At 58.2% G+C, this 51,023-nt stretch carries 52 protein-coding genes, 1 tRNA gene and 1 pseudogene; 29 read left to right on the forward strand and 25 right to left on the reverse strand.

All coding sequences use genetic code 11. The features are described from left to right. Positions 1-568: 568 nt before the first annotated feature. A complete protein-coding gene (locus tag GGQ85_RS01860; RefSeq protein ID WP_079446772.1) occupies positions 569-1,018 on the reverse strand; it encodes a VOC family protein in 450 nt (149 codons plus the stop codon). 330 nt (positions 1,019-1,348) lie between these two features. Between GGQ85_RS01860 and GGQ85_RS01865 the strand changes: the two genes are divergently transcribed. From GGQ85_RS01865 to GGQ85_RS01880, 4 genes are all read left to right on the forward strand, one after another. After that, complete coding sequence (locus GGQ85_RS01865) at positions 1,349-1,762, forward strand: hypothetical protein (RefSeq protein WP_079446771.1); 414 nt, start codon at positions 1,349-1,351, stop codon at positions 1,760-1,762. Between the two features lie 647 nt (positions 1,763-2,409). Beyond that, positions 2,410-3,063, forward strand: coding sequence for a cold-shock protein (locus GGQ85_RS01870; protein ID WP_079447012.1), 654 nt, complete (start codon positions 2,410-2,412; stop codon positions 3,061-3,063). Between the two features lie 230 nt (positions 3,064-3,293). After that, positions 3,294-3,710, forward strand: coding sequence for a DUF192 domain-containing protein (locus GGQ85_RS01875; protein ID WP_374708836.1), 417 nt, complete (start codon positions 3,294-3,296; stop codon positions 3,708-3,710). Positions 3,711-3,788: 78 nt separating this feature from the next. Then, a tRNA-Pro gene (locus GGQ85_RS01880) sits at positions 3,789-3,865 on the forward strand. A 122-nt stretch (positions 3,866-3,987) separates the two neighbouring features. On the opposite strand, the gene GGQ85_RS01885 is transcribed toward GGQ85_RS01880, so the two are convergent. After that, positions 3,988-4,278 carry a hypothetical protein gene (locus tag GGQ85_RS01885; protein ID WP_309773103.1) on the reverse strand — a complete coding sequence of 97 codons (291 nt, stop codon included), beginning with the start codon at positions 4,276-4,278 and terminating at the stop codon, positions 3,988-3,990. Positions 4,279-4,885: 607 nt separating this feature from the next. Here GGQ85_RS01885 and GGQ85_RS01890 point away from each other — a divergent pair. After that, positions 4,886-7,186, forward strand: coding sequence for a right-handed parallel beta-helix repeat-containing protein (locus GGQ85_RS01890; protein ID WP_309773105.1), 2,301 nt, complete (start codon positions 4,886-4,888; stop codon positions 7,184-7,186). A 79-nt stretch (positions 7,187-7,265) separates the two neighbouring features. Here GGQ85_RS01890 and GGQ85_RS01895 read toward each other — a convergent pair whose 3' ends face one another. The 4 genes from GGQ85_RS01895 to GGQ85_RS01910 form a co-directional block, all read right to left on the reverse strand. Further along, on the reverse strand, positions 7,266-7,763 hold the full coding sequence (locus GGQ85_RS01895) for a WbuC family cupin fold metalloprotein (protein WP_309773106.1): 498 nt from the start codon (positions 7,761-7,763) through the stop codon (positions 7,266-7,268). Positions 7,764-7,845: 82 nt separating this feature from the next. Then, on the reverse strand, positions 7,846-8,121 hold the full coding sequence (locus GGQ85_RS01900) for a hypothetical protein (RefSeq protein ID WP_309773108.1): 276 nt from the start codon (positions 8,119-8,121) through the stop codon (positions 7,846-7,848). Between the two features lie 125 nt (positions 8,122-8,246). Next, positions 8,247-8,504, reverse strand: coding sequence for a hypothetical protein (locus GGQ85_RS01905; protein ID WP_309773110.1), 258 nt, complete (start codon positions 8,502-8,504; stop codon positions 8,247-8,249). 34 nt (positions 8,505-8,538) lie between these two features. Further along, the gene (locus tag GGQ85_RS01910; protein ID WP_309773112.1) at positions 8,539-8,727 is read right to left on the reverse strand and encodes a hypothetical protein; all 189 of its coding nucleotides are present in this window, start codon (positions 8,725-8,727) and stop codon (positions 8,539-8,541) included. Between the two features lie 570 nt (positions 8,728-9,297). Here GGQ85_RS01910 and GGQ85_RS01915 point away from each other — a divergent pair. The 3 genes from GGQ85_RS01915 (at position 9,298) to GGQ85_RS01925 (ending at position 10,400) form a co-directional block, all read left to right on the forward strand. Beyond that, positions 9,298-9,462 (forward strand): hypothetical protein, encoded by a 165-nt coding sequence (locus GGQ85_RS01915; protein ID WP_309773114.1) that lies wholly within the window; start codon positions 9,298-9,300, stop codon positions 9,460-9,462. 262 nt (positions 9,463-9,724) lie between these two features. After that, the gene (locus tag GGQ85_RS01920; RefSeq protein WP_309773115.1) at positions 9,725-9,883 is read left to right on the forward strand and encodes a hypothetical protein; all 159 of its coding nucleotides are present in this window, start codon (positions 9,725-9,727) and stop codon (positions 9,881-9,883) included. 163 nt (positions 9,884-10,046) lie between these two features. After that, entirely contained in the window at positions 10,047-10,400 is a 354-nt protein-coding gene (locus GGQ85_RS01925; RefSeq protein WP_309773117.1) for a PRC-barrel domain-containing protein, read from the forward strand. Here the strand turns inward: GGQ85_RS01925 and GGQ85_RS01930 are convergent. Continuing rightward, positions 10,388-10,945, reverse strand: coding sequence for an AAC(3)-I family aminoglycoside N-acetyltransferase (locus GGQ85_RS01930; RefSeq protein ID WP_309773118.1), 558 nt, complete (start codon positions 10,943-10,945; stop codon positions 10,388-10,390). The genes GGQ85_RS01925 and GGQ85_RS01930 overlap by 13 nt on opposite strands. A 301-nt stretch (positions 10,946-11,246) precedes the next feature. Here GGQ85_RS01930 and GGQ85_RS01935 point away from each other — a divergent pair, with 301 nt between their 5' ends. The 4 genes from GGQ85_RS01935 (at position 11,247) to GGQ85_RS01950 (ending at position 13,661) form a co-directional block, all read left to right on the forward strand. Then, the gene (locus GGQ85_RS01935) at positions 11,247-11,735 is read left to right on the forward strand and encodes a YciE/YciF ferroxidase family protein (RefSeq protein WP_309773120.1); all 489 of its coding nucleotides are present in this window, start codon (positions 11,247-11,249) and stop codon (positions 11,733-11,735) included. Positions 11,736-11,799: 64 nt separating this feature from the next. Next, positions 11,800-12,192, forward strand: a complete 393-nt coding sequence (locus GGQ85_RS01940; protein ID WP_309773121.1) for a DUF3597 domain-containing protein — start codon at positions 11,800-11,802, stop codon at positions 12,190-12,192. 21 nt (positions 12,193-12,213) lie between these two features. Next, a complete protein-coding gene (locus GGQ85_RS01945; protein WP_374708834.1) occupies positions 12,214-12,384 on the forward strand; it encodes a cold-shock protein in 171 nt (56 codons plus the stop codon). A gap of 1,037 nt (positions 12,385-13,421) precedes the next feature. Then, the gene (locus tag GGQ85_RS01950) at positions 13,422-13,661 is read left to right on the forward strand and encodes a hypothetical protein (RefSeq protein WP_309773125.1); all 240 of its coding nucleotides are present in this window, start codon (positions 13,422-13,424) and stop codon (positions 13,659-13,661) included. Positions 13,662-13,692: 31 nt separating this feature from the next. Here the strand turns inward: GGQ85_RS01950 and GGQ85_RS01955 are convergent, their stop codons facing one another. The 7 genes from GGQ85_RS01955 to GGQ85_RS01985 all read right to left on the reverse strand — a co-directional run bounded on the left by GGQ85_RS01955 (position 13,693) and on the right by GGQ85_RS01985 (position 16,492). Continuing rightward, positions 13,693-13,902 (reverse strand): CsbD family protein, encoded by a 210-nt coding sequence (locus GGQ85_RS01955; protein WP_309773127.1) that lies wholly within the window; start codon positions 13,900-13,902, stop codon positions 13,693-13,695. A 168-nt stretch (positions 13,903-14,070) separates the two neighbouring features. Next, positions 14,071-14,244 (reverse strand): hypothetical protein, encoded by a 174-nt coding sequence (locus GGQ85_RS01960; protein WP_309773129.1) that lies wholly within the window; start codon positions 14,242-14,244, stop codon positions 14,071-14,073. Between the two features lie 154 nt (positions 14,245-14,398). Continuing rightward, positions 14,399-14,563, reverse strand: coding sequence for a hypothetical protein (locus GGQ85_RS01965; RefSeq protein ID WP_309773131.1), 165 nt, complete (start codon positions 14,561-14,563; stop codon positions 14,399-14,401). Further along, entirely contained in the window at positions 14,556-14,744 is a 189-nt protein-coding gene (locus tag GGQ85_RS01970) for a hypothetical protein (protein ID WP_309773133.1), read from the reverse strand. Before GGQ85_RS01970 ends, GGQ85_RS01965 begins: the two co-directional genes overlap by 8 nt. Before the next feature lie 599 nt (positions 14,745-15,343). Continuing rightward, entirely contained in the window at positions 15,344-15,649 is a 306-nt protein-coding gene (locus tag GGQ85_RS01975) for a hypothetical protein (protein WP_309773134.1), read from the reverse strand. Positions 15,650-15,655: 6 nt separating this feature from the next. After that, the gene (locus GGQ85_RS01980; RefSeq protein WP_309773136.1) at positions 15,656-15,886 is read right to left on the reverse strand and encodes a hypothetical protein; all 231 of its coding nucleotides are present in this window, start codon (positions 15,884-15,886) and stop codon (positions 15,656-15,658) included. Between the two features lie 144 nt (positions 15,887-16,030). Continuing rightward, positions 16,031-16,492, reverse strand: coding sequence for an Hsp20 family protein (locus tag GGQ85_RS01985; RefSeq protein ID WP_309773190.1), 462 nt, complete (start codon positions 16,490-16,492; stop codon positions 16,031-16,033). An 874-nt stretch (positions 16,493-17,366) separates the two neighbouring features. Here GGQ85_RS01985 and GGQ85_RS01990 point away from each other — a divergent pair. After that, positions 17,367-17,927, forward strand: a complete 561-nt coding sequence (locus GGQ85_RS01990; protein ID WP_309773138.1) for a hypothetical protein — start codon at positions 17,367-17,369, stop codon at positions 17,925-17,927. Positions 17,928-18,003: 76 nt separating this feature from the next. Here GGQ85_RS01990 and GGQ85_RS01995 read toward each other — a convergent pair whose 3' ends face one another. Next, positions 18,004-19,086, reverse strand: coding sequence for a tyrosine-type recombinase/integrase (locus tag GGQ85_RS01995; RefSeq protein WP_309773140.1), 1,083 nt, complete (start codon positions 19,084-19,086; stop codon positions 18,004-18,006). A gap of 1,578 nt (positions 19,087-20,664) precedes the next feature. Between GGQ85_RS01995 and GGQ85_RS02000 the strand changes: the two genes are divergently transcribed. Beyond that, positions 20,665-20,955 carry a hypothetical protein gene (locus tag GGQ85_RS02000; RefSeq protein WP_309773142.1) on the forward strand — a complete coding sequence of 97 codons (291 nt, stop codon included), beginning with the start codon at positions 20,665-20,667 and terminating at the stop codon, positions 20,953-20,955. Between the two features lie 280 nt (positions 20,956-21,235). Here the strand turns inward: GGQ85_RS02000 and GGQ85_RS02005 are convergent, their stop codons facing one another. The 3 genes from GGQ85_RS02005 to GGQ85_RS02010 all read right to left on the reverse strand — a co-directional run bounded on the left by GGQ85_RS02005 (position 21,236) and on the right by GGQ85_RS02010 (position 24,741). Then, positions 21,236-22,903, reverse strand: a complete 1,668-nt coding sequence (locus tag GGQ85_RS02005; RefSeq protein WP_309773144.1) for an AAA family ATPase — start codon at positions 22,901-22,903, stop codon at positions 21,236-21,238. A 2-nt stretch (positions 22,904-22,905) separates the two neighbouring features. Continuing rightward, positions 22,906-23,145 carry a helix-turn-helix domain-containing protein gene (locus GGQ85_RS20795; RefSeq protein WP_374708835.1) on the reverse strand — a complete coding sequence of 80 codons (240 nt, stop codon included), beginning with the start codon at positions 23,143-23,145 and terminating at the stop codon, positions 22,906-22,908. 225 nt (positions 23,146-23,370) lie between these two features. Beyond that, on the reverse strand, positions 23,371-24,741 hold the full coding sequence (locus GGQ85_RS02010; RefSeq protein WP_309773146.1) for a tyrosine-type recombinase/integrase: 1,371 nt from the start codon (positions 24,739-24,741) through the stop codon (positions 23,371-23,373). 520 nt (positions 24,742-25,261) lie between these two features. Between GGQ85_RS02010 and GGQ85_RS02015 the strand changes: the two genes are divergently transcribed. Further along, positions 25,262-25,585: a hypothetical protein gene (locus GGQ85_RS02015; RefSeq protein WP_309773148.1), complete on the forward strand. Its 324-nt coding sequence runs from the start codon at positions 25,262-25,264 to the stop codon at positions 25,583-25,585. A gap of 492 nt (positions 25,586-26,077) precedes the next feature. Here GGQ85_RS02015 and GGQ85_RS02020 read toward each other — a convergent pair whose 3' ends face one another. Next, a complete protein-coding gene (locus tag GGQ85_RS02020) occupies positions 26,078-26,410 on the reverse strand; it encodes a hypothetical protein (protein WP_309773150.1) in 333 nt (110 codons plus the stop codon). A 485-nt stretch (positions 26,411-26,895) separates the two neighbouring features. Between GGQ85_RS02020 and GGQ85_RS02025 the strand changes: the two genes are divergently transcribed. After that, complete coding sequence (locus tag GGQ85_RS02025; RefSeq protein ID WP_309773152.1) at positions 26,896-27,246, forward strand: hypothetical protein; 351 nt, start codon at positions 26,896-26,898, stop codon at positions 27,244-27,246. A 270-nt stretch (positions 27,247-27,516) separates the two neighbouring features. Here GGQ85_RS02025 and GGQ85_RS02030 read toward each other — a convergent pair whose 3' ends face one another. Further along, positions 27,517-27,891, reverse strand: coding sequence for a hypothetical protein (locus GGQ85_RS02030; RefSeq protein ID WP_079446608.1), 375 nt, complete (start codon positions 27,889-27,891; stop codon positions 27,517-27,519). Between the two features lie 462 nt (positions 27,892-28,353). Here GGQ85_RS02030 and GGQ85_RS02035 point away from each other — a divergent pair, with 462 nt between their 5' ends. The 4 genes from GGQ85_RS02035 (at position 28,354) to GGQ85_RS02050 (ending at position 34,307) form a co-directional block, all read left to right on the forward strand. Then, entirely contained in the window at positions 28,354-30,165 is a 1,812-nt protein-coding gene (locus GGQ85_RS02035) for a carbamoyltransferase family protein (RefSeq protein WP_309773154.1), read from the forward strand. Positions 30,166-30,290: 125 nt separating this feature from the next. Further along, positions 30,291-30,596: an ETC complex I subunit gene (locus tag GGQ85_RS02040; protein WP_309773156.1), complete on the forward strand. Its 306-nt coding sequence runs from the start codon at positions 30,291-30,293 to the stop codon at positions 30,594-30,596. 103 nt (positions 30,597-30,699) lie between these two features. Beyond that, entirely contained in the window at positions 30,700-32,304 is a 1,605-nt protein-coding gene (locus GGQ85_RS02045) for a carboxyl transferase domain-containing protein (RefSeq protein WP_309773158.1), read from the forward strand. Positions 32,305-32,306: 2 nt separating this feature from the next. After that, positions 32,307-34,307 (forward strand): acetyl/propionyl/methylcrotonyl-CoA carboxylase subunit alpha, encoded by a 2,001-nt coding sequence (locus GGQ85_RS02050; protein WP_309773159.1) that lies wholly within the window; start codon positions 32,307-32,309, stop codon positions 34,305-34,307. Positions 34,308-34,465: 158 nt separating this feature from the next. Here GGQ85_RS02050 and GGQ85_RS02055 read toward each other — a convergent pair whose 3' ends face one another. Further along, on the reverse strand, positions 34,466-34,813 hold the full coding sequence (locus tag GGQ85_RS02055) for a DUF6481 family protein (protein ID WP_309773161.1): 348 nt from the start codon (positions 34,811-34,813) through the stop codon (positions 34,466-34,468). A gap of 280 nt (positions 34,814-35,093) precedes the next feature. Here GGQ85_RS02055 and ndk point away from each other — a divergent pair, with 280 nt between their 5' ends. Then, entirely contained in the window at positions 35,094-35,516 is a 423-nt protein-coding gene (ndk, locus tag GGQ85_RS02060; protein ID WP_079446602.1) for a nucleoside-diphosphate kinase, read from the forward strand. Between the two features lie 38 nt (positions 35,517-35,554). Then, a complete protein-coding gene (locus tag GGQ85_RS02065) occupies positions 35,555-36,382 on the forward strand; it encodes a YjbE family putative metal transport protein (protein WP_079446601.1) in 828 nt (275 codons plus the stop codon). 132 nt (positions 36,383-36,514) lie between these two features. On the opposite strand, the gene purN is transcribed toward GGQ85_RS02065, so the two are convergent. After that, entirely contained in the window at positions 36,515-37,168 is a 654-nt protein-coding gene (gene purN / locus GGQ85_RS02070) for a phosphoribosylglycinamide formyltransferase (protein ID WP_309773164.1), read from the reverse strand. 23 nt (positions 37,169-37,191) lie between these two features. Continuing rightward, positions 37,192-38,265, reverse strand: a complete 1,074-nt coding sequence (purM, locus tag GGQ85_RS02075; RefSeq protein WP_309773166.1) for a phosphoribosylformylglycinamidine cyclo-ligase — start codon at positions 38,263-38,265, stop codon at positions 37,192-37,194. Positions 38,266-38,435: 170 nt separating this feature from the next. Between purM and GGQ85_RS02080 the strand changes: the two genes are divergently transcribed. The 5 genes from GGQ85_RS02080 (at position 38,436) to GGQ85_RS02100 (ending at position 45,001) form a co-directional block, all read left to right on the forward strand. Next, positions 38,436-38,978: a CDP-alcohol phosphatidyltransferase family protein gene (locus GGQ85_RS02080; RefSeq protein WP_309773167.1), complete on the forward strand. Its 543-nt coding sequence runs from the start codon at positions 38,436-38,438 to the stop codon at positions 38,976-38,978. A 64-nt stretch (positions 38,979-39,042) separates the two neighbouring features. Then, entirely contained in the window at positions 39,043-39,723 is a 681-nt protein-coding gene (locus GGQ85_RS02085) for a P-loop NTPase family protein (protein WP_079446598.1), read from the forward strand. Between the two features lie 150 nt (positions 39,724-39,873). Continuing rightward, positions 39,874-42,075 carry an RNA degradosome polyphosphate kinase gene (locus GGQ85_RS02090; RefSeq protein ID WP_309773171.1) on the forward strand — a complete coding sequence of 734 codons (2,202 nt, stop codon included), beginning with the start codon at positions 39,874-39,876 and terminating at the stop codon, positions 42,073-42,075. A 7-nt stretch (positions 42,076-42,082) separates the two neighbouring features. Continuing rightward, positions 42,083-43,594 carry an exopolyphosphatase gene (gene ppx, locus GGQ85_RS02095; RefSeq protein WP_079446596.1) on the forward strand — a complete coding sequence of 504 codons (1,512 nt, stop codon included), beginning with the start codon at positions 42,083-42,085 and terminating at the stop codon, positions 43,592-43,594. Positions 43,595-43,690: 96 nt separating this feature from the next. After that, positions 43,691-45,001, forward strand: a complete 1,311-nt coding sequence (locus tag GGQ85_RS02100) for a hemolysin family protein (RefSeq protein ID WP_309773173.1) — start codon at positions 43,691-43,693, stop codon at positions 44,999-45,001. A 40-nt stretch (positions 45,002-45,041) separates the two neighbouring features. Here the strand turns inward: GGQ85_RS02100 and rnd are convergent, their stop codons facing one another. Continuing rightward, positions 45,042-46,190 (reverse strand): ribonuclease D, encoded by a 1,149-nt coding sequence (rnd, locus tag GGQ85_RS02105; RefSeq protein WP_309773175.1) that lies wholly within the window; start codon positions 46,188-46,190, stop codon positions 45,042-45,044. 387 nt (positions 46,191-46,577) lie between these two features. Between rnd and aspS the strand changes: the two genes are divergently transcribed. Beyond that, on the forward strand, positions 46,578-48,413 hold the full coding sequence (aspS, locus tag GGQ85_RS02110) for an aspartate--tRNA ligase (protein ID WP_309773177.1): 1,836 nt from the start codon (positions 46,578-46,580) through the stop codon (positions 48,411-48,413). Positions 48,414-48,602: 189 nt separating this feature from the next. Next, on the forward strand, positions 48,603-50,885 hold the full coding sequence (locus tag GGQ85_RS02115) for an NADP-dependent malic enzyme (RefSeq protein ID WP_079446614.1): 2,283 nt from the start codon (positions 48,603-48,605) through the stop codon (positions 50,883-50,885). Between the two features lie 15 nt (positions 50,886-50,900). On the opposite strand, the pseudogene GGQ85_RS02120 reads toward GGQ85_RS02115, so the two are convergent. Beyond that, positions 50,901-51,023, reverse strand: a pseudogene (locus GGQ85_RS02120) (IS5/IS1182 family transposase); the annotation flags it as partial.

Here is a 51,023-nt window from a genome sequence, read left to right on the forward strand (position 1 = left end):
GGAAGAGGTGTCGCTCATTGGCTTTTCCACGTGGGCGCAGGGGCGCGGTGCGCTCATCACTAACGGAGATAGCCGATCAAGAAGTCGAGACCATCCGCGCGCGAAAAGCGTGCCGAGGATACGCACAGGGGTTATCTGGATCTGAGGGATCGTCGAGTTGCGCATATGTCAGCGGCAGCAGGATTGGCATCCATATGGTGCTGGTGCTGTGTCGGAAGGGTGCGCCGTTGCGAAGCGCATTCGTAGTCGCGACGTCACGGCGTACGGTAAAAAAAAGCCTCGCTAAAGCGAGGCCTTCAACGAAGGTCTGGCGTGCGCGTTCAACTACCGAAGAATAGCCACAGCAGAAGTATCACCGGTATCGGTACGCCAATCAGCCAGAGCAAAAGTCCCTTTCCCATCCGCCGTCTCCTTGAATGTCATATACGTTAAGGAGAACGTGAACTGCGCATGATCGTTCCCGCCTGCTACAGGGCCGAACAGTAAGGGCGGTACGAGGTCGCGCGGTGATGTTTCGTTGCAATCGCGCGAAAGCACGATCAGGCACAGTAGCGCCGCTCTGAACTTCTCACCAATGACCGGTGTTTGGCATCGAGCTCCACGGTTCGGCCGACGGGCGAGCATCACCCTTTTGCAACAGCTCGATCGAGTGCAGATCTGGGGAGCGGACGAACGCCATCTGGCCATCGCGGGGCGGGCGATTGATGGTGATCCCGAGCTTCATCAATCGTTCACAGGTGGCATAGATGTCGTCGACCTCATAGGCGAGGTGACCGAAAAAGCGGTCCTCGCCGTACGTCTCCTCGGCCCAGTTGTAGGTCAATTCGACCAGCGGTGCGCCGCGGCCTCTGCACTGTTTCACCAGATCCTCGTCGTCGGGGGCGCACAGGAAAACCAACGTGAATCTGCCTTTGTCGTTATCGACGCGACGGACTTCTTTCAGTCCCAACGCTTCGACATAGAACTTCAGCGCGACCTCGAGATTGCGCACGCGCAGCATGGTGTGAAGGTAGCGCATGTGTGACTGTCTCCTGAAGACGCATGAGATGAGCGGTGGGTCCAGACAGCAGGCGGGTGCCTGCTTGTTGATACATCGTAGCAAAACCAGATCGGGGCGGTCGCTTTTTGCGCGCAATTTCCGATGAGCGGAGCGCCAATTAAGCGCCCTTTTTCCACGTTAGTGGAACTCTTTCAGCGGCTTGCTCGTTAGCTAACGCAAAAACGGCATAAACCATAATTCCTGAGAATTAGGATGTGTCCAAGTCCAACGTCATTGCAACCAAGTTAAATAGAACCAAGTCAAATAGACGCGCGTTATTGCGTCGATTTTTGGTGAGAGGATAGCGACATGAAGAAGAAGTTGATCATGATTGCGACCGTGGCAACGCTCGGCAGCGCCGTTATATCGCTGCCAGCTCAGGCTCAGCGATTTGGACCGGGCCTCGGAGTCGGTCTTGCCGTCGGCGCTCTGGCAGCGGGCGCAATGGCGAATTCGTATTACGGACCGTACGGTTACTACGGCGGCGGTCCGTACTATGGCTATGGACCGGGCATTTACGGCGCCGGCTATGGCGGTGGTTGGGGCTGGGGCGGTCCGGCCTATTATGGCGGGTGGGGACCCGGTTATTATGGCGGTGGTTGGGGCTATCGCCGTGGTTGGGGCTATCGCGGTGGTTGGGGCGGAGGCCGCGCGTACTATGGAGGTCGCGGTTGGGGTGGTGGAGGCCGTGGGTATTATGGGGGTGGTCATCGACGCTGGTGATCTGAGTTGACCCCCCGGAGAGATCGAGATGGAATCTCTCCGGGACAACGGATGCACCGCAGGATTTCGTCGCCTTGACGGTTAATCGGTGCGCAGCGAAGCGGTCTATTCGCGGCCTCTTCGCGAATAGAATGACGCTGGACCTGCTGCGATGCCTTCATTTTAGAGCCAATAATTTTTTGTTTTTTTTCGTGCGTGTGGATTTAGGTCGTTGTCGTTGGGCGTCCCTTGAATTTGGAGAATTTCCAAAAAAAGATTCAAAACAATCACGGACACGGGGCCAGCTTGTGGCTATTTGGAAACGTCTTGGCGCAGGAACTATTCGCGCGTGCACCGGTCCAGTGAATTATCATGCGATGTTTCTGCAAAATGTCTGGCTTCTTATTCATAGATGAAAACTGCCCACAACGGATTGGATGCTCGTTAGGGCCGAACCTGATCGGCAATCAGATGAGGATCAAAAACCCGTGAGTAACTGATTCGTGCGTGTGCAAGTCTGTTTATAGGTGTCGTCAATTTATCTTTTGTCTTGCGACGCCAACGAGAGTGTTATCTTTTGATTCCTAAGATTCGCTTGGATATATACAGTTGTGTATAACGTCGTCGAGCAGACGACAACCGTAGTAAAATGTGTGGGGGCCTGCGTCATGGGGTCGGACGGTTTTGAATCCAGGAAATTTGCGGGACCGACGGTGAGCGATCACTTAGGGTCAAAGGACTTTTCCGGAACAACAGATCGAGAGTCGGGTGCCGGGCCTTTCGCCGGGCTTGGGGAATCTCCCGCCAACATCGTCGAGATCAGCGGCGTCATCAAATGGTTTGACGCTTCAAAAGGCTACGGATTTATCGTCCCTGATAATGGCTGGCCGGACGTGCTCTTGCATGTCACCGTGCTTCGTCGAGACGGTTATCAGACGGCTTATGAGGGGGCCCGTCTGGTCTGTGACTGCGTGCAGCGGGCGAGGGGCTATCAAGCGTTCCGGATCACCTCGATGGACGAGTCTACCGCGATTCACCCGGCGCAGATGCTGCCGCCGCGGACCCACGTCAGCATAACGCCTACCAGCGGCTTAGAGAGGGCGCAGGTAAAGTGGTTCAATCGGCTGCGCGGTTTCGGGTTCTTGACGCGCGGCGAGGGAACGCCGGATATTTTCGTCCACATGGAAACGCTACGGCGCTTCGGCATAACAGAGCTTCGGCCGGGACAGTTCGTTCTGGTTCGGTTTGGGCCGGGTAGCAAGGGTATGATGGCGGCGGAAGTTCAGCCGGAAACCGGTGCTCCCAGCGTCTCCTCGCACTGATCCGGCGGAGCTACCGCCAAAGCTGCGTTGCGCGGGGATGGCTTGAGATCTGACTTTCCGGAAATCGTGTTTTGCACCCGCAACAAGCCTGCTGTTCCAGGTGGCGGCGGTTTGCGGCGAGACGCATTGTGATCATAGTTCTGACAGGTTGTCTGATGCTACAACTGCGGAATATCGGTCTAGGGTGGCTCCGCTCCGGTCTATGGATCGCCCTGTTCTCTTGGATTGTCATGGTCGCGCCGGACGACTCCTACGTCCACGCAGCCGAACTCCAGCCGCTGGAAATTGCAACCCAAGCCGGCGTAAGGACGTTCTTGGTTGAGATGGCGACAACCCCCGAGGAGAAGGCCACCGGATTGATGTATCGAAAGCATCTGCCGGACGGGCAGGGTATGCTGTTCGATTTTTCTCCGGTGCAGCAGGTGACGATGTGGATGAAGAACACCTACATCCCGCTCGACATGATCTTTATCGGCCCGAGTGGTCGCATCCTGCGGATCGCAGAGAACACCGAGCCGCTATCGACCCGAATTATCTCTTCACGCGGCCCGGCCAAAGCTGTGCTCGAGGTGATCGGAGGGACTGCGAAAAAGTACGGCATCGCGCGCGGCAACCGGGTCTCGCATCCGCTCTTTAACGGCCATTGATTCCGCAAATAGCGGAAAGGCTCTGAGCGACTTGCTGGGCCGGCCGGAAGCATGTAACGACATCGTTTCCCAGCAGATCGGGGTATAGCGCAGCCTGGTAGCGCGGCAGTTTTGGGTACTGCAGGTCGTTGGTTCGAATCCAGCTGCCCCGACCATTTAAATACTTGAAAACACCACATATTTCGTACTACCTCCGATTGTCGCCAGGTGATTCTCCAGTGCGGGGAAGCACCGGGGAAACACGAGGCGCTTTTTGGGCGCCCCGTGCAGTGGTTTTCTAGGCCGTTGCCCTCCCTGCCGCCAGCATGCGCCCCGCCTGGCGGTACGTGATGATTGCGTCAATCACCACCATATTGCCGGGCATCGCATAGAATTGCCCAACGGCTTTCCGGCCCAGCGGCTTCAACATGCGGGCGGCCTGCCCGGACGGCACGTGGGCCTGAATCACTGCCAAACCATCATCAAGGATCAGGGATATCGGTACGTTGCGCGCCTTAAGGCGCTCGACGATATCGGTGATGCGGTCGGTGGGGATTTGATCGGCAGAGACTTTCTTCAAAGCGTTCATATCTGTTTGCCTTTCGAGCAAAATTGCATCCGGGGGCGAAATGACCGCAGATAAGGGCAGCCCCGCACGCCTTTAGGCTCGCGCCTTGGACATGCGCGTGCGGCCCCCGGACTAGAAATTATGATCGCCGACTGACCGGTAACGACATTCGGCTTATCTCAATGGGCTTTCGACCCGCCGTGATGATGCGCCAAAAAATCAGAAGCGCAAGAGGCGCACGGCTAGGAATCTGCTGTTGCAAGCAGAAGTCAACACGCAGCGCTTTGAACGCTGAGCACTATTGCTGTCGAAAATTATTTTGCACGCCGCAGGAATGCGACAAAGTCAACACGAGCGCTTAACCGTTCGCCGCGGCCATCGATACATGGGCGGGGGCAGGTGGGTGGGGGTCACCCCTGGCGGGGGGCCGATGGTGTCGCCGCCAAACGTCGGAACGCCCCAGCGCTAATTTTTTAGTTTCAGAATCCCTCGGGCCAAAACGAGCGCAAAGCCGCCGTCGTTTGAGCAATATTGGAATAGACGAACGAGTCGTAGAAAGCCTTACGCTCGAATGCTCAGAGCACAATGCGCTTCCAACTCTCCTCATCCATGATAATATAGCGATTGGGTGACACAGCTGCTCCGCCGGCAGCACTGCGCTAAACGCGCCATCGAAAGTGTCGCCGGCATGCCCTATCCGACAAAATACACCCGTCAGTACGATTTTCAGAGTTACCAGGTCAGCAATCCGACGCGACCGCTGCCTGGCAACCAGGTGAATGTCGATCTCGACAGCGTCAAGGCGTCGGTCGCCGAGATCATCGACTTTCTGAAAACGTCGATCCGATCGGATGGTCGATTGGCCAATGGCAGCGTCGGCGTCAATCAGCTGGACGCAACATTTCAACTTGGTTTCTCGCTTCCGACGATGTGGGAGCCGAACGTCGAATACACGACGGACAGCACCGTCTTCTACGCCAACAAGTTTTACATTGCGAACGTCGCGCACACGTCGACAGATGGCTTCGACGAGAGCAAGTGGGATCTGATCGTCGATTTCGGTGCGGAGGCGACCGCTGCGGCTGCGAGTGCTGCTGCGGCGGCAGCGAGCGCCACCGCTGCGTCTGGTTCGGCAACGACGGCAACGACCCAGGCGACGAGCTCCGCCGACAGCGCCACCGCGGCGTCAAATAGCGCCACCGCCGCTTCTGGCTCCGCCACGACCGCAACGACCCAGGCGACCGCCGCTTCCAACAGCGCAACGGCTGCGGACGCCAGCGCGGATGCAGCGGAAGCCAGTGCGACTTCCGCCGATGGCAGCGCGGATGCTGCCGCAGCGAGTGCGACTGCAGCAGCGAGTGCGGTGCCGGCGGGCGGTACGACAGGGCAGGTGCTGACCAAGGCGTCGGATGCTGACGGGGATAACGAGTGGGCGGACGCCCCTGCCGGGGGTGCGCTCGACGTAATCCACATCAAGGACTACGGCGGGGTCGGTGACGGCTCCACTGACGACACGACCGCGCTCCTGGCGTGGCTGGCTGCGATCAACGCGAGCACTGATCACAACGTCACCGCCGTACTTGGCAACGGCGACTATCAGCTCGCCTCCGGCACAGCCACTAGCGGCCTTGTCATCACTCGTGACAACGTCACGATCGACGGCACAGGCGCGACCATCACCCTCACGGGCACTGGGGTTATACCTGCTGTCTTTCAGACCGACGGTCAAAGCAACATCACGTATCGAAACATTCGGTTCATTGGCAACTGCCAGGCCAACGCTTTCGCCAACGGTGCAGCAATATGGTTCGTGAATTACACCGTAGGTAGCTGTTCCGGGTTTCTCGTTGAGCAATGCTATTTCGAGAACTTCAAGGGCGATTATTGGGTTTTCAGTGAGAACTACGAAGCCCGTGCCATGTCGAACATTGTCATCCGCGACAACATCGCTGTCAGTAAGACAGGCAATGCTCGTGGGCCTGCGGTGATTACAATTTCGTCGTCTTTTTGCGGGGTGTTGGGATCTGGCGACTCCGGCTATCTGCTGACCGAAGTCCTGATTGAGAACAATGTGGTTCACGCCGATTACATCAAGAGCGGCGTCATCGTGCAAAATCAAGTGTATAATTTTACGATCCAGAACAACACGATCTGGAACGCGGGGCAGCAGGGTATCTCGAATGATTGCGGTGCTTACGCAATCCTTATTTACGCGAACGCGCCATTTTTTAACGGTAAGTACGGACGAACTACAGGAAACAAGATTCACTCACCGCGTTCGATTGGTATCTACCAAGCGAACATCTGGCCCGGAAGCATCATTAACGACAACCTGATCGTTAGTCAGGGACCGGACACGCTAAACAGTACGCTACCGAAAGGCGGCATATGTTTGAATGGCTCTTATGAGACAACGGTCATAGGCAACACCATCGTCAACACGACGGTGGATGCGATTTGGTGTAACACGGCTCCGACTACGAACACCTGTCTGAACATCGCGAACAACACCATTCGCGGTGCTGATCGCGGCATCGTGTTTGAAAGTGCCACGTACAACGGCAGCAACATTGTTGTTCAGGACAACATAATCCAAGACGCCGGGACAAAAGGAATTATTTGCCGGAGTTATACTGGTGCTACCACAAATGATATTACGGTTCGGAATAACCAAATATGGTTGGCGGCAGCATCGTCCGTTGGGATCGAGTTTGATAGTCCGACGAGTACGTATCAACTGTTCTATTGCAACGTCCAAGGCAATACGATCCGATCTGGTGCTGCATCGATCATTGGCATCAAATTCAACGGCTTTACAAATACGGGTAGCTTTATCACCCAGAATAGGTTTTGCAGGACGTTCTCTGCCACTGTTCAAACCACTGGTTCGACGGGCATCACCGCGTCCGACAACTTAAACCAGCTCTAAGGCATCACTAAATTGGAAGTTGCGCAACAATCCGTCGTGAATCACGTTGTGCTCTTGAAGAACAGCGCCGCCCGAAACCTCACCATCGGTCTCCAGTTTTCGCGGAGGTTAGCCATCTCGCGGCTCGTTCCACATCTGGCGAATTCTCGGCAGGAAATCGTTCAAGAAACTCCGCAACTCGGAATGGCCCCGGTTTGATCTCGAGCATGAGCGCCGAAGACGTCATGGCGACGACCGTATGCCATGCCCCTGCAGTGATTTGCGAGATCGGTATCGATCCTGCGGTGAGCTCGATTCTCTCAGCGACATGCCCGTCATCGGAGAATAGCAGCAGAGCGAGCGTCCCCCGCATCGGGACAATCATTTCCCACTGCTCAGGATGGCGATGCGGTTGCATATAGGTGCCTTGATCGAAAGCAACGAGCAACCGTTGCGTCGGATCAGCATGACTTTCGTGGAGGAGAAGGTGTGATCGCCTGCGCGGAGACATTTTCGCGTCGCTGAGAAGCCTGTCGCAAGTACTGGCTCCGACTGACGCGAATCCATCGACGTTGGTTGTCCAATCGAAAAACTTCATTCAAGTCTATCCAAGTCATAATTGAGACAGTCGGGTTGGCAGATCGATCCGGTGGGTTAGTGGCGGCACGGGGTCGACGGAATCAATCGCCGTGCCTGTCTTCGTCTTCGTCTTTGTCTTCGTCGTCGCAAACGTCCATCTTCTTCAGGCCGGCCTCCGCTTCGGCCCGGGTCTTGAAGACTCCGAGGCTCACGATAGTCGACGGGGTCGCCCCGGTCGCCGGCCTCTTGTCCACTATGGTGCACCTCTTCGTCGCGGTATCGCGGATGACGTAGTATTCCTCGTGATGGACTTTCGTCTGGGCGAACGCCGGCGTGGCCGTAAATGAGATGAGCGCGCTTAGGGCAAATGTCTTCACAGAATGTTCCTTCATTGAGGCAGCCAGAACGCGGGTGCCCCGCCTATCGTTCCTTCACGGGATTGGACGCACGAAAAGCCCCGCCGGAGACAGCCGGCGGGGCTAAATAAATAAGGGGAACTGAATCAATCGTCGTGGTCGTGCGTTGGCTCGTCCGTCTCGCAGACCTCCATGGTCTTCATGCCGGTCTCGGCTTCGGTCCGGGTTCCGAAGATGCCGTGGTCGACGATGGTTGTGGTAACGGTTGGCTTTTGGTCCACGATGGTGCACCGCTTGGTCGCCGGATCGCGCACCACGTAATATTCCTCGTGAACCGTCGCCGTTTGCGCCAGTGCCGACGTGGCCGCGAGTGCAATGAGCGCGGTGAGGACGAATCTCTTCATGTAAGCTTCCTTTCGTTTGCTCTTAGCTCTTCGTCTACGGCAGAATGTCGCTCTTTCCCGGCTTGGCGTACTTGATGTTCTCGTCGCCGCCCTTCTTTATCTTCTCGGCCATTTCCTTATCCGCTTCCTTGGTCAGCTGTTCCATGGTCTTGCCGAGCGTCTTCTTCGGATCCTGCTTCGGCTCGCCCGCAGGGGGAAAGTTCGTGCTGCTGTCGTTGCCCATGTGAATGTCCTTTTCGTTAGGCCTCGGAGGACAACAGGTGACTTCTGGAGGGTTCCTCGGTGCAGCGGTTTGCTCAACACGATTTCCGGGATGCCTTCACGCGTCCGTGCGCTACCGCATAGGAACGGTCACTGCCGGGTAAGGTTGCTTTCAAACAAGCATGGAGCGCAGCCATGACCTTCCCGGAAAACAACGACCCTTTCAGGAACACGCGCACTCCACAGCGTTTCAGCCGCACCACCGTCTGGGCTATCGCGGGGGCAGTCGTCCTACTGCTGTTCGGCCTCTTATTCTTCACCTCGGGGCGCCACGATAAGTCCGCTGAGAATCCGCCGCCGTCCGGGACGCAGGCGCAACCGCAGAGATGAGGATAGGCTGCGATACTTGACGGGACGGAATTCTGCGACCAGCGGGACAGTCACTGGAAAGGCGATGCGCGGCGTTTTGCCTGCCGCCTGACGAAGGAACGCCACGCAAGCGCTACCGTTGATCCTCCATCATCGCCCCCGATCCCCGGCAGTTATCGATGACTGAGAGCCGCGCGCGCTCCCGCCTCCAGTGGAGCGAGCGATGTGCGGGAAATGCGACACTCTGCGGCGGGAGATAGCTCTCGCGCGGGGCCTCTTAGCCGATCTCACGGACCCGAGCAGCATCGCACTCGTCATGGCGGACATCGAGCTTCTCGAAGAGAACCTGGTCGAACTGATAGCGACGCACTATCCCGCCGTGAAGTAGGCTCGCGCATGGGAACGGGAAGTCTGGAACAAAATTATTTCGCCAGGCCGCGGCTTGTCTCCTGCCTGTTGGCCGTCACGGTCCCGCGTCTCTAATGCACCCAGGAGTCGGGCCGTGCGCTCAACGCGGGGCACTGCGGGTCGCGGCATCCCGAGCGACGAGTTCGGAACCATCGCTCGGGCGATCCGTTTTGTCCCGCACTGAACAGAAGAGCCCACCGAGCGAGAAGCGAGCTTCAATACTCAGCATTAGGAGAATCACGATGGCGAGAATGGAAGATGGACATATCGTCGAAACCGCGATGGAAGCACGTGGCGCGGAGCGCGGCCCCACGGTGCGCAACGTTCTGGTCGCGGGGACGGCGCTGGTCATAGCGGCCTTCGTGCTCGTCTACATCCTGTATTTCGGAGGCGGGAAATAATGGGACGGGGAATCCTGCTCTGGCTTATCGGCGTGCCTATTCCGGTGATCCTTCTTCTGTGGCTGTTCTTCGGCCGCTGACGACCGAATCCGTCGCTTTCCCGTCACGGGCGTCCCGTACTTTTCGATACGGAATATTTATTCAAGCAAAGGACTAGCATTCAATGACCCTTGAAGCGAGCGAGACTGGCAATCTGATCGGAAGCGACAAGGTCCAGGGCACGACGGTGTACGGGGCCGACGGCCAGGAGATTGGAACAATCGAGCGCGTCATGATCGAGAAGGTGAGTGGTCGCGTGTCGTACGCGGTCCTCGGCTTCGGCGGATTCCTCGGCATCGGCAGCGACTACTACCCGCTCCCCTGGCACAGCCTGAAATACGACACGGGAATCGGAGGGTACCGGGTCGGCGTTACGGAGGAGCAGCTCAAGAACGCCCCGAAGTACGCGGACGAGAGCAGCTGGAGCTGGTCGGACCCGAGCCGGACCAAGGCGGTCGACGATTACTACTCTCTCTGAAGACCGGAGCTTCGCGCGCGGCCTGATGAGCGGCCGCGCGTTTTCCGCACAAGGACACCCCACACAACATGAACGGTGAAGCTATCGTGAAACCCTGATGCGAAGTGCAACGCTTCCTCACGCACGCCAAGTTTCTCGTAAAGCGCGATCGCCGGTTCGTCACCATAGTCGGCTTGAACGAAGATGACCCACGCGCTCCGTCGAGCGGCAATCTCCCGCAAGCAGTTGATCAGGGAGGTCGCAATACCTCTCCGCCGATGCTTCAAACTGACGGCGAGATCGTAAATATAGAACTCGCTGCGCGCCCTTTCGAACTTCTCTAGCTCATAGGCGACGAGCCCACCCACGACCTCCTGGCCGGCCATCGCAGCCAGGACGGCGACATGCTCCTTGGAGAGAAGGCTCTTCAAATAAGGTTCGGTCGGCGGCTCCGCCGTATACGTCTCCGGGTCCGCAAACGCGTCGCCGAACAAAGAGTTCAGCATCCGGAGATGCGGAAGATCAGAGGGACCGAGGCGACGGACCGTAATAGACGAACTGGACATTCAAATGCTTCCGCATGGACGCCGTTATTAATATATGATCAGAGCAGCGCTGCTGTACGAGCGCAAGGCGGAAGGTCTCGCCGCGGTCTCCCAAATCGGCCTCGCTCATTGGGGATATTCACGAGGCCCCATCCACCCGGGATGCAGAAATAGCTGATTAATTCCCGTGGGAATAGGAACGTTCGGTCGCTCCTCACATTATGGGATGCTGGATGGCTTTCCTTTTCACCAACCAGTCACCTGCCAGCCGTCCCTTCGGGGGGCGGCGCCACGCGAGGGATTATCCTCGAAGGAAACCACCATGCCCACAAAAGATTTGAATGCCTTGTTTCTCGATACTTTGAAGGACATCTATTACGCAGAAAAGCAAATTTATAAGTCCTTGCCAAAAATGGCAAAAGCTGCAGCGTCTGAGCAACTGCGCGCTGCCTTCGAAAAACACCACGATGAAACGGAAGGACAGATCGAGCGCCTTGAAAAGATTTTCGAACTTCTCGGCAAACCAGCGCGCGGCAAGAAATGCGATGCGATCGAGGGCATATTGGACGAGGGAAAGGAAATCATAGAGGAGTACGAAGACGAGCCCGCTCTAGACGCTGGCCTCTTGGCTGCAGCCCAAGCAGTCGAGCATTATGAAATTTCGCGTTACGGCACGCTGAAGAGCTGGGCAACCAAGTTGGGAATGAAAGACGCGGCCATGCTGCTCGATCAGACGCTGACTGAAGAGAAGAAGACCGATGAAGCGCTGACCGAGATTGCTGACAATGCCGTGAACGCTGAAGCTGGGTGAAAACAGCGCGCCGATGCAGATGGCAAGATTTCATTTCGGCCTCATCAGCTTACCGGGAGCCACTATGAGCATATTTGGAAAGATCATGGGCGCCATCTTCGGCAGCCACGCCGAAGCTGCGACACCGACATCAAAACCCGAGACAGGCGAAGGCAATACCGCCTCTACCTCAAATGCAGCGGCCGCCGGCAGCAACGTTGACGTTGCAGCCATTCTTGACAAGGCTGTAGCCAAGAAAAGCGAACAGCTGGCCTGGCGGACTTCGATCGTTGATCTGATGAAGGCACTTGATGTCGATTCTAGCCTAAGCGCTCGCAAGGAATTGGCTAGGGATCTGGGCTATCCCGGCGACATGAATGACTCCGCGACAATGAACGTTTGGCTGCATAAGCAAATGATGGCACAGCTAGCGGCTAACGGCGGCAAATTACCGCCCGATCTTACCCGCGCAGCTTAGCGAGGGTTCGCATCGTCATTCATGCCAACAGGAGTTCGACAAGTGGCAATTGGTACTATGAAGTGGTTCAACGGGCAGAAGGGTTATGGCTTCATCGAGCCCGAGAGCGGCGGCAAGGATGTCTTTGTTCACATCTCAGCAATCGAGCGGGCAGGCCTTGGCTCGCTCAACGAAGGCGACAAGGTCTCCTAAGAGGAAGTACCGAATAAGGAAAAGACCTCAGCGGAAAACCTGCGGGTCGGTTGATGATTTGATTTCAGTGAGCTGAGCCGGATGTACGCTCGCTCGCGTTGTGGATGGCCCGGGCAGCGCCTCGGGCCATTTGCGTTTTGGCATGCCTGACCCTCTCCGGCGCAGGAGAGCCCGTTGCGGGGCTCGTTCATGGGCAAAGGTCTGGAACATGAGAACGTTTTACGTTCGGAACTCCGACGATAACCAAAGGCTCCGAATCTACCTGTTTCTATTCGCAGAATACGACGGTGAGGCCGAGGACGGTTGGGCGCGTTACAGGTGCGAACCTGAACACGAGAAGGCATTCGAGGAGTACACAAGACGCAAGCAGGTACGCTGGGTGTGATGACGTCTTGACGATCGTATCAGCACAGAGCTGCAGATGCGCGAACCCGCCGACGAGGGGGGCGCCGACGGGCTCTGGGTCCTTCAACGGGTTACATCGGAGCTGCCCCCGTCGGGAAACCAATGCAGAGGCTCCGTATCCGTTCCTGAATTGTCAGTCACAGAATTTTGCAAGGATGAATGCAAAAGAAATGTCGGACGCCTGAGTTGCCGCGCTGGCGGGTCACCAGGCTACCAAGACCGAAAGCCGAGATCTGAAAACCATTGGGGAAGGAGATGATACGCGGGATCGGGTTTCACCTTACAGAAGTCGCCACTTCGGAATGTTGACCTCGGACATGACCGAACCTGATATCCGGTTTCGATAGCTACGCAGAATCTTCCATCGCGGACGTAGCCAGTTGCGCAGGTCCCACTCTCAGTGAGATAGATATTACCAGCCAGAGCTGGCGTCCCAGACATCAAAACAGCAATGGCAATAATCGTCCGCATGCCACGACCGCTTAACGTCCAAAAGCGCCGTCCGGTGCTAGGCATGGCCATCCCTCTTATTGCTCGTGCGCTCCGCTTGAACCATTCACTCACGGTCGATTTAGGACTCCCATCTGCCGGCGCTAGCATTACATTTTTTGCGTCGCATGTGGAGTACCGCGATGGTCCGTACCCCGAAAGACCTTGCCGATCGGATGGGAATTCGGCGCCGGCAGGCCGAGGCCGATGACGGCTATGCGCGGGAGACCTTCACACAGCCTCGAGACCAGGCCCGCAGGACGGCGAGGGCATTCCTCGATCGATGGCCGGCTGCCGCGTACATGTCCGCGGTCGAATCCTGGCGCGAGCTTCCGGGCGGCGAGATCGAGTTCACAATGAAACGGCTGCGGAGCGCGGATTAAAAAATGCCCCGCCGAAACGGGGCAAACTCATTTAGTTGGGCCATGATTGAGTGCCGTACCAGTCATCGATTTGCTTTTTAGTCTGGTCTTTCTGGTAGCCGTACCGCTCCTGTAGTTTACCTTCGAGCTGCTCACGCTTGCCAGCGATCTGATCGAGATCGTCGTCGGTGAGCTTGCCCCACTGCTCCTTCACCTTGCCCTTGATCTGCTTCCAATTTCCTTCGACGCGGTTCCAGTCCATTGCTAACCTCCTCCGGTTGCATGTGGTTGCGGAAAGAACCTGGGTCAGCTTAATTTTGTTCCGGGCTTTTCGTCGCAGAAATAGGCCGCGGGTCTTTTTTGTCGTCACGGCCAGAACTTTGCGCCATCTGCTTACGATACTTTGGCGCTAACCCGCTCCGGCTTTTTTCTATTTCGGCTTGTGCTTCGTCGTCGCCAGTCGCTCGCGGTATGCTTCCAGTCCGCGTCGCCAATCCTGCCCGGGTTGCCATTCGCCCCTTTCGTCCATGGCGCCGGACTCCAGCATTGCGGCTGCGATCTCCCAGTGGCGGTCCACCCACCCCTGAATTTCCGATTCAGTCATCTGGTGAGACCGGCAGATTCGTTCTGCCATCGCTCGGGCAAGCGGTTCAATATTCGATGACATGGTGAGACGTTATGCGCCGCTTGCGTGGCAAAAGCGTGTTCGCCGGCTTTGAGCACACTGGTTACTGAAAACGCCGCTCCGGCGGGTTTTCCTATTCCGGGCCCTGCGGCTGCAGCGCCTCTTCCGTGATCGTCAGGATCATCTCTAAGTCGCGCCCCATGACGTAAGGGTCGGCGCTCTGTAGAGCAGCGCGAACCAGCATCTGGATATCGACTAATGCTTTCTCAGGGTCCGGGGCCTGCTGGTTGTCACTCATCAAATCCCCCTGTGCCGTAGCGGTCAGTTCGCTCTGGCAATACCAAAAGCTTAAAAAATGCGAACGCGACCAGGCCGATGACTAAACCGAGAACCGGGCGCTCACCAAAGTACTCGCTGATCAGCGCACCAACAAAACCGCAGACAACTAGACCGCCGAGCCAGATGAAAATCGTTTTCAAATTCAATACCGTTCACAGGGATCAAAATCCTCTAGGGCTTCGGCGAATTCAATCCGCGGCTTCAGTTTCCCTCTCGGTCCGCGTTTAGCTTAGGCTTTATTTGAATGTTGTCGCCACGTCCGGCAAATAGGCTATCAGTCCGATTAGAACAATAAATCCGACAGCGATCATGAGAAGCATGGCCTTCTGAGGTCCACCAATCTTTCCCAACTCCGGGTTTGGTTCGCCTGGCACGGGCGATAGGCGCTCTCGTTCGGTCATACGACTCCCCCTGAAATTGGCGGGAGCACAACACTCTCAGTCACCGATAAAGGCCGGGATCCGGTCGGTGATAAATCACTATGCGCCTATCGACACAGCTCGAGCGACTCAATTAGTGGCGATGCCGGTATCGTGAAGGTAAGGTGCTGGGCAGCTATTTATCCCTCTCCAAGCTTCCGTTTGCCCCACCTAAGGCTCTTCTTGCCTTCCGGGTTGCCGATCGGCGATGGAGTGTCGCCGTACACGGCTCGATAGAAGTTGATCCGGGCCCGCTCTCGATCAGCTTGCGGGCGGCGGCGTCCGGATTTGCAAAGGGGCGTGCTTGGATTCAGAGAGGTTCACTGATTGTTCGATTCTTTTAATGAATCAATCATTGCGCGATGATCTTCGACTTCATCCGGCGTCATCTTCTGAAAATCCTCTTCAGAAAAAGACGGATCTGCTCGAATAATAAATTCCTCTTCATTAAACCTTCCGGATACCAGCCGCGAACCGTCATCAAACCAGTATGACTTGTGTTCACCAAACGTTTCGGTGGCGATCCGCCCCCAATCGCCACGAGCCAATTCGTCCTGCACTTCTTCGATCGCGACTGCGCCGCCTCCTGCTTGTTTCTCTGTGAGGAAATCTTGCGCCTTTCCCATGTTCTCTCACTCCGTGGCCGGTTCAGTTTTATTCAGCCCCGCTTCGTCGGTAGCCTCGCCGGCCTCACGAGCTAGCCGCTCCTCCCTTAGGCGCTTGCGGTTTCTGGCGAATGCTTCGGCCGCTTTCACGTTCTCAGCCGTCGCCAATCTTGCCTCGGCTTCCCGACGTTCTTTGCGAGCCTGCTTCTGCTCTTTTGAAAGGGGTCTACGTGGTTCGAATTTGTCGAACTCTTTCATTTTAGTTGCCCATCTCGAGCCCGATCTCTCGGGTGCCATACACTGTATAGATCGTGGTCGGCCGCATGTGTGCCTCCATTAGACAAATACAGCGCCGCGCGCCGCCTAGCACGCGCGGGCAGTTTCTACTAAAGGCGAATCGGATCAGGCCGCGTTGGCCTCGATCTTGTGGATATTTGCGTTGGCTGGTGGTGCGCCACGAATGGCGATCCGACGAGGTTTCATAGCCTCGGGGATTTCTCGAACCAAATTGATCTGGAGCAGGCCATTATCGAACGTCGCGCCCGTTACCTGAACGTAATCAGCCAAGCTGAATTGACGTTTGAACTGGCGAGTCGAGATGCCGCGGTACAGATATTCTCGCTTTGCTTGTTCGGTCTTGGTGCCTTCGATGGTGACAACGTTCTGCTCGGCGGTGATGGAAATCTCGTCGGGCGAGAAACCGGCAACTGCTAAGGAGATCTGGTATCGATCCTCACTCAGCCGTTCAATATTGTAGGGCGGGTAAGTATCCCCGGCGGCACGTTGGGCGGTTTCCGCGAGGTCCAGGAGGCGGTCAAAACCAATGGTAGACCGCGACAATGGCGATAAGTCATATGTGCGCATAGCCAAATCCTCCAAAGAGCAAGATGGTATGAAGCACCGGACACGACCGGTGCCCGCCTTCAGCCCGGGTCCTGAGGCACCCGAGCGCCACCATCAGGTGGCGACAAGAAAATTAGAAAACCCGGACAGGGTTTCTAGAGAGAGCAAAATTTTCTTGAGCCGACGAGAGAGAAGGGTGCGGAAATCTGGCGAATCAGCCGCACCGAGCGGATGCTTCCGTCGTCCACCGGGCATTACATTTAGAACAGTGCCGCTTGTTGGTGACGACATCGGACGAATATTGCGAACTCACCGATGCTGCGCAAAAGCAGGTGTTGGGTCCCTCGGGACGCGACCATCGAACAGGAAGTTCACGAGCAACACGATTTGCCCATCTGCGCTCAGAACTTTTCTGAAGATGTTTCGGGTAGACCATGGCGTACATAGCGAGCTCCCTTTTGTGGGCGGGAGCACTGGAGTGTCTCTCTGTCGCTGGCGCCTGTTGGTATCGTGCCTACGATATTCTCTATATAGGAAGTCCACTGACTTTAACTAGGGCGCGCACTGGAGAGCCGAGCACCAGAAAATTAAAGAAAGCCGATTCGCCTCCAGCAATGGCAGTCTTTGAAATGTCCCGACGTCTCGTGCATCAAAGTCTCCTGTTACCTATAACAGGTTTCTTTCCGCTCCGGCTTTTGACGGGTATCGGGTCGCCCGATGAGGGGAACTCCGTCTACAGGGTGAGCAAGGCAGAAAGCGCTGACCGAATCGCTTCGGGGACCCTATGTTGCCACCGCGAGGTGTAAATTTCGCCCGAGCTGTATAAACAGCATGCCCCATTCGAAACAATGTTGAAGCTTCAGCGTTGCCTCTCCCGAAGCATTGGGAGACGACTATGGCGACAAGGGAGCGGATTTTTTTCTCGGGTGTGGCAACAGCAGCCCTGCTGATTGGAATTGGATTCGGCGGTGGCATATTGCTGGGACAAGCGGCGCTAGAACCAGCTCAGCATGCGTCTCAACCCAAGTTGGCGGCGAAATCGCTTCCCCCCGCAAGAGTTGTTCTGCCAGCGCCTACGGAAATGGCGCCGAGTCCCCCCGCGTCGGCATCGGCTCCCCTCGTACAGGCAGCAACTACAACCACTCTGGAGCCACAACCGACATCTCCACAAGATCATTCTCACGTTGCTTCGGTAAATGCCATTGAAAGCGCAAGACAGGCAGAGCACCGGCGGGAAGCTGAAAAGAAGGCCGAGGCTGCCGAACGACGTAAGAAGGCCGCTGAACGCGACCGCCATAAGCAATACGTAGAGAAGAAGGCGCAGCAAGAAGCAGCGCTCGAGCAGCAAGCACAAGAACAACGCCAACAGGCACGTAAACCCGCGGGACCGTTTGGTTTGTTAGCTTTCGATGACGGCGCCGAACCGGTGAGGCCGACTAGCTTCTTCGGCAATTGATTCCCTGCCGCAGTCAGCGGCGGTCGGCGACTTGGGTAAGCTCCCCACTTCGATGGCGACTCCCAATGGTGGAGCTTCAAGCGTCATCGAACTGGTCCAGCTTCTTGCCTAAACTCTCGCAGCTATGGTGGCCGTACACGCGCTCAACCGTCGCGGTCGTATCGCCGAGCAGCTTGGCGACGTCGTAGATCGAGACGCCGGCCTGGAGGAGGTGAGTGGCCCGGGTGTGCCGCAGGATGTGCGGGAAGCCTTTGGCGGGGAGACCCAGGCGCTTCAGGTGCCGATTGAACGGCGTATAGAAGTCCTTCTTCGATAACAGACGTTCGCTTGGGCCACGGCCGGCGGTAAGGCGGGTTAGCACCGGAAGCAGAGGGCGAAGGATTGGCGTGATTGGCTTGCGCTTCTTTGACCGGCGCTGCTTCGCGGAAGCATTGTCCGGTTGAAGGTGAATATGCCCTCCGTCGAAGTCCACTTGGCCCGCTGTCAGGTTCTCGATCGCGCCCCGGCGCGCGCCCGTGTGATAGGCGAGGGCGATGAAGTCCTTCAACTCGCCTTCGGCGGTCTCGTGGGCCAATTTAAATTCGGCCTTGGTGAGATAGACAGTTCGAGATGGCGGCTCTGGCGGCGCCTCAATCAGAGGCATGTCGCTGTGACAGATCAACTCGTGTTTGAGGGCGTAGCGCGCCGCGGTGCGTAGGATCAGGAGCTCGCGGCGGATCGAACCATCGCGGCCAATGAACGTGGAGCGCCTGCGAAGAGCGGGCCGCACCTGGCCAGCCCGGCGGGCATCTACGTAAGCAGCGCAGGCTTGGAGCCGGATCCGGTTCAGCGGCGTGTCATTGAAGAACATCTCGATATAGGGACGTGCGGAGCGCGGCCGCTTCACATCAATGCGTTCGCGGTCTATGTGCCTTGCGATGTAGAAGTCCAGAATTTTGGTGACGGTGACGTGCGTGACGTTCATGCCACGAGGCTTCTCCGCCGGCGTCGCCCGCCACTTAGCGAGATAACGCTCAAACATGTGGTACGCGTCGGCAAGGTCTTTGGTCTTTAGGCTACAGCGGCGCGTCTGACGGGCGCGCTTATCGTACCAGTGAACGTACCAAATTCCATTCGATCGTTTGGCGATCCACGGCAGTTCACGAAGCTGTCGTCCCATTGTTTGCTCCTGTGGTTGGGAGCATAAGGGCGCGTCAACTTGTGGCCCTCAGTCAATCTTGATTTGTGCGGTGTTTTCGCACCGACAAAGTCAACAAAATTTCGATGCTCATTGAATGCGATCGTTCGGGGGATGTCGTTTTTGTTGGCTTTGTCGGTGCTGTGGATAAATTGTTGGGACGGGAGAAATGCGTCAAGTCTTGTGCGTTTTGATTCGCAGTAACTCGTTCTTTGTTGCGGGGTACGAGGTGCAGCAATCCCGCTGACCTGGCGGGGTATGCACGCGTTTGCGTCGTGGTGCGGCTTGCGGCACGCCGCGTGTGGCCAATGCCACTTCCGATCCCGTTTCCGGCCCGGGCTGGTCTCTCTTGTAGTAGGGTTCGGTACGATTCTCGCCATGCCATACAGGAGATGGGCTTTGCGCAGACTTTTGGTGTTCACAGTACTTTTGTTGAGCGCCTCGTTAGCTAGGGCTGAGCCAGTTGTATTGGCGCCGACGAACCTGGGGGCGTGGGCGAGGTTATCGGAGGACGACTTCAAGACGGAGGTCAATCAGATACGGGCGCGCTGCACTTGGGAAGTTAACCGCATGGTGATTTTGAGCGGGGGCATCCCGCCGGGCGATCGGGAACGTCTGTATTCGTCTTGCACGTTGGCAGCGGGGCTCGTTACGTATTCCCCACAACAGTTTCGCGCGGCGGCGGACGCCTGGAACGCGAAAAACCCCACGCGCAGGGCCCATGGTTTAGAGATTGATTAATCGCTTTCGACCATGACTCCAACGCGCCGACCGAACAGATTACAACAAGCGGTCAGGCCACGCCAAAATCCTTTAAAATTGCGGGATACATGCGTTTCAGCTTTAGCTGTGAACCCCGCTATCAGGAAACAGACACCGCAGTCTTTTTGTCGGTTTAAGCCACCGGGCTGCATCCTGAGACCTGTGCAAATACCAAGATTGGGTTCCGCTTCCGTTACCGTTTCCGGCCCGGTAACGAAGAGTCGGAAACGAAGCTGCGCCGCCGGGCCAAGCCATTGATTTTACTAATAATATGGTTTCCGCCATGATAGTAATGGATTTCGCATATCCTTTTGAAATTCCGCCAGTTTTCGTTACCGGTTGTATTGAGAGAGAGGGGGTCTATACCCCCCTCTCTCTTTCAACACCCCCGCAATAGCGCTTCCGGTAATAGTTTCCACGCTGGCCAATGCGTTGGTTGACGTCTTAGCCAATTTTTTCCACCGCAGCGCGCTTTCGTCACGCGAACGGTTTAGGCGTCCCGATTTCTTTTCGCATCGACGCCGCTGCTCCGATCAAGTGGGCGCGATGAGATTTTCAATCGAATGGTCGTGCCGTCCACTGCCGTCGGAGGACTTTGCGGGAGCGGTTATCGTTGCGCATGGAAACTCGTCGCGCGAGGATCGCGGTTTCAAGCTTTAAGCACTCGATGGCGAAAGGATGGTCGCTATGAAACGGACGATTGAGTTTGCAGGAATTTACGGTGGCCTTTGCGTGCTAAGTTGGCAGCGACGCAACGCTCACGATTGAGGCGCGAGGCGCACCTGAGCGGATGGGAGATTGGGCATGGCTTGCGGCGGAAGTTCGGAAGGGGTGCAGCTTTGTGTTTCGGTGGCTCCCGGGACGTGGGATTCGATCCGTAACTTCAGCGCGCGGGTTGCAGAGTTTGTATCAGGATTAGTTTCAGAATACGGCCCGGTGTTTTTATTGGTGGCGGTGGTGGGAGGAGCTCTTATCTGGGCTGTTACGCGATACGACGAGGCCCAGGAAGTGGCGCAACGTGAACGTGATCGGGAATATCTACACCGCCTGAATGAAAATTGGCGCAAGGCACACGAGCCGGAGCAATGAGCCTCGGCTCGCAGGGGTGTTTTATTTTCAACGACATTTCAAAGGACGCGCGGGCGCACTTTCTCCTGCTGCTCCCACGTCCAAGAACTGAACGAAAAACGGTCCTCGACAGCCGGTCAATCGAGTGTGAGTCTCGATAGCATCTGTGATGTCTTGGCCGGGCCAGACCGCCACGAATGGATTAGGCGGGTAGGAACGGACGGTTTGCTCAATCTTCATGTTTGTTTCTCCTTCAGGGAGCGGGCGGCGACGTGATAGGGCAAAACTAGATTTAGTAGCGCTACCGGCCTGCAGACAGCCCTGGATCACGGCGCCGATGCAGTCCGTTTTCAGATAGAGTGATTTCACCATTCGCTAGTAATAGCTCGCAAGCGGCATGAACGCGGGCGCGTGATATCGATTGTATTTCTTTGGGCCAATTCTCAAACAATCCATGCTTTCCGCTTTTGGTTACATATATGCCCTTGTCATAAAGAGAATCCAAGGATTGAAGAGCCAGCATTGAATCAGATCGCGCTGTCGAACTGGTGTCAGATTGTCTTTGAATGGGGATGAGCCGATGTGTGGTTTCGTCCCGTTTGCACACCCGTTCGCCGCGGAACATGTGCTCAACCGGCATGTTGTGAAGCGGATTTCCGTCTCTATCGGTCGGGATACCGACAACAGTCTCTTCTCCCTTCCTCATCAATCCAATGGTCACCCGTGGCCGATCGAGAAATATCGAGGATCCTCGCAGCGATGCCGCAAGTTCTGTCATATTCCGCGGTTCCGCATCCTTTCGTGGGTGATGTGTTACCAGCAAGGCGCAATTGTGGGCTTCGGCTTGAGATTCAAGAAAATTGAAAAGTTCATTTGGTGCGTCCGAACCGTCTTCGTCGCCGCTATAGTATTTTCTGGTGGGATCCACGACGATCAAGCAGATTTTCATTTCGGCATAACGCGCAAGCGTTGCCTTTAGATTTGTTGTCTCGTTACCGTAGATTATCAGCCGCTCCAGGCCCGTGCAGCCGGCGGCCATCCGGTTTAAGCGCTCCCATATCACAGCTCGGGAGTCTTCACCGCCGAACAACACGACAAAGCCTTCTTGCTTCGGAACGTCGAACCCACACCACGCGCCGCCGCCTGTCGCTACTGTGAAAGCGAGCTCGGTCACGGCTGTACTTTTTCCGGTCTTTCGTTTCCCGCCTAGCAACGTGATGCAGTTTGTCGGGATTAGTGACTCGACTAAAAAGCGCACGGGCCCCGGCTTCGAATGCTGTTCGGCGCGAATGCTGGCGAGGAGCGGGGCGTCGTAACCACACTCACTCAACAGCGCCAGCTCCTCCTCAATTTTCTTAACCCTGACGGCTACTCTCTTTAAGAATGCGCTTGCACGTTCCCCGTCGCGCACGAGAAAATAGGAATCGCAGTAGGGATCGGGAACAGCGTGTGGTTGGTAACCGATAGGGCACGGCGCAGTCATGTCCGTATGGAGATCAAAGATCGCGTCCAGAGAGTCGATCTTGGTTGATCCCTCACACCGGGCTATGTACTGGCTTCCGAACTTAACGCCTAAGGAGCGGCCCCACACAGTGCGCAGTCCAGCGAGTTCATCGATTTTCGTGACGAGGCCGACGTCCAAAACCAGGGTGTCCTTGGGCCACCGCTCTTTTCTAGTGGTGTCGACGGGTACGCCAGCCTCAAGCAAGACCTCGTCTTGCGCTTTAGCAGTGCCCGCGCTTACGTACGAAACGCACCCAGGCAATAGAGTGTCTGGGTCGTAGACGCTGGCAAAATCTAGCTCGTCCCAATGGCTGCCGCATACGTACTGCCGCGTCGCAGGATCAGACACGACGAAGCGAAAGATATTGAAAGTGTAATCGATCGGCGCAGGATCGTTAACGAACCAGCCTTTCGGGTTATCCTCTGGGGTCGGTTCGAATTCGATTTCTGCCAATGATTGACTCATACTCATCTCTGGTCACCTGCGTTGCCTTGAACGCTTGGCGTAGGCATCCGCCATCCTTCACTTGTGGAGGTACGGCGCCGGCTTTCCATCCAAGCATCGAGGTCCGCGGTGGTGTAAACTACGCGGTCCGGCACAGGATTGATGTAAACGGGGCCACCTCCCTTTACACGAAGGCGTTCAAGGGTAGCTGTAGACAAGCGGACGTGCTTCGCCGCTTCACGAGTATTAAGATAACAGGGCATGAAACACCCAGAGAATCAAAGGGGGGAGTTGGTCCTGTCTGTGACCGGCTGCTGCCTCTACGCCTGAGGCTACGACGCGCGTCGGCGGTCCCGCGCGCCGGCAAGCCACCTGACAGCTGAAAACATGTTGCGCCCGAAGGCGACCTATTAGGCTTGCGGGCGTAGTACTAGCACAGATTGCGCTTAACGTCTCCCCTTGCATTCTTTTTTTGCGCGGTTGAACGTTCAACTCGCCACACGAAGTTTTTCTTCGAACAACACGACATTGTCGGCGCGGATTTTCTCGGGTGAGTGCTCAATCGGCTTTGGCCCGATGATCTTGTTGAGCTCATCCGCGAGAATTGCCGCTACGGCACGCTTTTCGGCGAGCATGTCGTATTTATCGTAGGTCGCGGTCACGTCGCCCTCGAGATGGTCAAGCAACGCTTTAACGTCCTCGCGCCTGGCTCCGCCACGCCGCGCAATAGTCGCCGCCGTTCGCCGGAGGTCGTGCGGTGTGAAGTGCTGCATACCGAGAAATTCCCGGATGCCTATTCGCTTCGGCTTCTTCCCCTTGGCCGGTCGTCCGTTTAATGCTGCAGCCAATGCGTCGCGTGTGAGTGGGGCAGGGCCGTTCTTCCCTTCTGGCTTTTGACTGTCGGATGGCGCTTCTTGCATCGATTGAAGAGCCCATGATGTGAAGACAGCCAACTGGCTTTCGAGAACAATTACTTCTTCCACGATTGAAACCGCTATACCGTTCAACGGCACAATCACATCCCGTCGCTTCTTCACGCGGTTCTTTGGGATATGATATTGCGGATCCCCTCCATCGCGGCCCGTTAACTCGGAGATCAGGGCGCCAGCGGATTGACCCGGCCGAACCATGGTCGCCAGCACGAACTTGAGTGCTAATGCTACGGGGCGGCTCGCGGGCAAACGAGGATCATTCAAACCCCACCACAGTTTCCTTATTTCCTCATCAGTTAGAACGCGCTCGCGCGCCGTTTCCTGGTAGCGTCGCCTCATGTCCACGACCGGGTTGCTCGGAACGTGTTTGCGGCCCGGCTCTTTCGCCCAGGAAAAGAGTGTGTGAAGAATTGATTGGGTGCGATTTGCGCTCACCGGCGCTGAAGCGCCAATTTCCTCGATCAGTTCAGCCACGTCGTCGTCTGTAATCTCAGAGGCGATTCGGCGCTTCCACTTGTCGCGAGCTCGTTTCAGGTAGCCTTCGTCATTCTTCCATGACGATTTTCGAGGCTTGGCGTACTCATCGAGATAGAGTTGGGCCAGCTCATCGAATGTGATTCGGTCACGCTTTGGCCGTTTAGCCCGCTTTTCCGCACCGGGATCAGAACCCGCGGCAATTGCGCCGAGCAGGATCTTCGCCTGGTTTCTGGCTTGGTCGGGCGCAATCTTGCCGACAGCCGCTATTGTGAAACGCCTGGTCGGTGCCGTCCGGCCGGTGCCGGCGCGGTAGACAACAATAAATGACTTGGCGCCTGATGGCCGGACCCGGACGCCAAATCCCGGCAACTTCTCGTCCCAGACGGCATACTCGGATTCTTGGGCCTGCAAACCGTCAACCACGGTTTTGGTGATGGTTTGCCTGCTCATTCGACCTCCGGGAAGCACAGGGGAAGCACCGCTCTGCTAATCATAGAGGGTCCAAGTAGCAGCGATGTAAATTCTAGCGGCAGGTTTCGGTTGTCTCGCAAGTCACGGCGGGTGTAGGACGACGAGCGAGGGAATAGCTGGTATGTTTTGGGTACTGCAGGTCGTTGGTTCGAATCCAGCTGCCCCGACCATTTTGTTTGATATTTATCAAAATAAATCAATAATTTACGACGACTTTCGAATAGCAAAAAAGTTACAATCCGCAACAGTTCTCCGGGGCAATTTTCCGTAACTTTGACCCGGTTCGGGGTTTGAAGCTCCCGACGTTTCAAGGCAACGATGGGCAGAGCCGTCGAATTGAAGCAAAGGCCGAACGCTGCAGCTTTGAATCAATCCAAAGCCAATGAACCGTGCCCATTCGTCGGGTGCGTGACCAAAGACGGGATCAAGCTGGCCTTGGGCGAGAAACTGGACATTTGGCCTAAAAGCATCCGGGAAGTGGCAGAGGAAGAATGGCCAAATGAGCAGTTGGACACTTGTAACCAAGAGGCCATCCGAAGGGGATGTGGCGGTTGATCTTACGGTCGACGGCGGTGATCCGCTCACACTAGGCTTAGTCGAAGCTGAGGGATTAGAAGCCGCATTGGGCAATGCGCTTACAAGCGTCAATGACGCGTCCGGCCGAATTTCATGCGTGAACGTAGGCGTGCAAATCGTCATCGCGGTCGATAAGACAGCGATAGCTACTCTTACGCATGACAAGGCAGAGCTGATGCGCAGCCAGTTGAAAGAGCTTCTGGCGGGCAACGGCACTGAATTTAGCGATTCAAGTGCCGTCGAATAGACATGTGCTGAGGCTTGAGCAGATCATCCTGCGCCTTGATCCGGATTGATCCGAGCGGGTTGCGGCCCGTTACTTTGGCCGCTGCAACTCCGGTGAATTGACCCACTTTATAGCGTTATCGGTCTGCCAGATTACCTTTAGCTTTGGATGTCGTTCCAATTCCTGCGAAAGCCGACAAATCTTTTTGAGAGCACAAGCGACGGTTGTCGGAGTGATAGACTTGGAAGCATTGTCGGACATTTGTGATGCTCCACACGTTATTTCCATATAAATATAGCGTAGGCAACCTAAAGATGTCTAGGCGTAAAGCGTCGTGAAATGAGGATGCAATATTTCGTGATCGTCCGCCGTCAGTGACCCGTGAGCTCCACGTGTGCAAGCCGACTATCGTATGGAAATAGCAGCTTCCGTCGCAAAGCGCATGAATGATCAATTTCGCGAAAATCAGGATAACCGTTTTGCCGACGCATGACGACGCATCGCCCTCAACAGTCAATAATCAGGTGTGCCGCGCGGATTTTCCTTAGCCCAAGTCGTAATCGCTTCATTTGGAACGACAAGCGATGACGGGCTGCTGGGCGCGTAAAAGCTCTTTCCACTCTCCACAGAATAAGCGACGCCACCCCATACGGCCTCGTCATTCAAATGTATGCTTCCAACTTCTGGATTGATGTTGCTCACAGTCGTGATCTTGATTTCAAGGCGTCCATGTTGGCTGTTTCTAATCGCTGCTCGATCACCAATCTTGGCGTTGCGATAGTAGCACTCGATTTCTTCGGCCGTTTGATCTTGGCTCGGGTCAACATAGGTTCGGGGAGGAGACATATTTTAAGCAGCCTTCTGAGAGATTGTGGGGTATGATCGCCTCAATGATCTTCTGGCGTTCACTCAACACACCTTGCGGCAACACGCCATAGTTTCCGTCATCGTCGCTTTGGTGTGATCGAGGAGGGGGACGAACGGTTCATCCATATACCCACCCCGGCGGAAGGCATCGGCGGTGCTATGCCGGAAGCTAGAGAAATTCCGGCTCTTGTCCTCTTGACGCCAACGTTCTTAAAGTAGCCCGCAAAGAAACGCGACGGCGTCGCGAATGAGGATCGCTTTCCGTTCGTCACCGGACCATGGATAGAGTAGAGTTGCCCCGACCATCAATCGGTATCTCAGAGCAATTTCGATCGACGAAACCTCCCAGAAGGACCAGATGGGAGGTGGGAAAGCCGAGACATGATAAGGGCTGTCGATTGGAGACGATCGATCCGGATCAGCGAGGTTGATGGGACGTTCACGATGGTGGGAAGGACGAAACAATGAGCAGTTGGGTGCTAGGTGCTCGGAAGCCGCTCGAAGGCAACGGCATCGAGATCGACCTTGCGATTGATGGTGGTGATCCGCTCACGTTGGATGCGGTCGAAGCTGAGATCCTGGAAACTGGGTTGGGCAAAACACTCGCGGGCATTGATAACGCGTCCGGCCGAATTTCATGCGTGAACGCAGCCACCCAAATCATCGTTGCAATCGATAAGATCACGGTTGCATCGCTGAGATATGAAAAGGCGGAGCTACTTCGCAACCACCTAAAAGAACTTCTGGCAGGCAGAGGCACTGAATTTACCGATTCAGGCGCCGTCGAAGATCCGCTAGGTACTCCCGTTCCTTGATAAGGGAGATCGAACCAGACCTAGTTCGCGAAGGTGTTGAACGAACCACCGGTGCGTGCGGATACCGGTTCGCGTGAAGAAAACGCGTCAGATTAAGATCTGAGAGCTTCGCCTCTGAATTTTCCATCAGAAGCGGAAAAGCTCCAAGGCGGCATGGATCGCATTCATGCGTCAGACACAGGCGACGCATATTTTGTCTTGAAAGCATCCGCATTCAAAAAAAGGGGCACGCCAACCGGCGCACCCCCGTTGATACTTGCCGAGCGACGATCAGTATGGGCAGATCGTGCGGCCCCAGCGCGGGCTAAAGTAGCACCCGCCATAGCCCATACCAGCGCCGTAGCCTAAGCCGTAGCCCAAGCCGCCGTAGCCCCAGCCGCGACCGCGACCCCAGCCGCCGCCACGACCCCAGCCACCGCCGCGACCCCATCCGCCGCCGCGACCACGGCCGCCGCCGCGACCCCAGCCGCCGCCACGGCCGCCGCCGCCGCGACCACCACCGCGCGCTTCCGCCGAAGTAGTCGATCCGGCGACCAGAACCGAGGACACGCCAGCAACGCTGATAAAATACACGCCAACCATCGCCGCTGCCGCCAGGACGCGAGTGATGATGCTACGTTGCGCGCTCGAACTTTTTTGAATCATCAAGTGAATCTCCAACTCTGTTTGGCACCGTCGTGAAGCAGACCTCGTATTCGGAACAACCATTGTCGCGAATATAAGGCAATCAGTTTGCCTTGGTTTGGTGCATGATAAAATAACATTTCCAACGAACTTGAGCGTTGCCGCTAATCGAGACCAGGGTCGGCTTCCGCTCAGTCAAGGGTCGGCAGCTAACGTGTTAAGGTTCACGCAACGATGGCGAAAAAGACGCGATACTCACGATATAACAATCGATGGTTGTATATAACAACTTTTAGTTGCGTGTATTTTAATCCAAGTTTTCTGGTCGAGCCGTCGTGAACTTCCTGTGCCGCAGAAGCGACGCAAAAGGGCAGGCATAACGTGGCTCCCTTGATGGCGTCATTTAGCCGCATCACCCAGGTTGGGCTTCGCGAATACGAGGCGGCGCCCGAATCCTCCCTCGAGATTGCTCCGCAGAGGCTCATGTCAAAAAAGCACACCTATGTTCTCGGTCTCAACACCTATGATCACGACGTGAGCGCCTGCCTGCTTCGAGACGGCGCCGTTGCTTTCGCTATCGCCAAGGAACGGATCACGCGCGAAAAGCACGCCAGCGGATTCTTCAAGGAGGTCATTGACTACTGTCTCGGAGCCGAAGGCATCGCCATCGGCGACATCGATCTGGTGGTCCGCAATTGCTACATCCTTCCCGTTCCGGAAATGGAGGAGCGGCTGATCTATCAGGACATGCCGGGATTCCTTCTCCCCGAAGAGCGGCTGGACGCGCACGACCATCCGTATTTCCGCTCGCGTTCTGACAAGGTGGTGTCAATCTCACACCATCTGGCGCACGCCTATAGCGCCTTTGCGGCCTGCCCGTTCGATGAGGGCGCAATCATGATCGTCGACGGCGTCGGCAGCTATCGATCGGACGTGACCGAGCCCTATCCGGAAAGTGACACCGCATCGCCGCTCGCGCGCGAGTCGGAGAGCTACTACCAGTTCAGCGGCAAGTCGCTCGAATGCCTGAAGAAGGTTTGGATGGAGCCGGACCGCGGCTTTTTCAGCGACGAATTCTACAACATGCCAGGGCTCGGCGCGCTCTACAGCCGCGCTTCCACTTATGTATTCGGCGACTGGAATAAATGCGGCGAGCTGATGGGGCTCGCACCGTACGGACGCCGCGAGCAGATCAAGTCGCTGATGGACATCACCGACAATCGTCTCACGGTCCCGCGCTGGTCGGCCGAATTTAACCAGCCCTACATCGCTGAAGGTGGCGGAAAATGGGACAGCAGCCCCTCCATGCGGCATTGGGAGGATATGGCATGGCGGGTTCAGGACGACACAGAAAAGGTGCTGCTTGCCCGCGCCAATTGGCTTCGGGAAACCACGGGCGCGAAAAACCTCTGCATCGCCGGCGGCGTGGCGCTGAACTGCGTGGCCAACGGACGCGTCGCGCGGGAAGCCGGATTCGAAAACGTCTGGATTCAGCCAGCGGCGGGTGACGACGGCATCGCCATCGGCTGCGCTCTCTACGGTTGGCTCGAAGTGCAGAAGCAGCAGCGCGGCTTCGTGATGGAGCACGCCTATGTCGGTCGCGGTTATTCGGACGCCGAGGTCGAGGCCGCAACCCAGCGTTCGATCGTCAAGGTCCAGACGGCGGCGGTGAAAAGCTCAAATGTCTACGCCGAAACCGCGAAGCTTCTGGCGGATCAGAAGGTCATCGGCTGGTTTCAGGGGCGTTCCGAGTTCGGCCCGCGCGCGCTCGGCAATCGCAGCCTGATCGCCGATCCGCGCAAGGCCGATATGAAGGATATCCTCAACAGCCGGGTCAAGCACCGCCAGCCGTTCCGCCCTTTCGCGCCCATCGTGTTGGCCGAGCGCATGACCGATGTCTTCGAGGGCGACGAGGATTCACCGTTCATGCTGATCGCCAAGGCGGTTCGGCCGGAATGGCGCGACCGGATTCCGGCGGTGGTTCACGTCGACGGCACGGCGAGAGTGCAGACCGTGCGCGAGAGCACGAACCCCGCACTCTATCGGCTGCTGAAGGAATTCGAGGAGCTGACCGGCGTTCCCGTGCTGATCAACACATCATTCAACGTCAAGGGCGAGCCGATCGTAGAGACGCCGCGCGATGCCATGCGCTGCTTCCTGACCACGGGCATCGATCATCTGGTGTTACATGACACGGTGGTTTCCAAGACAGGCTTGCACCGGATCGTGGGACCGCTCGTCGGCGTCTACACCGACGTGGGCACCGTCGTCATGTCGAACCTCAGGCGAGCCTAAGGGGCCGCGGCGCCATTGCGCTGCGAGAACACCAGATTGTCAGGCCGCGACATAACGATTATATCCGATGGTGTCCGCCGGCTTTTCTGCCGGATCGGCCCGCTAGCAGCAGGTTATAGTGATCCATGACGGCACGTATCTTTAAGCCCGCCAAGAATGCGATGCAGTCGGGCGCTGCCAGAACGAAGGAATGGCAACTGGACTACGAGCCCGAGCAGGCAAGGGTGATCGAACCTCTGATGGGTTGGACCAGTTCCGGCGACATGAAGCAGCAGATCACGCTTCGCTTCGAGACCAAGGAGGATGCGATCGCCTATTGCGAGCGCGAAGGCATCCCCTATCAAGTGATAGAACCAAAGGTGAAGCCGGAGCGAAAAGCCGCCTACGCGGACAATTTTGCGTTTCGCCGCATCGAACCCTGGACCCATTAAGCGGGAGGATGGGCCGAACCAAGGCTGACCTTACCGGGAAGGGCCGGGCACCCTGGCCGGATTAAGGCGCGCGCTTCACGCCTGCCAAGCATTCTGGACTGTCATGGCGCTCCCTTCCGGTGTCGATCCAACGTCGTCAGATTTCGCGCGCAACGTCGAGGCGATGAAAACTCTGGTCCACGAATTGCGCGACAAGCTCGCGAGCGTCGTGGGCGGAGGCGGCGAGACAGCGCGAGCCCGCCACACCTCGCGCGGCAAAATGCTGGCCCGCGACCGTGTCGACCTGCTGCTCGATCCCGGCACCGCGTTTCTTGAGCTATCGCCGCTGGCAGCTAACGGCATGTACGGCGGCGACGTGCATTCCGCGAGCATTATCACCGGCGTCGGGCGCGTCTCGGGCCGCGAGTGCGTGATCGTCGCCAACGATGCGACCATCAAGGGCGGCACCTACTATCCGGTGACTGTGAAGAAGCATCTGCGGGCGCAAGAGATCGCGCGGCAGAACAATCTGCCCTGCATCTACATGGTGGATTCCGGCGGCGCTTTCCTGCCGCAGCAGGACGAAATTTTTCCGGACGAGCGTCACTTCGGCCGCATCTTCTACAATCAGGCCAACATGTCGGCGACAGGCATCCCGCAGATCGCAATCGTGATGGGATCATGCACCGCGGGCGGCGCCTATGTGCCTGCGATGTCGGACGAGAGCATCATCGTCCGCAATCAGGGCACGATCTTTCTAGGCGGTCCGCCGCTTGTGAAGGCGGCCACGGGCGAGGTCGTTACCGCTGAAGAGCTGGGCGGTGCCGACGTGCATTCGCGCCAATCCGGCGTCACCGATCATTATGCGCAAAACGACGCCCATGCGATCGGGATTGCGCGCCGTATCGTTTCCACCCTGAAGCCGCCGAAACACGCTGCGCTTAACATGCATGAACCGCGCGAGCCGCTGTTCGCACGGGAGGAAATCTACGGCGTGGTGCCGGCGGACGGTCGAAAGCCGTTCGATGTGCGCGACATCATCGCCCGCATCGTTGACGGTTCGGAGTTTGATGAATTTAAGAAACTTTACGGCCAGACGCTGGTGTGCGGCTTCGCCCATATCTGGGGATATCCGGTCGGCATCGTCGCCAACAACGGCATCCTGTTCAGCGAAAGCTCGCTGAAGGGAACACATTTCATCGAGCTGTGCTGCCAGCGCGGCATTCCGCTGGTATTCCTGCAAAACATTACGGGCTTCATGGTCGGTAAGAAATACGAAGCGGGCGGCATCGCGCGCGACGGGGCCAAGCTTGTCACGGCGGTTGCGACCGCGGGCGTGCCGAAGTTCACGGTGGTGATCGGCGGCTCCTACGGCGCCGGCAATTACGGCATGTGCGGCCGCGCTTTCTCGCCCCGATTTTTGTGGATGTGGCCGAACGCGCGCATCTCGGTGATGGGCGGCGAACAGGCCGCGATGGTTCTCAGTACGCTGCGCCGGGAGAATATCGAAGCCAAAGGCGGCACCTGGTCTGCGGAGGAGGAGCGCGAATTCCAGGCACCGATCCGCGCGCAATACGAGAACCAGGGCAATCCTTATTACGCCACCGCGCGGCTATGGGATGACGGGGTGATCGATCCTGCCGATACGCGCCTCGTGCTGGGACTCGGATTGTCGGCGGCCGCGAACGCGCCGATCGAGCCAACGACGTTTGGACTGTTCAGGATGTGATCATGGCGAAGCGTCCGCATTATCGCCGTTTCAGCACGCTCCTGATCGCCAATCGCGGTGAGATTGCGTGCCGCGTAATCCGTTCCGCCCGAGCCATGGGTCTGCGCACCGTTGCCGTCTATTCGGAGGCGGATCGCGACGCGATGCATGTTGGCATGGCCGACGATGCCGTGTTGCTTGGACCCGCACCCGCCCGCGACAGCTATCTCAACATCGAGAAAGTGATCGACGCGGCCCGCAAGTCCGGCGCGGAAGGCGTCCATCCGGGCTACGGGTTTTTGTCAGAGAATGCCGGTTTCGCGCAAGCCTGCGCCGATGCCGGCCTCGTGTTCGTCGGACCGACGGCGGCGATGATGACCGCAATGGGGACGAAGTCGGACGCCAAGGCGCTGATGCAAAAGGCAGGCGTGCCGCTGGTGCCAGGCTATCACGGCGAGGCGCAGGACGAAGCCACGCTGCAGGGCGCTGCGGACCGGATCGGCTATCCGGTTCTGGTGAAGGCGTCCGCTGGCGGCGGTGGCCGCGGTATGCGGATCGTGCGTTCGGCTGCGGAACTGACCCCGGCTATCGTCAGCGCCAGGCGGGAGGCCAAGGCGGCATTCGGTGACGACCGGATGCTAATCGAGAAATACGTTGAGAGCCCTCGGCATATCGAGGTGCAGGTGATCGGCGACAGCCATGGCAATCTGGCGTCTTTGTTCGAGCGTGAATGCACCTTACAGCGCAGGCACCAGAAGGTGATCGAGGAAGCGCCGTCGCCGACACTCGACGCCGCGCAGCGCGACAAGGTATGCGAAGCCGCGCGCAAGGCCGCCGCCGCGGTGAGCTATGTCGGCGCGGGCACCGTCGAGTTCGTATCTGACGGCAAGGACGTGTTCTTCATCGAAATGAACACCCGCCTACAAGTTGAGCATCCCGTGACCGAACTCATCACCGGAATCGATCTCGTGGAATGGCAGCTTCGGGTCGCGTTCGGCGAAAAACTGCCGCTGACGCAGGACCAGATCAGACTGAACGGCCACGCCATCGAAGCGCGAGTCTACGCCGAGAATCCAAATAAGAGCTTCATGCCATCTGTCGGCCGAATCAAGACGTGGCGCGCGCCCCCGGAGGTGGATGGCTTGCGCATCGATGCCGGCTACCGTGCAGGCGATGCGGTTCCGCCGAATTACGATGCCATGCTCGCCAAAATAATCGCGTGGGCACCAACCCGCGAAGCCGCGATCTGCCGGCTCAACCGCGGCATCGAAGAAACCGATGTCCGCGGCGTCGTCACCAACATTCCGTTTCTATCCGCGCTGGTCACGCATGCGGACGTGCGCGCCAACGCGGTCGACACGGGGTTTATCGAGCGTCATCTTCAAGACCTGACCCAGCCTTCAGCGGCACCGGGCGAGACCGAACTCGCGGCATCCGTCGCCGCTGTCCTACTGGCGGAAAGCAAGATGTCTCCAACGGACCAGGCATCGCCCTGGCGAACGGCGGGCTGGATGGTGGTCGGCCGACGTCGGCGGCGGTTCGTATTCCGTCAGGGTCAGGCCGAGCACGAGGTCACGTTTGTCTATGGCAATGGCCCGTACGAAATCCGGCTAGGAAAAAAGAATCTTGCATTCGCGTTTGCTGCGGACGACCGAGAAGGCATGATCCTCGCGCTCGATGGAATACGAAGCCATGTTGTCTTCGTCGTCGACGGACGCGAACTCTACTTGCGGACACGCAATGGGCGGTTCGAGTTGCACTGGGTCGATCCCTTTGGCGAAGACGATGAGGAGCAGACCGGCGAAGATCGCATCGTCGCACCGCTTCCGGGCACAGTGGTCGCGCTGCTCGCGGAAGAGGGGGCGCTGTTGGAGAAGGGTGCACCCATCCTCACGCTGGAAGTCATGAAGATGGAGCAGACCTTGCGCGCGCCCTACGCCGGTAAGTTGAAGGAGCTTAAATGCAAGGTCGGCGATATCGTGCAGGAAGGCACCGAACTCGCCGACATCGAGCCTGCGGCTTAGTCTGTCTCACGACCCGGAATTTCCGTCCCCGTGACTTTTCCGTCAGGGTCTATTCTCAGGTAGAGACCAGACACGTCATCAGGCCGATTCGTCTCCGGCAGTTTGCCGCCGGCCGGTATACGGCAATGGTCCGGGACCAACGTCCGCTAAAGTGCTGGCTACTTCTTCCGCCCCTTTCTGGCGGCATAGCGGGCATCGCGCGCCGCCTTGCGCTCGGCCTCAAGCGCCGCGGCGGCGGCGGCGGCTTCTTCTTTCTCCCGGGCGAGTTGCGCGGCGGCGACCGCAGCGGCCTCTGCCTCGCGGGCTTTTTGCGCGGCCTTCTCGACTTCGCGGGCTTGCCGCGCCTTCTCGCGGGCAGCCGCCTGGGCCTCGCGCTCGGCCTGTCTTTGCTTTACGGCGGGATCGTCGGGACCGGGCTTGGCGCGAAACTTGTCGAGAATATTTTTCCGGGCCTCCAGCGCCGCCTTTTGGCGGTCCACGAAGCCGGGTTCCTTGAATCCACTCATCTATCGAAAGCCTGTTCGTTCATCGCAATAGCAGGGTGTGCGGGGGTTTATAGCAGCTTCGCCATCGCATGCGTTGTGAAAAACGCCTGCGCGCTTTGTTATCCATTATTGTCGCTTATTTTCACGAAAATCGCGTGATTTTCAGTGCGCGCAATCCCCGACGCGGGTTGTTTTGCCGCATTACCAGTCCTCCGGCGGCCTGCCGAGCGCGCTTGCCGTGAATGATGCACGCCGATATAAGCGCCGCAATTCCCACGACCGCTGAATCAAGGACGATATCATGGCGATTGAACGCACCTTTTCGATTCTCAAGCCGGACGCGACTGCGCGAAACCTGACCGGCGCGATCAACGCCCTGATAGAAAAGGCTGGACTGCGCGTTGTGGCCCAAAAGCGCATCCGCATGACCCGTGAGCAGGCCGAGACGTTTTACGCCGTGCACAAGACGCGTCCCTTCTTCGGAGAACTCGTCGACTTCATGATTTCCGGGCCAGTGGTCGTGCAAGTGCTCGAGGGCGACAATGCGGTCCTCAGGCATCGCGAGATCATGGGTGCAACCGACCCGTCCAAGGCGGCCGATGGCACCATCCGCAAGCTCCATGCGAAATCGGTCGGTGAAAACTCCGTTCATGGATCGGACGCCGCCGAGACAGCCGCGATCGAGATTGCCCAGTTCTTCTCCGGCAACGAGATAGTCGGCTAGGCCAGATCTGGCGGCGCTCGATCGAAGGGAAGCTGACGTTGGATTCGCTTCTGCACGTCTTCGATCTAACGACGATCGCATCGGCCTTCGAGCAGTTTCGAAACGATGTAGATGATCCGGCATTCTGGCTCGCCGTCGGCAAGATCATTTGGATCGATGTTGTCCTGTCCGGCGACAACGCGCTGGTGATCGCGCTTGCCTGTCGCGGGCTGCCTCCCCAACTGCGTTTTTGGGGAGTGGTGCTTGGCGCCGGCGCTGCGGTCGGCCTTCGCATCATCTTCGCCGGGATCATCACGACCTTGATGGGGTTGCCCTACCTCAAGTTGGCAGGAGGGCTCGCGCTGCTGGTGATTGCCGCCAAATTGCTGGTGCCGGAAAAAGAGAGCGAAGAGGGAATCCCGGCGACCAGCCATCTCTGGGCTGCCGTTCGGGTGGTGGTGGTCGCCGACTTCGTCATGAGTCTCGACAATGTGATTGCGATCGCGGCGGCGGCGAATGGCAGCGTGCCGCTGCTGATCATCGGGCTGGCAGTCAGCGTGCCTCTGATCGTGACGGGCGCCGCGCTGATTATGATGCTTTTGACGCATTTGCCCTTTCTGGTCTGGGCCGGATCGGCGTTGCTGGGCTGGATCGCGGGCGAGGTCATCGCAACCGATCCGGCGGTTGCGCCACAGCTGCATCAATTCTTCGACACGGGCGCGGGTACCTTTCTGGATACAGTCCTGGGGTGGTTCGGCATCGCACCGCAATTTGCCTCCGGCGGACCCGGAGGCGAGGTATTGTGTGGCGTCCTAGGGGTTATGATCGTGCTGATCGCCGGGGCGATCTGGCGCAATCGCACGTGGGCCGCCGATAAGCGCTTCTAAAGCGTGGATAGATTTGGTGGCGACACGTGGGCCGGTCTCCGGCGTAGTTGGGCGCGATCCCGCGGTCGGCTCGGAAATGTGCTCCCCGGTCGCGAGGGGCGTGTTGGACTCGTTTGATCCGACAGAACTTGGTCAGATCACCAACGGCGAGATCAAGCTATCGTCCAGACTGGCCTTTGCCGACGTATTACAAATATCGCCATCCAGTCGCGTGCCACCACCCGCGACCAGCCGCAGCGCATCCGGGTAGATACGATGCTCGATCTCCAGCACGCGTGCGGCCAGTATCTCAGCTGTATCGTCGTCGCGGACGGTCACCGCGCCCTGCATGATGATGGGGCCGGCATCTGTTTCCGCAACAACGAAATGAACCGTGGCGCCAGAGATCTTCACGCCTGCGCGCAGGGCCTGACCGTGGGGGTCGAGTCCTCGGAATGATGGAAGCAGCGAGGGATGGATGTTGAGCATTCGCCCATGCCAACGTTGGACGAACTCAGCAGTGAACAGCCGCATGAAACCGCCGAGGCAGATGAATTCGATGCGCTTGTCGTCCAGAGCGGATTGCAGTTTGGCCTCGAACGCCACGCGATCCTTGCCAAATGGCTTGCTTTCAATGACGAGGGTCTCGATGCCGGCTGCTCCAGCTCTGGCGAGGCCCGCCGCGTCGGCCTTATTGGAAATGACGACCGCGATTTCAGCCGGAAAGTTCGCGGCTTTCGCGGCTTCCACCAGCGCCATCATGTTCGATCCGCGTCCGGAAATCAGGATGGCGACACGGCGTTTCATGCTCTCATTCCCTGCGGGGCGTTCTACATCGCGAGATCGAGGTGGCCCTCGTAAATGACACGGCCTTCATCGCCCGCGACGATCACGTCACCGAGCAACGAAACGCGTTCACCGGCCTGCGCCAACACGTCCACGACTTGCTGAACCGCATCACGGCGCACGATCGCGATCATTCCGATACCGCAATTGAAGGTTCGAAGCATTTCGCGTTCGGATATGCTGCCCTGATGCGCCAGCCATTTGAACACCGGAAGTACCGTCAACCTGGCGAGATCGATCCGCACACCGAGTCCTTCGGGCAATACGCGAGGGATGTTGTCGGTGAAGCCGCCTCCGGTGATGTGGGCAAGCCCTTTCACCGCGCCGGTTTCGCGGATCGCGCGCAGGCAGGATTTGACGTAAAGCCGGGTAGGGGTTAGCAGCGCGCCTCCCAAGGTCGTAACCGGGGCAAAAGGCGCTGGAGCGGCGAGGGCGGTTCCCGAAACTTCGACAATCTTGCGGACCAGCGAATAGCCATTGGAATGCACGCCGGACGACGCAAGTCCGATCACCGCATCTCCGGCAGCGATATCGCGGGTTGGCAACAGGGCGCCGCGTTCCGCCGCGCCGACTGCGAAGCCGGCAAGATCATAGTCACCCTCCTTGTAGAGGCCCGGCATTTCAGCCGTTTCGCCGCCGATCAGAGCGCAACCCGCCTCCCGGCACCCTTCCGCGATCCCGGCCACGATCGCCGCGGCCGTTTCGGGATCAAGCTTGCCGCAGGCAAAATAATCAAGGAAGAACAACGGCTCCGCACCTTGCACGACGAGATCGTTGACGGACATGGCGACGAGATCGATGCCGATGGTGTCGTGAATACCGGTTTCGATTGCGATCTTGACCTTGGTTCCAACCCCGTCGTTGGCCGCGACCAAAATCGGGTCCGTAAATCCCGCGGCCTTGAGATCAAACAGCCCGCCGAACCCACCGATCTCAGCATCCGCGCCGGCGCGAGCGGTCGCGCGAACCATCGGCTTGATGAGGTCAACCAGCCGGTTGCCGGCGTCGATATCGACACCTGCCCCGGCATAGGTAAGGCCATCGTTCTTGTCGGTCATGCAGCAGCGCTCGAAGACATTTTCCGGCTGGTTACGTCGGATTGCGGACTTGCGCAATGGCTCGCACGGGCTGTCCGCATATACTATGTAGACAAGGGCCGATCCCTGCGGCAAAGCCTTGTCTCCCGAAGGTTTTGTGCGGAAACCATCCGGAGCCTGGGAAACGTCGCGTGAGTATTCCAAATATCATTACGCTCGGCCGCATTCTGCTCGTGCCAGTCCTTATCTGGGCTATCGCCTCCAATCAGATGGAAATCGCGTTTGCCATCTTTGTGGTTGCCGGCGTCAGCGATGCGGTGGACGGGTTTTTAGCCAAGCGCTTCAATATGGCAAGTGAACTGGGCGCGCTTCTGGATCCACTGGCCGACAAGGCGCTGCTGGTCTCGATCTTCGTGACGCTCGGCATCCTGGGGGCCGTTCCCATTTGGCTCGTTATCCTGGTGGTCTCGCGCGACATCATGATCGTCGGGGCCGTGATCGTGTCGTGGCTGTTCAACAAGCCGGTGCCCATGAAGCCGCTGCTGGTTTCGAAGCTCAATACGGGGGCGCAGGTCGGGTTCGCGGCGTTGGTGCTGGCGGCGCTGGGATTTGGATTTGATTCCTCGCCCTATGATACCCTTCTGATGGTCGCCATTGCGGTCTTGACCCTGGTTTCCGTCTCTTTCTATCTCGTTGAGTGGGTGCGTCACATGAGCACCATCGATCCGAAATGAGATGGCACGGTGCGCGCAAGTTGGTGCTGGTGGTCCGGTGTAGAGTTTGTAGTGGAGTAGATGCGTGGCAGACCGCTCCCCCTCCCGTCAGCTCGCATTCGCGCTGCCGCACGCTGAAAGCTTTTCGCGGGACGACTTTCTGGAAGGTCACGCGAACGCGGCGGCGCTATCGCTGATTGAGAGCTGGCCGGAGTGGCCGAACAGGATCATGTTGCTGGCCGGGCCCGAAGGTTGCGGCAAAAGCCATCTCGCGACGATCTGGGCGGAGCAGGCGGGCGCGCGCTCCATAAGCGCGCGAAGCCTGACTGCGGCGACAGTACCAGCTGCTTTGGCGACAGGGGCGCTCGTCGTAGAGGACATTAATCCGCAAGCCTTCGACGAGCTTGCAATGTTTCACCTGATAAATCTCGCCCGTGAAGAGGCCGCGTTCGTGCTGATCACGGCGCGAGTCACTCCGGCCGCGATGGAGATCAGGTTGCGTGATCTCCGTTCGCGACTCCGCGCGGTGCCGGTCGTGACGTTGATGCCGCCTGACGATCAGCTATTCCGGGCGCTGATCGTGAAGTTCTCCGCGGACCGCCAAATGAACATCGACGAAGCGGTCGTCAATTATATCGCAACCCGGACCGAACGATCATTTGCTGCCGCTCGCCTCGCCGTCGAACAACTCGATACCGAATCGTTACGGCTTGGCAGACCTGTGACTCGCGCGCTCGCCGCCGAACTGCTGCGCAATCAGGACTGAAGCCATACGGCTCCGCATCCCTCCGGCTCACCCTTGACGTCACGACCTTCCGTAACATCAAATGTCATGGAAAGGTCATTGAGCTGGCCCATGGTTTGCAGCTGCGCCGCCGTGCCCGCACGACCAACGAGATACGGAACCGTCATATCAATGGATTCAGTTCAAACTATTGCTACCGAAGAAAAAAGGCGGGAGCCGCAACTGGACTCCGCAATCCGCACCAGCCCGGAACGGTTCATCAATCGGGAGCTGTCCTGGCTGCATTTCAATCGTCGCGTACTTGAAGAATCCGTCAATCCCGGCCACCCCGCGCTCGAACGCGTCCGCTTCCTGTCGATTTCCGCCAATAACCTTGACGAGTTCTTCATGGTTCGCGTTGCCGGTATCAAGGCGCAGGTCCGGGAAGGGATTACCGAGCGCAGCCCGGACGGGCTGCCGCCGTCGGAGCAACTTGTTCTCATCAACGAGACGGTCTCAAGGCTCGCGAGCGATCAACAGGCGATCTGGCAAGATCTCCGTAATGTGCTAACCGAAGTCGGGATCGTCCTGATCGATGGCAAGGACGTCACCAAAGCCGAGCGTAGCTGGATTGCGGATCACTTCCTGCACAATATTTTCCCCTTGCTGACGCCGCTCGCTATCGATCCGGCCCACCCCTTTCCATTCATTCCAAGTCTCGGCTTCACCATCGCGCTACAGCTCGCGCGCACCTCTGACGGTAAGCCGATGAATGCGTTGATCCGTATGCCGGGCAAGATCGACCGGTTTCTGAGGCTACCGCCGGCCAGCAAGGACGACCCCGTCAGATTGATCACGCTTGAAGGCGCCACCAGCCTGTTCATCAACCGACTGTTTCCAGGTTACACCGTCAAGGGACAGGGCGCGTTTCGCATCATCCGGGATTCCGAACTGGAGATCGAGGAGGAGGCGGAGGATCTGGTTCGCCTGTTCGAGACCGCATTGAAACGCCGCCGCCGCGGCTCCGTCATCCGGCTCGAGATCGAAGCCGCAATGCCGGCTGAGCTACGGGCATTCGTTCAGCGAGCGTTATCGGCGGCCGACGACGAAGTATTGTTGGTGGATGGCGTCCTGGCCATGAACGAGCTGTCGCAACTCACACGGCTCGATCGGTCAGACCTTGAATTCGTGCCGTACGTCCCGCGCCACCCGGAACGGGTGCGCGATCACGGCGGCGACGTGTTCGCTGCAATCCGGCAGAAAGACCTGATTGTTCATCATCCATATGAATCGTTTGACGTCGTCGTGCAGTTCTTGCAGCAGGCTGCGCGCGACCCTGACGTGGTCGCGATCAAGCAGACGCTCTACCGCACCTCCAACAACTCGCCGATCGTGCGGGCGCTGGTGGAGGCCGCGGAGGCTGGCAAGTCGGTCACGGCGCTCATTGAACTCAAAGCGCGTTTTGACGAAGAGGCCAACATCCGATGGGCGCGCGATCTCGAGCGCGCCGGCGCCCAAGTGGTTTACGGCTTCCTTGAGCTGAAGACGCACGCCAAGCTGTCGCTGGTTGTGCGCCGGGAAGGCGGCAGCCTCGCGACTTACGTCCACACCGGCACCGGCAACTATCACCCCGTGACCGCGCGCATTTACACCGACCTGTCTTATTTTACTTCGGATCCGATTATCGGCCGTGATGCGGCGCGCGTATTCAATTACATCACGGGCTACGCCGAGCCGAGCGATATCGAAAAAATGGCCGTATCGCCTCTGACATTGCGAAACCGGATTCTCGATCATATTCGAGGCGAAACCACGTTTGCCCGTAACGGCAAACCGGCCGCGATCTGGATGAAGATGAACGCGCTGGTCGATCCCGATATCATCGACGCCCTGTATGAAGCATCCCTGGCCGGCGTTTCTGTCGAGTTGATCGTGCGCGGCATATGCTGCCTTCGACCCGGAGTTTCCGGATTGTCGGAAAACATTCGCGTCAAATCAATCATCGGCAGGTTTCTTGAACACGGACGAATTTACTGCTTTGGGATGGGGCAACCGATGCCCGGCCCAAAGGCTGCTGTGTATATCTCGTCTGCGGACATGATGCCGCGCAACCTCGACCGCCGCGTCGAAGTACTATGCCCCTTGCAAAATGCGACGGTGCATCAGCAGGTTCTCGAGCAGATCATGGTCGCGAACCTGAAGGATACCGAACAGAGTTGGCAGTTGTTGCCGGATGGATCATCAACGCGTATGAAGGCCGCGAAGGGTGAGGAGCCCTTCAACCTGCATAACTATTTCATGACGAATCCGAGTCTGTCCGGCCGTGGAAAGTCGCTCAAGGAATCTTCGCCGCGCCGCCTCACGCGTCGCGCAGAGCGGCAGTCACCCGCATAGGAGGCCTGTGCGAGAATATCCGCGCCCAAGCAAGCCAGGCTCCAGCGTCGCTGTTATCGATATCGGCTCCAATTCCGTACGTCTCGTCGTCTATGAAGCGTTGCAGCGGAGCCTCGTTTCGATTTTCAACGAGAAAGCATCGTGCGGGCTCGGGCGCGAGGTGCAATCCACCGGGTTGCTCGCGCAGGATCCGATCAACAAGGCGCTGACCTCGCTGCGGCGTTTTCACGCCCTGTGCAGGGTCATGAAGGTCGGTCGCGTCTACGCCATCGCAACCGCCGCTTGCCGCGATGCCACGAATGGTCCTGATTTCATAGCCAAGGCTGAACGCATCTGCCGTGTGCCGATCGAAATCCTGTCGGGATCGCGGGAGGCTTATTTCGCAGCGCTGGGCGTGGTTTCCAGCGTCCACAAACCGAACGGGATCGTGGGGGATCTCGGTGGCGGTTCGTTGGAATTGACCGACGTGCGCGGTCATCGCATCGGTCGTGGAATAACGCTTCCGCTGGGCAGTCTCGCATTGCAGGATGCGTCGAAGAAATCGTTGAAGCGCGCAGACCGAATCGTAAAAGCCGCGCTTGCCGGCGCGGTGCCGCTAAAGACCGGACAGGGCCGTACCTTTTACGCGATCGGCGGGACGTGGCGAGCGTTAGCTCGCATTCACATCATCCAGAGCGGTTATCCACTTCGCGTCATGCACGGCTATTCCATTCCCGCAGCAGACGCGCTCGATTTCGTCCGGCGGCTGCGTCGTCTAGCGGCTTCCCAGACGCTGGCAGATATCGAGGCCGTTGCCGAGGCGCGCCAGCCGCTGCTGACTTATGCCGCTCTCGTCCTGGAACATATCATCCGGATTGCGAAGCCAAAAACCATCGTGTTCTCGACCTATGGTGTCCGCGAAGGTCTGCTTTATTCGATGCTGCCAGCCGCCGACCGCTCGCGGGATGGATTAATCTGCGCCGCGCAGTCGCTGAACGGCTTGCTCTCACGTTCCGCACGCCATGCCGAGGAACTGATCCAATGGACTGATCGACTGTTCCAGATTGCGAAACTTCATGAGACCGAAGACGATCGCCGGCTGCGTCACGCCGCTTGCCTGCTTTCCGATATCGGCTGGCGCATACATCCGGACTACCGCAGCGAGCAGACGCTCGATTCGATCATGCACGGCAATTTTGGCAGCATCGACCATCAAGGACGAGCGTTCGTCGCGCTGTCGGTATATTATCGCTATGCCGGGTTAAATGAGGTGAACGAACCATCCCCGGTGATATGCGAATTGGTAACTCCGCCTATGGATGAGAGAGCGCGCATTCTGGGCGCAGCCTTTCGCGTCGCGCATATGATTTCGGCGGCTCGGCCAGGTGTGTTGTCCGCCACCCATTTTAAAAGCAGCGGCCGCAAGCTGACGCTTGTGTTCGAGCACCGGCTGATCGATCTGGTCGCGGATCGTGTGGGCGGCCGGTTCAAACAGCTGGCGCGCCTTGTTGGCCGCTCGGGCTCGATCGTCCTCCGCTAGCCCGTTCGTGGGACACCGTCTGCGGCGTTTTCTCTGCGCATCGGCCATCCGCCTCGTAATACTATCGTGCTGGAACACTCATAAGGAGATGTCGCTGTGGGTGATGGCAATTCAGCCAGTCTAGCCGGAGTTCTCTCAGTCATCATTCTTGTCGTGGCGAATGGCTTTTTCGTCGCATCCGAATTTTCGCTGGTGGCCATGCGTCGCAGCCGCGTCGCGCAGCTGGTTGCTGCAGGACGTGTAAACGCCCGTGCGTTACAGAAGGCGGTCGAACACCTGGATTATAATCTCGCAGCATGCCAGCTCGGGATTACGCTGTCATCATTGGCCCTCGGTTGGATCGGGGAGCCCGCGTTGGCACACCTGATCGAGCCGCTGTTGATACTGCCATTCGGCACCGGAGCCGAAATCGGCGCTCACGCCATCGCTATTATCGTCGCCTTCGCGATCATTACGATTTTGCATATCGTGCTTGGCGAGCTCGCTCCCAAAAGCCTGGCCTTGCAGCGAACCGAGACCACTGCGTTGATTATCGTGCGTCCGCTCTCCCTGTTCGGGTTTTTGTTGAAGCCGGCAATCGTGTCATTGAACGGGCTCGGCAACGGTGTTTTGCGCTTGTTCGGCCTCAGCGCAGCCAGCGAAAAGGAATCGCTTCATTCGCCTGACGAGATCAGACTTCTCGTTGCAGAGACTGAACGAGCTGGCTTGCTTGCTCGAACCCAGCGGGAAGTCGTCGAGCGGGTCATCAGTCTCACGAGTCGCGATGTGAGCGACATCATGACGCCGCGGACGAGTGTGGTTTGGGCGGACGCAAATGACAACCGGGACGAAATTCTCAATGTGGTCCGTGACTGCCCCCATGAGCACGTCGTGATCGGGCAGGGGAGCATCGACGAGATCGTCGGCGTGCTGCGAAAACAGGACTTGCTCGATCAGGCGCTTGAAGGCGCTGAAGTTGATCCGCTCGTGGTTCTGCAACAACCACTAGTATTCGCGGAGTTCACGCCGATCCTGCAGGCTATCGAGCGTTTCAAGGCGCAACCCGTTCGCGTTGGCATTGTCGTTGATGAGTACGGCACATTGCAGGGAATTATTACTCGCACCGATCTTCTGGAGTCCATTGCGGGAGAATTGCCGGACGCCGGCGAGGAGGCGGACATACAGGAAGGCGACAACGGCCAGCTTATCATCAATGGAAAAATGCCGATTGACGAAGCGATGATGCACTTGAACATCGCTCGCAAGCCCGATGGAGACTTTCATACCGTGGCAGGCTGCGCGATTGAGCTGCTAGGTCGAATACCAGCTATCGGTGACGAGTTTACCTGGGAGGGATGGTTGTTCCGGATCATGGAAATGGACGGTCCGCGGATCAGCAAACTGGTAGCCCGGAGGTCGGTCCCGTGATGTGCGTTCTGAACTTGTCGTGCGAAACTCGAGGTGCGCTCTAAGTTCGCTCCACAAGCAACACCCGGCCCTTTTCGATCGCCAGAGCCAGCCTGCCGTGCTTTAGCGCGAGGGCGGTCTCGCCGAACAGTTCGCGCCGCCAGCCGTGCAGCGCACCGACATCGGCCTCGTCATCGGCTGCGATCCGTTCCAGGTCGTCCACGGTCGCGATCACCTTGCTCGCAACGGCATGGCGCTCGGACGTCATGCGCAGGAGAACCTTGAGAAGCTCCACCGTAGCAGCGCCGTTCGAATTGTTGCGCGGTTTCTCGATCTTCGGCAGCGCGTGCGGGTCTCGTGCGAGCCCGCGCTGGACGGCCGCGACGATAGCGACGCCCCACTGGGATTTTTCAAAACCTTTTGGCAGCGAGCGCAGCGTCGCCAGCCGCTCCGGGCTGGCGGGAGCGTGGGTCGCGATATCACCGACGGCGTCGTCTTTCAGCACCCGCGACCGCGGAATGTTCCGACTCTGGGCTTCCTGTTCGCGCCATGCTGCCACTTCCATCAAAATGGCGAGGTCCTTCGGCTTGCGAACGCGGGTCTTCAATCGCTCCCATGCACGTTCGGGGTGGAAGTCATAGGTTTTTGGCGAAGTCAAAACCTCCATCTCCTCGCTGACCCAATCACTGCGGCCACGCTTCTTGAGATCGGCATCGAGAGCGGCAAAGACGTCGCGGAGATGGGTGACGTCCGCTACAGCGTATTCGAGTTGTTCCGCCGTCAGGGGCCGGCGCGACCAGTCGGTGAATCGATGGGTCTTGTCCGGACGATGCCCCGTGACGCGTTCGACCAGCGCGTCATAGGCGATGGAATCGCCGTATCCGAGCACCATGGCAGCTACCTGTGTGTCGAAGACGGGATGGGGAATGATGCCGGCCTGGTGCCAGATAATTTCGATGTCCTGCCGTGCGGCGTGGAAGACCTTCAGGACGCTTTCGTTCGACATCAACGTGAAAAAAGGCTTCAGGTCGATTCCCGTTGCTAGAGTGTCGATCGCAACGGCCTCGTCGGAGCTCGCCAGCTGAATAACGCAGAGCAGGGGATAATAGGTGGTCTCGCGGAGGAATTCCGTATCGACGGTGATAACCGGGTACTTGGCGAAGCGAGCGCAGACGGAGGTCAGTTCCGCAGTGGTCGTAATCAGGTCCATGAACGCTCCATAGCCCGTCTCTTTGCCCTTGTCGCCCCGCTTTCCGCGCGCACTGCGTTTGGTTTTGCAGACTTCTGCGGTCAAAAAATGCTTTTAGTAAAGTGAATTTGACATTCGCAAGCCACTTGAACGTGCGCCCTGACGCGAACGTCAAACTCAAAAACTCCCCTAACATCTTATGTTTGCTAACGGTCTTTCGATTCTAACGTTCGCAAGAAGCCGCGTCCAAAAAAGGGGGGCGAATGTTAGAATCGGACCACTAGCCGCTCTTTCAGGTTCCGCCATCCGGTTGCCGCGCTCCTTCCGCTCGGGTAAACCCCTGACGCTCAACCGTTCGGCCCGGTCCGGCCTCCGATTCCGCCTCTGAAGCATTCCTGCAGGATTTCCATGCATCGCTATCGGTCCCATACCTGCGGCGCGCTCCGCGACAGCCACATCGACCAGACGGTCCGCCTGTCCGGCTGGTGCCATCGCATTCGCGACCACGGCGGGGTGCTGTTCATCGACCTGCGCGATCATTACGGGCTGACCCAGTGCGTAGCCGATCCGGACTCGCCGGCTTTCGCCGACGCTGAAAAGCTACGCTCCGAATGGGTGGTCCGGATCGACGGCAAGGCGCGCCGCCGTCCGGCAGGCACCGAAAATCCGGAACTGCCGACCGGTAGCGTTGAAATCTATATTACGGAAATCGAGGTGCTCGGCCCTGCCGCCGAATTGCCGCTGCCGGTATTCGGCGAGCAGGAATACCCCGAAGACATAAGGCTTAAGTACCGTTTTCTCGACCTTCGTCGCGAGAAGCTGCATCAGAACATCATGACCCGCGGCGCCATCGTCGATTCGATGCGCAGGCGCATGAAGGAACAGGGTTTCTTCGAGTTCCAGACCCCGATCCTGACGGCCTCCTCGCCGGAAGGCGCACGCGACTTCCTGGTGCCGAGCCGCATTCATCCTGGCAAGTTCTACGCGCTGCCGCAGGCGCCGCAGCAGTACAAGCAGCTTTTGATGATGTCCGGCTTCGACCGCTACTTCCAGATCGCGCCGTGCTTCCGAGACGAAGACCCGCGCGCCGACCGCCTGCCGGGCGAGTTCTACCAGCTCGATCTTGAAATGAGCTTCATCGAGCAAGACGATGTTTTTGCTGCGGTTGAGCCGGTTGTCACCGGCGTGTTCGAGGAATTCGCCAAGGGCAAGCCGGTAACAAAGAACTGGCCGCGGATTCCGTTTGCTGAAAGCCTACGCAAGTACGGCACCGACAAGCCCGATCTGCGCAATCCGCTGGAAATGCAGGACGTATCCGAGCATTTCCGCGGCTCGGGCTTCAAGGTGTTCGCTCGGATGCTGGAGGATTCGAAGAACCAGGTCTGGGCGATTCCGGGGCCGGGCGGCGGCAGCCGGGCGTTCTGCGACCGCATGAATTCGTGGGCGCAGGGCGAGGGTCAGCCGGGCCTCGGCTACATCATGTGGCGCGAGGCAACCGGAAATCTCGGCGAAGGCAAGTTGGACGACAGTTTGGTTTTAAGCGCGGGATCACCGGAAATCGTGGGCGCAGGTCCGCTCGCCAACAATATCGGTCCTGAGCGCACCGAGGCGATCCGCGCCCAGCTCGGCCTCAAGGCTGGCGATGCGGCCTTCTTCGTTGCTGGCGATCCGGCAAAATTCTGGAAGTTCGCAGGGCTCGCGCGCACCAAACTCGGCGAGGAACTGAACTTGATCGACAAGGACAGGTTCGAGCTGGCCTGGATCGTCGACTTCCCGATGTATGAGTACAACGAAGAAGATAAAAAGGTCGACTTCTCGCACAATCCATTCTCGATGCCGCAGGGCGGGCTCGACGCGCTCAACACCCAGGACCCGCTGACGATCAAGGCGTTCCAGTACGACATCGCCTGCAACGGCTACGAGATCGCCTCCGGCGGCATTCGTAATCACAGGCCGGAAGCGATGGTGAAGGCGTTCGAGATCGCCGGTTATGGTGAGACCGAGGTCGTCGAGCGCTTCGGCGGCATGTACCGCGCGTTTCAATATGGCGCACCGCCGCATGGCGGCATGGCGGCCGGCGTCGACCGCATCGTCATGCTGCTCTGCGGCACCACCAACCTGCGCGAAATCTCCCTGTTTCCGATGAACCAGCAGGCCGAGGATCTGCTGATGAGCGCGCCATCAGACGTCGCTCCGAAGCAGTTGCGCGAGCTTCATATCCGGCTCAATCTGCCAAAAGACTAGCGGTTCGATTCTAGCTTCGGCATCTCTTTTCCGCAGGCATCTCTGCGAGAGTAGCATCGAGCAATCGCAGGCAAATTGCTGACGAAGCTTGGATTTTGACATTCGTGTTTGGGACTGGCAGCCGGTAGCGCGCTATTGTCAGATCCGCTCCGCCAACCGGCCGACCGAAGCTTCCGGGGAGCGTTTACCGTGTCGTATTCAGAAGATCTCCGCTCCGCCGCGCTGTCGTTCCACCGCAACCCGCGTCCCGGCAAGCTCGAAATTCAGCCAACAAAACCGCTCGCCAACCAGCGCGACCTCGCGCTTGCCTATTCACCGGGCGTTGCGGCAGCCTGCGAGGAGATCGTCGCCGATCCCGCGGAAGCCGCAACGCTGACCGGCCGGGCCAATCTGGTCGCCGTGGTATCGAACGGCACAGCCGTGCTCGGTCTTGGTAATATTGGGCCGCTCGCCTCCAAGCCCGTCATGGAAGGCAAGGCGGTCCTGTTCAAGAAGTTTGCCGGCATCGACGTGTTCGATATCGAGATCGCTGCCGATACCATCGAGCGCGTGGTGGAGACGGTCGCGGCGCTGGAGCCGACCTTCGGCGGAATCAACCTTGAGGACATCAAGGGGCCCGAGTGCTTCGAAATCGAGGAGCGGCTGAAGGCCCGGATGAAGATTCCGGTCTTTCATGACGACCAGCACGGCACCGCGATCATCGTCGCTGCCGCCATCACCAACGCGCTGTTGCTGAATGGCAAGGCGCTCGAAGAGGTCAAGATCGTCGCGTCAGGCGCGGGGGCGGCCGCTATCGCCTGTCTCAATCTGCTGGTGTCGATGGGCGCGCAGCGCAAAAACATCTGGGTTTGCGATATCGACGGCGTTGTTTACGACGGCCGCAATACCCGAATGGACAAGTGGAAAGCGGTTTATTCGCAGAAGACCGACAAGCGCAAGCTGGCGGAAGCGATTGCGGGCGCGGATGTGTTTCTGGGCGTCTCGGCCGGCGGCGTGTTGACGCCGGAGATGGTCGCGCAGATGGCGGATAAGCCGCTGGTGCTGGCGCTCGCCAATCCTGTTCCGGAAATCATGCCGGACGAGGCGCGCAAGGCGCGGCCGGATGCCATGATCTGCACTGGACGTTCCGACTTTCCTAATCAGGTGAACAACGTCCTGTGTTTTCCCTTTATCTTCCGTGGCGCTCTCGACGTCGGCGCCACCGCGATCAACGAGGATATGAAGCTGGCCGCTGTCGATGCCATCGCCCGGCTAGCCCGCGAACCGCCGTCCGACGCCGCTATCCGATTTGACAGCGAAACTCATGGTTTCGGACCGGGCTCTTTGATTCCCAGTCCATTCGACCCCCGCCTGATCCTGCGCATCGCGCCCGCCGTCGCGAGGGCCGCCATGGCTTCGGGAGTTGCGACGCGGCCGATCACGAATTTCGACGAGTACCACGCGCGGCTTGAACGCTTTGCCTTCCGGTCCGGCCTCGTCATGAAACCAGTATTTGCGAAGGCAAAGAAGCAGCCGTTTCGGGTGATCTACGCCGAGGGAGAGGATCTGCGTGTGCTGCGAGCCACTCAAGAGGTGCTTGAGGAGCAACTGGCCCGCCCGATCCTGGTCGGTCGCCCGTCCGTGGTGGAGACGCGCCTCAGGCGTCTCGGTCTCGCGATCAAGGCGGGCAGGGATTTCGATCTGATCAACCCCGAGGACGATCCCCGCTACCGAGCATATGTGCAGTCCTACATCGATGTCGCCGGCCGGCACGGCGCGACGCCGGACGTCGCACGGACGACGATCCGCACCAATGCGACCGTAATAGCGGCGCTCGCGGTGGTGCGAGGCGAAGCCGATGCGATGCTGTGCGGCGTTGAAGGCAGCTATATGCGGCACCTCCGGCACATTCGGGAGATCATCGGGTATCTGCCCGGGGCGAGCGACTTCGCCGCGCTATCGCTGATGATCACCGGCAAGGGCGCCTATTTCATCGCGGATACGCAGGTGCGCCCAAACCCGTCCGCTGACGAACTCGCGGACATCGCATCCCAGGCTGCCGTCCATGTGCAGCGCTTCAACATCACGCCGAAGATCGCTTTCGTGTCGCATTCCGATTTCGGCAGCTACGATACGGAATCCTCGCGCAAGGCGCGTCGAGCGACCGAACTGTTCATCGCCCGTCATCCCGATATCGAGGCTGACGGTGAAATGCAGGGCGATACCGCCTTGTCGGAGTCCGCACGACAACTGATCTTGCCGCATTCTCGGTTAACCGGCGTCGCCAACGTTCTAATTCTGCCCAACCTCGATGCAGCGAACGCCGCCTATCAGATGATCAAGGTGCTCGGCAGCGGCCTGCTTGTCGGGCCCATCCTGATCGGTCCCGCGCATCCCGCCCACATTTTGACGCCGTCAGTGACGGCGCGCGGGATCCTCAACATGACGGCCATTGCGGTGGTCGAGGCGCAGGAGCGCGCGATCCGCTCTTAGAGCCTGTTTGGAAAATCAGGGATGAGCGTTTCTGCGGATGAGGACACCGGCCATGGCGACATGGATCATGGCGGTTGAGACATCGATGCGACGTTCGTAATCGCGCACGAGCCTGCGCCAGCGGATCATCCAGCCGAA

The sequence above is a fragment of the Nitrobacter vulgaris genome (assembly GCF_031453995.1).
Lineage (GTDB): Bacteria > Pseudomonadota > Alphaproteobacteria > Rhizobiales > Xanthobacteraceae > Nitrobacter > Nitrobacter vulgaris.

Coding starts and splice junctions, on each gene's coding strand:
- GGQ85_RS01955 (WP_309773127.1), bottom strand. CDS start 13,902: ATGGACTGGAACCGCGTCGAAGGAAATTGGAAGCAGATCAAGGGCAAG.
- GGQ85_RS02030 (WP_079446608.1), bottom strand. CDS start 27,891: ATGATTCAAAAAAGTTCGAGCGCGCAACGTAGCATCATCACTCGCGTC.
- GGQ85_RS01910 (WP_309773112.1), bottom strand. CDS start 8,727: ATGGGCAACGACAGCAGCACGAACTTTCCCCCTGCGGGCGAGCCGAAG.
- GGQ85_RS01950 (WP_309773125.1), top strand. CDS start 13,422: ATGGTCCGTACCCCGAAAGACCTTGCCGATCGGATGGGAATTCGGCGC.
- GGQ85_RS01915 (WP_309773114.1), top strand. CDS start 9,298: ATGTGCGGGAAATGCGACACTCTGCGGCGGGAGATAGCTCTCGCGCGG.
- GGQ85_RS02020 (WP_309773150.1), bottom strand. CDS start 26,410: ATGTCTCCTCCCCGAACCTATGTTGACCCGAGCCAAGATCAAACGGCC.
- GGQ85_RS02005 (WP_309773144.1), bottom strand. CDS start 22,903: ATGAGTCAATCATTGGCAGAAATCGAATTCGAACCGACCCCAGAGGAT.
- GGQ85_RS01905 (WP_309773110.1), bottom strand. CDS start 8,504: ATGAAGAGATTCGTCCTCACCGCGCTCATTGCACTCGCGGCCACGTCG.
- GGQ85_RS02055 (WP_309773161.1), bottom strand. CDS start 34,813: ATGAGTGGATTCAAGGAACCCGGCTTCGTGGACCGCCAAAAGGCGGCG.
- GGQ85_RS01860 (WP_079446772.1), bottom strand. CDS start 1,018: ATGCGCTACCTTCACACCATGCTGCGCGTGCGCAATCTCGAGGTCGCG.
- GGQ85_RS01895 (WP_309773106.1), bottom strand. CDS start 7,763: ATGAAGTTTTTCGATTGGACAACCAACGTCGATGGATTCGCGTCAGTC.
- GGQ85_RS02015 (WP_309773148.1), top strand. CDS start 25,262: ATGAGCAGTTGGACACTTGTAACCAAGAGGCCATCCGAAGGGGATGTG.
- GGQ85_RS01990 (WP_309773138.1), top strand. CDS start 17,367: ATGGCGACAAGGGAGCGGATTTTTTTCTCGGGTGTGGCAACAGCAGCC.
- GGQ85_RS01870 (WP_079447012.1), top strand. CDS start 2,410: ATGGGGTCGGACGGTTTTGAATCCAGGAAATTTGCGGGACCGACGGTG.
- GGQ85_RS01940 (WP_309773121.1), top strand. CDS start 11,800: ATGAGCATATTTGGAAAGATCATGGGCGCCATCTTCGGCAGCCACGCC.
- GGQ85_RS01980 (WP_309773136.1), bottom strand. CDS start 15,886: ATGAAAGAGTTCGACAAATTCGAACCACGTAGACCCCTTTCAAAAGAG.
- GGQ85_RS01995 (WP_309773140.1), bottom strand. CDS start 19,086: ATGGGACGACAGCTTCGTGAACTGCCGTGGATCGCCAAACGATCGAAT.
- GGQ85_RS02025 (WP_309773152.1), top strand. CDS start 26,896: ATGAGCAGTTGGGTGCTAGGTGCTCGGAAGCCGCTCGAAGGCAACGGC.
- GGQ85_RS01865 (WP_079446771.1), top strand. CDS start 1,349: ATGAAGAAGAAGTTGATCATGATTGCGACCGTGGCAACGCTCGGCAGC.
- GGQ85_RS02045 (WP_309773158.1), top strand. CDS start 30,700: ATGGCGCTCCCTTCCGGTGTCGATCCAACGTCGTCAGATTTCGCGCGC.
- GGQ85_RS02090 (WP_309773171.1), top strand. CDS start 39,874: ATGGATTCAGTTCAAACTATTGCTACCGAAGAAAAAAGGCGGGAGCCG.
- GGQ85_RS02035 (WP_309773154.1), top strand. CDS start 28,354: ATGTCAAAAAAGCACACCTATGTTCTCGGTCTCAACACCTATGATCAC.
- GGQ85_RS01960 (WP_309773129.1), bottom strand. CDS start 14,244: ATGACTGAATCGGAAATTCAGGGGTGGGTGGACCGCCACTGGGAGATC.
- GGQ85_RS01885 (WP_309773103.1), bottom strand. CDS start 4,278: ATGAACGCTTTGAAGAAAGTCTCTGCCGATCAAATCCCCACCGACCGC.
- GGQ85_RS01945 (WP_374708834.1), top strand. CDS start 12,214: ATGCCAACAGGAGTTCGACAAGTGGCAATTGGTACTATGAAGTGGTTC.
- GGQ85_RS01925 (WP_309773117.1), top strand. CDS start 10,047: ATGACCCTTGAAGCGAGCGAGACTGGCAATCTGATCGGAAGCGACAAG.
- GGQ85_RS02040 (WP_309773156.1), top strand. CDS start 30,291: ATGACGGCACGTATCTTTAAGCCCGCCAAGAATGCGATGCAGTCGGGC.
- GGQ85_RS01935 (WP_309773120.1), top strand. CDS start 11,247: ATGCCCACAAAAGATTTGAATGCCTTGTTTCTCGATACTTTGAAGGAC.
- GGQ85_RS20795 (WP_374708835.1), bottom strand. CDS start 23,145: ATGCCCTGTTATCTTAATACTCGTGAAGCGGCGAAGCACGTCCGCTTG.
- GGQ85_RS01965 (WP_309773131.1), bottom strand. CDS start 14,563: ATGAGTGACAACCAGCAGGCCCCGGACCCTGAGAAAGCATTAGTCGAT.
- aspS (WP_309773177.1), top strand. CDS start 46,578: ATGCATCGCTATCGGTCCCATACCTGCGGCGCGCTCCGCGACAGCCAC.
- GGQ85_RS01920 (WP_309773115.1), top strand. CDS start 9,725: ATGGCGAGAATGGAAGATGGACATATCGTCGAAACCGCGATGGAAGCA.
- GGQ85_RS02050 (WP_309773159.1), top strand. CDS start 32,307: ATGGCGAAGCGTCCGCATTATCGCCGTTTCAGCACGCTCCTGATCGCC.
- rnd (WP_309773175.1), bottom strand. CDS start 46,190: ATGGACCTGATTACGACCACTGCGGAACTGACCTCCGTCTGCGCTCGC.
- purN (WP_309773164.1), bottom strand. CDS start 37,168: ATGAAACGCCGTGTCGCCATCCTGATTTCCGGACGCGGATCGAACATG.
- GGQ85_RS01985 (WP_309773190.1), bottom strand. CDS start 16,492: ATGCGCACATATGACTTATCGCCATTGTCGCGGTCTACCATTGGTTTT.
- GGQ85_RS01930 (WP_309773118.1), bottom strand. CDS start 10,945: ATGTCCAGTTCGTCTATTACGGTCCGTCGCCTCGGTCCCTCTGATCTT.
- ndk (WP_079446602.1), top strand. CDS start 35,094: ATGGCGATTGAACGCACCTTTTCGATTCTCAAGCCGGACGCGACTGCG.
- GGQ85_RS02010 (WP_309773146.1), bottom strand. CDS start 24,741: ATGAGCAGGCAAACCATCACCAAAACCGTGGTTGACGGTTTGCAGGCC.
- purM (WP_309773166.1), bottom strand. CDS start 38,265: ATGACCGACAAGAACGATGGCCTTACCTATGCCGGGGCAGGTGTCGAT.
- GGQ85_RS01875 (WP_374708836.1), top strand. CDS start 3,294: ATGGTCGCGCCGGACGACTCCTACGTCCACGCAGCCGAACTCCAGCCG.
- GGQ85_RS01975 (WP_309773134.1), bottom strand. CDS start 15,649: ATGGGAAAGGCGCAAGATTTCCTCACAGAGAAACAAGCAGGAGGCGGC.